Origin of the sequence: Enterobacter sp. LM3 (genome assembly GCF_046622475.1) — a bacterium.
Taxonomy (GTDB): domain Bacteria; phylum Pseudomonadota; class Gammaproteobacteria; order Enterobacterales; family Enterobacteriaceae; genus Enterobacter; species Enterobacter cloacae_P.
The window spans coordinates 68009-125098 of sequence record NZ_JBJURN010000004.1 but is presented as its reverse complement, the minus strand read 5'-3'; the positions used below and the strand labels follow the sequence as shown (position 1 = coordinate 125098).

General features: G+C 54.2%; 58 protein-coding genes (2 of these 58 only partly in view). 47 read left to right on the top strand and 11 right to left on the bottom strand.

Annotated elements, in window-relative coordinates; all coding sequences use genetic code 11:
• The 6 genes in view from prmB to ACJ9N4_RS06620 are tightly spaced (at most 60 nt apart) and all read left to right on the top strand, a layout consistent with a single transcriptional unit that may run on beyond the window.
• Positions 1 to 437: the end of a 50S ribosomal protein L3 N(5)-glutamine methyltransferase gene (gene prmB, locus ACJ9N4_RS06645; protein ID WP_182272174.1), read on the top strand. The gene continues 496 nt to the left of window position 1, outside the view; only the last 437 of its 933 coding nucleotides appear in the window; its start codon lies beyond the left edge, outside the window; the stop codon is at positions 435 to 437.
• A 60-nt stretch (positions 438 to 497) separates the two neighbouring features.
• Positions 498 to 1583 (top strand): chorismate synthase, encoded by a 1086-nt coding sequence (gene aroC / locus ACJ9N4_RS06640; protein ID WP_411500353.1) that lies wholly within the window; start codon positions 498 to 500, stop codon positions 1581 to 1583.
• A 2-nt stretch (positions 1584 to 1585) separates the two neighbouring features.
• Positions 1586 to 2410 (top strand): penicillin-insensitive murein endopeptidase, encoded by an 825-nt coding sequence (gene mepA, locus ACJ9N4_RS06635; RefSeq protein WP_182918717.1) that lies wholly within the window; start codon positions 1586 to 1588, stop codon positions 2408 to 2410.
• Positions 2410 to 3219: a sulfite exporter TauE/SafE family protein gene (locus ACJ9N4_RS06630; protein WP_182918716.1), complete on the top strand. Its 810-nt coding sequence runs from the start codon at positions 2410 to 2412 to the stop codon at positions 3217 to 3219. Before mepA ends, ACJ9N4_RS06630 begins: the two co-directional genes overlap by 1 nt.
• The gene (locus ACJ9N4_RS06625; protein WP_182272170.1) at positions 3219 to 3764 is read left to right on the top strand and encodes an elongation factor P hydroxylase; all 546 of its coding nucleotides are present in this window, start codon (positions 3219 to 3221) and stop codon (positions 3762 to 3764) included. Before ACJ9N4_RS06630 ends, ACJ9N4_RS06625 begins: the two co-directional genes overlap by 1 nt.
• A 13-nt stretch (positions 3765 to 3777) precedes the next feature.
• Entirely contained in the window at positions 3778 to 4056 is a 279-nt protein-coding gene (locus ACJ9N4_RS06620) for a YfcL family protein (RefSeq protein ID WP_182272169.1), read from the top strand.
• 46 nt (positions 4057 to 4102) lie between these two features.
• On the opposite strand, the gene mnmC is transcribed toward ACJ9N4_RS06620, so the two are convergent.
• Complete coding sequence (mnmC, locus tag ACJ9N4_RS06615) at positions 4103 to 6100, bottom strand: bifunctional tRNA (5-methylaminomethyl-2-thiouridine)(34)-methyltransferase MnmD/FAD-dependent 5-carboxymethylaminomethyl-2-thiouridine(34) oxidoreductase MnmC (RefSeq protein ID WP_182918715.1); 1998 nt, start codon at positions 6098 to 6100, stop codon at positions 4103 to 4105.
• Positions 6101 to 6258: 158 nt separating this feature from the next.
• Between mnmC and fabB the strand changes: the two genes are divergently transcribed.
• Both fabB and ACJ9N4_RS06605 read left to right on the top strand, forming a co-directional pair.
• The gene (gene fabB / locus ACJ9N4_RS06610; protein WP_182272167.1) at positions 6259 to 7473 is read left to right on the top strand and encodes a beta-ketoacyl-ACP synthase I; all 1215 of its coding nucleotides are present in this window, start codon (positions 6259 to 6261) and stop codon (positions 7471 to 7473) included.
• Between the two features lie 208 nt (positions 7474 to 7681).
• The gene (locus ACJ9N4_RS06605) at positions 7682 to 8860 is read left to right on the top strand and encodes an MFS transporter (RefSeq protein ID WP_182918714.1); all 1179 of its coding nucleotides are present in this window, start codon (positions 7682 to 7684) and stop codon (positions 8858 to 8860) included.
• A gap of 59 nt (positions 8861 to 8919) precedes the next feature.
• Here the strand turns inward: ACJ9N4_RS06605 and flk are convergent, their stop codons facing one another.
• Positions 8920 to 9924, bottom strand: a complete 1005-nt coding sequence (flk, locus tag ACJ9N4_RS06600) for a flagella biosynthesis regulator Flk (RefSeq protein ID WP_182272165.1) — start codon at positions 9922 to 9924, stop codon at positions 8920 to 8922.
• 113 nt (positions 9925 to 10037) lie between these two features.
• Here flk and pdxB point away from each other — a divergent pair, with 113 nt between their 5' ends.
• The 15 genes from pdxB (at position 10038) to hisP (ending at position 24078) form a co-directional block, all read left to right on the top strand.
• Positions 10038 to 11174 carry a 4-phosphoerythronate dehydrogenase PdxB gene (pdxB, locus tag ACJ9N4_RS06595; RefSeq protein ID WP_182272164.1) on the top strand — a complete coding sequence of 379 codons (1137 nt, stop codon included), beginning with the start codon at positions 10038 to 10040 and terminating at the stop codon, positions 11172 to 11174.
• 66 nt (positions 11175 to 11240) lie between these two features.
• Positions 11241 to 12254, top strand: coding sequence for an aspartate-semialdehyde dehydrogenase (locus ACJ9N4_RS06590; RefSeq protein WP_182272163.1), 1014 nt, complete (start codon positions 11241 to 11243; stop codon positions 12252 to 12254).
• Complete coding sequence (gene truA, locus ACJ9N4_RS06585; protein WP_182918713.1) at positions 12254 to 13066, top strand: tRNA pseudouridine(38-40) synthase TruA; 813 nt, start codon at positions 12254 to 12256, stop codon at positions 13064 to 13066. Before ACJ9N4_RS06590 ends, truA begins: the two co-directional genes overlap by 1 nt.
• Before the next feature lie 27 nt (positions 13067 to 13093).
• A complete protein-coding gene (locus ACJ9N4_RS06580; RefSeq protein WP_182272161.1) occupies positions 13094 to 13753 on the top strand; it encodes a DedA family protein in 660 nt (219 codons plus the stop codon).
• Positions 13754 to 13907: 154 nt separating this feature from the next.
• Positions 13908 to 14813 carry an acetyl-CoA carboxylase, carboxyltransferase subunit beta gene (gene accD, locus ACJ9N4_RS06575; protein ID WP_114977626.1) on the top strand — a complete coding sequence of 302 codons (906 nt, stop codon included), beginning with the start codon at positions 13908 to 13910 and terminating at the stop codon, positions 14811 to 14813.
• 70 nt (positions 14814 to 14883) lie between these two features.
• Positions 14884 to 16152: a bifunctional tetrahydrofolate synthase/dihydrofolate synthase gene (folC, locus tag ACJ9N4_RS06570; protein ID WP_395121725.1), complete on the top strand. Its 1269-nt coding sequence runs from the start codon at positions 14884 to 14886 to the stop codon at positions 16150 to 16152.
• Positions 16142 to 16843, top strand: coding sequence for a cell division protein DedD (gene dedD, locus ACJ9N4_RS06565; protein ID WP_182272159.1), 702 nt, complete (start codon positions 16142 to 16144; stop codon positions 16841 to 16843). The genes folC and dedD overlap by 11 nt, the downstream gene beginning before the upstream one ends.
• A 165-nt stretch (positions 16844 to 17008) precedes the next feature.
• Positions 17009 to 17497 (top strand): colicin V production protein, encoded by a 489-nt coding sequence (gene cvpA, locus ACJ9N4_RS06560; protein ID WP_182918711.1) that lies wholly within the window; start codon positions 17009 to 17011, stop codon positions 17495 to 17497.
• Between the two features lie 36 nt (positions 17498 to 17533).
• Positions 17534 to 19051 carry an amidophosphoribosyltransferase gene (gene purF / locus ACJ9N4_RS06555; protein WP_182272157.1) on the top strand — a complete coding sequence of 506 codons (1518 nt, stop codon included), beginning with the start codon at positions 17534 to 17536 and terminating at the stop codon, positions 19049 to 19051.
• Between the two features lie 89 nt (positions 19052 to 19140).
• Positions 19141 to 19710, top strand: a complete 570-nt coding sequence (locus ACJ9N4_RS06550) for a UbiX family flavin prenyltransferase (RefSeq protein WP_182272156.1) — start codon at positions 19141 to 19143, stop codon at positions 19708 to 19710.
• A gap of 290 nt (positions 19711 to 20000) precedes the next feature.
• A complete protein-coding gene (gene argT, locus ACJ9N4_RS06545; protein WP_182272155.1) occupies positions 20001 to 20783 on the top strand; it encodes a lysine/arginine/ornithine ABC transporter substrate-binding protein ArgT in 783 nt (260 codons plus the stop codon).
• Positions 20784 to 21025: 242 nt separating this feature from the next.
• Positions 21026 to 21808, top strand: a complete 783-nt coding sequence (gene hisJ / locus ACJ9N4_RS06540) for a histidine ABC transporter substrate-binding protein HisJ (protein ID WP_182272154.1) — start codon at positions 21026 to 21028, stop codon at positions 21806 to 21808.
• A gap of 88 nt (positions 21809 to 21896) precedes the next feature.
• Entirely contained in the window at positions 21897 to 22583 is a 687-nt protein-coding gene (locus tag ACJ9N4_RS06535; RefSeq protein WP_182272153.1) for a histidine ABC transporter permease HisQ, read from the top strand.
• The gene (locus tag ACJ9N4_RS06530; RefSeq protein ID WP_182272152.1) at positions 22580 to 23296 is read left to right on the top strand and encodes an ABC transporter permease; all 717 of its coding nucleotides are present in this window, start codon (positions 22580 to 22582) and stop codon (positions 23294 to 23296) included. Before ACJ9N4_RS06535 ends, ACJ9N4_RS06530 begins: the two co-directional genes overlap by 4 nt.
• 8 nt (positions 23297 to 23304) lie before the next feature.
• Positions 23305 to 24078: a histidine ABC transporter ATP-binding protein HisP gene (gene hisP, locus ACJ9N4_RS06525; protein WP_182274551.1), complete on the top strand. Its 774-nt coding sequence runs from the start codon at positions 23305 to 23307 to the stop codon at positions 24076 to 24078.
• 89 nt (positions 24079 to 24167) lie between these two features.
• Here hisP and ACJ9N4_RS06520 read toward each other — a convergent pair whose 3' ends face one another.
• From ACJ9N4_RS06520 to yfcG, 4 genes are all read right to left on the bottom strand, one after another.
• Positions 24168 to 24677, bottom strand: a complete 510-nt coding sequence (locus ACJ9N4_RS06520; RefSeq protein ID WP_182274550.1) for a GNAT family N-acetyltransferase — start codon at positions 24675 to 24677, stop codon at positions 24168 to 24170.
• 59 nt (positions 24678 to 24736) lie between these two features.
• Positions 24737 to 25630, bottom strand: coding sequence for a TIGR01777 family oxidoreductase (locus ACJ9N4_RS06515; protein WP_182272151.1), 894 nt, complete (start codon positions 25628 to 25630; stop codon positions 24737 to 24739).
• Positions 25631 to 25643: 13 nt separating this feature from the next.
• Positions 25644 to 26012, bottom strand: coding sequence for a dihydroneopterin triphosphate 2'-epimerase (folX, locus tag ACJ9N4_RS06510; protein ID WP_182272150.1), 369 nt, complete (start codon positions 26010 to 26012; stop codon positions 25644 to 25646).
• Positions 26013 to 26087: 75 nt separating this feature from the next.
• Positions 26088 to 26717 (bottom strand): GSH-dependent disulfide bond oxidoreductase, encoded by a 630-nt coding sequence (yfcG, locus tag ACJ9N4_RS06505; RefSeq protein WP_182272149.1) that lies wholly within the window; start codon positions 26715 to 26717, stop codon positions 26088 to 26090.
• 139 nt (positions 26718 to 26856) lie between these two features.
• On the opposite strand from yfcG, the gene yfcF reads away from it, so the two are divergent.
• From yfcF to yfcD, 3 genes are read left to right on the top strand one after another with little or no spacing between them, the layout of a single operon-like run.
• Positions 26857 to 27501, top strand: coding sequence for a glutathione transferase (yfcF, locus tag ACJ9N4_RS06500; protein ID WP_182272148.1), 645 nt, complete (start codon positions 26857 to 26859; stop codon positions 27499 to 27501).
• 56 nt (positions 27502 to 27557) lie between these two features.
• On the top strand, positions 27558 to 28109 hold the full coding sequence (gene yfcE / locus ACJ9N4_RS06495) for a phosphodiesterase (protein ID WP_182272147.1): 552 nt from the start codon (positions 27558 to 27560) through the stop codon (positions 28107 to 28109).
• 55 nt (positions 28110 to 28164) lie between these two features.
• On the top strand, positions 28165 to 28719 hold the full coding sequence (yfcD, locus tag ACJ9N4_RS06490; protein WP_182272146.1) for an NUDIX hydrolase YfcD: 555 nt from the start codon (positions 28165 to 28167) through the stop codon (positions 28717 to 28719).
• A gap of 3 nt (positions 28720 to 28722) precedes the next feature.
• On the opposite strand, the gene ACJ9N4_RS06485 is transcribed toward yfcD, so the two are convergent.
• On the bottom strand, positions 28723 to 29742 hold the full coding sequence (locus tag ACJ9N4_RS06485; protein WP_182918710.1) for a LacI family DNA-binding transcriptional regulator: 1020 nt from the start codon (positions 29740 to 29742) through the stop codon (positions 28723 to 28725).
• Between the two features lie 238 nt (positions 29743 to 29980).
• Here ACJ9N4_RS06485 and ACJ9N4_RS06480 point away from each other — a divergent pair, with 238 nt between their 5' ends.
• From ACJ9N4_RS06480 to ACJ9N4_RS06460, 5 genes are all read left to right on the top strand, one after another.
• The gene (locus tag ACJ9N4_RS06480) at positions 29981 to 30424 is read left to right on the top strand and encodes a PTS sugar transporter subunit IIA (RefSeq protein ID WP_182272144.1); all 444 of its coding nucleotides are present in this window, start codon (positions 29981 to 29983) and stop codon (positions 30422 to 30424) included.
• Between the two features lie 79 nt (positions 30425 to 30503).
• Positions 30504 to 30776 (top strand): PTS sugar transporter subunit IIB, encoded by a 273-nt coding sequence (locus ACJ9N4_RS06475; protein ID WP_182272143.1) that lies wholly within the window; start codon positions 30504 to 30506, stop codon positions 30774 to 30776.
• A gap of 21 nt (positions 30777 to 30797) precedes the next feature.
• Complete coding sequence (locus ACJ9N4_RS06470; RefSeq protein ID WP_182272142.1) at positions 30798 to 32189, top strand: PTS ascorbate transporter subunit IIC; 1392 nt, start codon at positions 30798 to 30800, stop codon at positions 32187 to 32189.
• The gene (locus tag ACJ9N4_RS06465; RefSeq protein ID WP_182272141.1) at positions 32186 to 33016 is read left to right on the top strand and encodes a transketolase; all 831 of its coding nucleotides are present in this window, start codon (positions 32186 to 32188) and stop codon (positions 33014 to 33016) included. Before ACJ9N4_RS06470 ends, ACJ9N4_RS06465 begins: the two co-directional genes overlap by 4 nt.
• Positions 33009 to 33962: a transketolase family protein gene (locus ACJ9N4_RS06460; RefSeq protein ID WP_182272140.1), complete on the top strand. Its 954-nt coding sequence runs from the start codon at positions 33009 to 33011 to the stop codon at positions 33960 to 33962. The genes ACJ9N4_RS06465 and ACJ9N4_RS06460 overlap by 8 nt, the downstream gene beginning before the upstream one ends.
• 45 nt (positions 33963 to 34007) lie before the next feature.
• Here ACJ9N4_RS06460 and pta read toward each other — a convergent pair whose 3' ends face one another.
• Together pta and ackA are read right to left on the bottom strand one after the other, a co-directional pair.
• On the bottom strand, positions 34008 to 36149 hold the full coding sequence (gene pta / locus ACJ9N4_RS06455) for a phosphate acetyltransferase (protein WP_411500352.1): 2142 nt from the start codon (positions 36147 to 36149) through the stop codon (positions 34008 to 34010).
• A 76-nt stretch (positions 36150 to 36225) separates the two neighbouring features.
• Positions 36226 to 37428 carry an acetate kinase gene (ackA, locus tag ACJ9N4_RS06450; RefSeq protein ID WP_182272138.1) on the bottom strand — a complete coding sequence of 401 codons (1203 nt, stop codon included), beginning with the start codon at positions 37426 to 37428 and terminating at the stop codon, positions 36226 to 36228.
• 337 nt (positions 37429 to 37765) lie between these two features.
• On the opposite strand from ackA, the gene yfbV reads away from it, so the two are divergent.
• The 4 genes from yfbV (at position 37766) to ACJ9N4_RS06430 (ending at position 41386) form a co-directional block, all read left to right on the top strand.
• Positions 37766 to 38221, top strand: coding sequence for a terminus macrodomain insulation protein YfbV (gene yfbV / locus ACJ9N4_RS06445; protein ID WP_182272137.1), 456 nt, complete (start codon positions 37766 to 37768; stop codon positions 38219 to 38221).
• 92 nt (positions 38222 to 38313) lie between these two features.
• A complete protein-coding gene (locus ACJ9N4_RS06440; protein WP_182272136.1) occupies positions 38314 to 38808 on the top strand; it encodes a YfbU family protein in 495 nt (164 codons plus the stop codon).
• Positions 38809 to 38819: 11 nt separating this feature from the next.
• The gene (locus ACJ9N4_RS06435) at positions 38820 to 39479 is read left to right on the top strand and encodes a sugar phosphatase (protein ID WP_182918709.1); all 660 of its coding nucleotides are present in this window, start codon (positions 38820 to 38822) and stop codon (positions 39477 to 39479) included.
• Between the two features lie 74 nt (positions 39480 to 39553).
• On the top strand, positions 39554 to 41386 hold the full coding sequence (locus tag ACJ9N4_RS06430; protein ID WP_182272134.1) for an SLC13 family permease: 1833 nt from the start codon (positions 39554 to 39556) through the stop codon (positions 41384 to 41386).
• A gap of 65 nt (positions 41387 to 41451) precedes the next feature.
• Here ACJ9N4_RS06430 and yfbR read toward each other — a convergent pair whose 3' ends face one another.
• Complete coding sequence (gene yfbR, locus ACJ9N4_RS06425) at positions 41452 to 42051, bottom strand: 5'-deoxynucleotidase (protein WP_182272133.1); 600 nt, start codon at positions 42049 to 42051, stop codon at positions 41452 to 41454.
• Between the two features lie 94 nt (positions 42052 to 42145).
• Entirely contained in the window at positions 42146 to 43360 is a 1215-nt protein-coding gene (gene alaA, locus ACJ9N4_RS06420; protein WP_182272132.1) for an alanine transaminase AlaA, read from the bottom strand.
• 1133 nt (positions 43361 to 44493) lie between these two features.
• Between alaA and lrhA the strand changes: the two genes are divergently transcribed.
• From lrhA to nuoL, 12 genes are all read left to right on the top strand, one after another.
• The gene (gene lrhA, locus ACJ9N4_RS06415) at positions 44494 to 45432 is read left to right on the top strand and encodes a transcriptional regulator LrhA (protein WP_182272131.1); all 939 of its coding nucleotides are present in this window, start codon (positions 44494 to 44496) and stop codon (positions 45430 to 45432) included.
• Between the two features lie 632 nt (positions 45433 to 46064).
• On the top strand, positions 46065 to 46505 hold the full coding sequence (gene nuoA / locus ACJ9N4_RS06410; protein ID WP_182272130.1) for an NADH-quinone oxidoreductase subunit NuoA: 441 nt from the start codon (positions 46065 to 46067) through the stop codon (positions 46503 to 46505).
• A 15-nt stretch (positions 46506 to 46520) separates the two neighbouring features.
• Positions 46521 to 47195, top strand: a complete 675-nt coding sequence (nuoB, locus tag ACJ9N4_RS06405) for an NADH-quinone oxidoreductase subunit NuoB (RefSeq protein WP_003861482.1) — start codon at positions 46521 to 46523, stop codon at positions 47193 to 47195.
• An 89-nt stretch (positions 47196 to 47284) separates the two neighbouring features.
• Positions 47285 to 49087, top strand: a complete 1803-nt coding sequence (gene nuoC, locus ACJ9N4_RS06400) for an NADH-quinone oxidoreductase subunit C/D (RefSeq protein WP_182272129.1) — start codon at positions 47285 to 47287, stop codon at positions 49085 to 49087.
• A 2-nt stretch (positions 49088 to 49089) separates the two neighbouring features.
• A complete protein-coding gene (gene nuoE, locus ACJ9N4_RS06395; RefSeq protein WP_006176513.1) occupies positions 49090 to 49590 on the top strand; it encodes an NADH-quinone oxidoreductase subunit NuoE in 501 nt (166 codons plus the stop codon).
• Positions 49587 to 50924, top strand: a complete 1338-nt coding sequence (gene nuoF, locus ACJ9N4_RS06390) for an NADH-quinone oxidoreductase subunit NuoF (protein ID WP_182272128.1) — start codon at positions 49587 to 49589, stop codon at positions 50922 to 50924. Before nuoE ends, nuoF begins: the two co-directional genes overlap by 4 nt.
• 56 nt (positions 50925 to 50980) lie before the next feature.
• The gene (nuoG, locus tag ACJ9N4_RS06385; RefSeq protein WP_182918708.1) at positions 50981 to 53707 is read left to right on the top strand and encodes an NADH-quinone oxidoreductase subunit NuoG; all 2727 of its coding nucleotides are present in this window, start codon (positions 50981 to 50983) and stop codon (positions 53705 to 53707) included.
• Positions 53704 to 54681, top strand: coding sequence for an NADH-quinone oxidoreductase subunit NuoH (gene nuoH, locus ACJ9N4_RS06380; RefSeq protein WP_182272126.1), 978 nt, complete (start codon positions 53704 to 53706; stop codon positions 54679 to 54681). Before nuoG ends, nuoH begins: the two co-directional genes overlap by 4 nt.
• Positions 54682 to 54695: 14 nt before the next feature.
• A complete protein-coding gene (gene nuoI / locus ACJ9N4_RS06375) occupies positions 54696 to 55238 on the top strand; it encodes an NADH-quinone oxidoreductase subunit NuoI (protein WP_010433353.1) in 543 nt (180 codons plus the stop codon).
• A 10-nt stretch (positions 55239 to 55248) separates the two neighbouring features.
• Positions 55249 to 55803: an NADH-quinone oxidoreductase subunit J gene (nuoJ, locus tag ACJ9N4_RS06370; RefSeq protein WP_063450387.1), complete on the top strand. Its 555-nt coding sequence runs from the start codon at positions 55249 to 55251 to the stop codon at positions 55801 to 55803.
• On the top strand, positions 55800 to 56102 hold the full coding sequence (gene nuoK, locus ACJ9N4_RS06365; RefSeq protein WP_003861496.1) for an NADH-quinone oxidoreductase subunit NuoK: 303 nt from the start codon (positions 55800 to 55802) through the stop codon (positions 56100 to 56102). Before nuoJ ends, nuoK begins: the two co-directional genes overlap by 4 nt.
• Positions 56099 to 57090 carry the 5' portion of an NADH-quinone oxidoreductase subunit L gene (gene nuoL, locus ACJ9N4_RS06360; RefSeq protein ID WP_182272125.1) on the top strand. It continues 850 nt past the right edge of the window, so only the first 992 of its 1842 coding nucleotides appear in the window; it begins with the start codon at positions 56099 to 56101; its stop codon lies beyond the right edge, outside the window. Before nuoK ends, nuoL begins: the two co-directional genes overlap by 4 nt.

Below are 57090 nucleotides of genomic sequence, written 5' to 3'. Positions count from 1 at the left end.
CCGATGCGCTGGCCGTAACCGAGCACAACATCGAAGAACATGGCCTGATCCATCACGTCACGCCAATCCGTTCTGACCTGTTCCGTGACCTGCCAACGCTGCAGTACGATCTGATTGTCACCAACCCACCGTACGTTGATGCGGAAGACATGTCGGATCTGCCAAATGAATATCGCCATGAGCCGGAACTGGGTCTGGCATCAGGCTCTGATGGCCTGAAACTGACGCGCCGTATCCTGGCCTGCGCGCCGGATTATCTGACCGATGACGGCGTTCTGATTTGTGAAGTGGGCAACAGCATGGTACATCTGATAGAGCAGTATCCGGATGTGCCGTTCACCTGGCTTGAGTTCGACAACGGCGGTGATGGCGTCTTTATGCTGACCAAGGCGCAGCTTCTCGATGCGCGCGAACACTTCAGCATTTACAAAGATTAATCCAGCGGGCTTCGGCCCGTTTCACAACGCTCACACACAAATAACGACATCGGAGCCGTGATGGCAGGAAACAGTATTGGACAGTTATTCCGCGTGACCACCTTTGGTGAGTCGCACGGGTTGGCACTGGGCTGTATCGTTGATGGCGTACCGCCAGGCATCGAACTGACCGAAGCAGATTTACAGTACGACCTCGACCGTCGTCGTCCGGGCACCTCTCGCTACACCACGCAGCGTCGCGAGCCGGACCAGGTCAAAATTCTTTCAGGCGTTTTTGAAGGCCGCACCACCGGCACCAGCATTGGTCTGTTGATTGAAAACACCGATCAGCGTTCCCAGGACTACGGTGCCATCAAAGACGTATTCCGCCCGGGCCATGCTGACTACACGTATGAGCAAAAATACGGTTTTCGCGACTATCGCGGCGGTGGTCGTTCTTCCGCACGCGAAACCGCCATGCGCGTGGCTGCAGGAGCGATTGCCAAAAAATACCTGGTGCAGAAATTTGGTATTGTGATCCGTGGTTGTCTGACCCAGATGGGCGATATTCCACTGGCCATTAAAGACTGGGATCAGGTTGAGCAAAACCCGTTCTTCTGTGCCGATGCCGACAAACTGGACGCACTGGACGAACTGATGCGTGGCCTGAAAAAAGAGGGCGACTCCATCGGTGCGAAAGTGACCGTGGTCGCTGACGGCGTGCCGCCAGGCTGGGGTGAGCCGGTATTTGACCGCCTCGATGCCGACATCGCGCACGCGCTGATGAGCATCAATGCGGTGAAAGGGGTAGAGATTGGCGACGGTTTTGACGTGGTTCAGCTTCGTGGCAGCCAGAACCGCGACGAAATCACCAAAGCGGGTTTCCAGAGTAATCATGCGGGCGGTATTCTCGGTGGTATTAGCAGTGGACAGCAGATTGTTGCCAATATTGCGCTGAAGCCGACATCCAGCATTACCGTGCCGGGTCACACGATTAATCGCTCTGGCGAAGAAGTTGAGATGATCACCAAAGGACGTCACGATCCGTGTGTGGGGATCCGCGCGGTGCCGATCGCAGAAGCGATGCTGGCGATCGTGCTGATGGATCACTTCCTGCGCCAGCGTGCGCAGAATGCGGATGTGACGACCACCATTCCACGCTGGTAAACATGAAAAAAACCGCAATTGCTCTGCTGGCGCTGTTTGCCAGCGGAGTCAGTCTGGCCGCGACGCCGTGGCAAAAAATCACCCACCCGGTGTCGGGGAGTGCGCAGTCTATTGGTGCATTTTCGAACGGCTGTATCGTTGGTGCGCAGGAACTTCCTCTGCAGTCCAGTTCTTACCAGGTAATGCGTACCGATCAGCGTCGTTACTTCGGCCACCCGGATCTGGTGCTGTTTATTCAGCGTCTGGGGAGTCAGGTGCATAACCGGGGTCTGGGAACGATGCTGATTGGCGATATGGGAATGCCTGCTGGTGGTCGCTTCAACGGTGGGCATGCCAGTCACCAGACCGGACTGGATGTCGATATCTTCCTGCAACTGCCGAAAGGTCGCTGGAGTTCAGCACAGCTGCTGAAACCACAGGCGCTGGATCTGGTGGCGAGTGACGGCAAAAGCGTTGTACCGTCGCTCTGGACACAAGATATTTCCAGCATGATCAAGCTGGCGGCAAAAGATAATGACGTCACGCGGATTTTTGTTAACCCGGCTATCAAGCAGCAGCTTTGTCTGGATGCAGGAACCGACCGTGACTGGCTGCGCAAAGTGCGCCCGTGGTTCCAGCATCGTGCGCATATGCACGTTCGTCTGCGCTGCCCGGCGAACAGTCTGGAATGTGAAGACCAGCCGTTACCACCGTCAGGCGATGGCTGTGGCGCGGAACTGCAAAGCTGGTTTGAACCGGCAAAACCTGGAACCTCTAAGCCTGAGAAGAAGACACCGCCTCCGTTGCCGCCTTCCTGTCAGGCGCTACTGGATGAGCATGTACTTTAATGGATAATTTCGTCGATCTGTTTATGGTGTCACCACTGCTGCTGGTGGTGCTCTTTTTTGTGGCAATGCTGGCCGGGTTCATTGATGCCCTGGCGGGCGGCGGTGGTTTACTGACCGTTCCGGCGCTGCTGGCGGCGGGCATGAACCCGGCTCAGGCGCTTGCCACCAACAAGCTTCAGGCCTGCGGTGGGTCGCTCTCCGCATCGCTCTATTTTATCCGCCGCAAGGTAGTGAGCCTGGCCGACCAGAAGCTCAATATCCTGATGACCTTTATCGGTTCCACCTCCGGTGCGCTACTGGTTCAGCACGTGCAGTCTGACATTTTGCGCCAGATCCTGCCGGTTCTGGTTATCTGCATTGGCCTGTACTTTTTGCTGATGCCAAAGCTCGGTGAAGAGGACCGGCATCGTCGTCTGCATGGCCTGCCGTTTGCGCTGATTTCCGGGGGCTGCGTCGGCTTTTACGACGGCTTCTTTGGCCCCGGCGCGGGGTCGTTTTACGCGTTAGCGTTCGTGACGCTGGCCGGATTTAACCTCGCTAAATCGACCGCTCATGCCAAAGTACTCAATGCGACTTCGAACGTAGGCGGCCTGCTGTTGTTCATTATTGGTGGCAAAGTCATCTGGGCGACCGGCTTTGTGATGATGGTGGGGCAATTCCTGGGGGCGCGTGCAGGTTCACGTCTGGTGTTAAGCAAAGGACAAAAGCTGATCCGCCCAATGATCGTTGTGGTGTCGGCGGTGATGAGTGCCAAACTTCTTTATGACAGCCACGGACAGGAGATCCTCCACTGGTTGGGGATGAACTAATGAACAGTACGCATAAATACGAACAGCTGATTGAGGTCTTCGACGGCTGTTTTGCCGGTGATTTTAATACCCGTCTGATTAAAGGCGACGACGAACCGATTTATCTTCCAGCTGATGACGAGGTTCCGTATAACCGTATCGTCTTTGCACATGGCTTCTATGCCAGCGGCTTGCATGAGATTTCTCACTGGTGCATTGCGGGGAAAGCGCGTCGTGAACTGGTGGATTTCGGTTACTGGTATTGCCCGGACGGCCGCGATGCCGCGACGCAAGGGCAGTTTGAAGACGTGGAAGTGAAACCGCAGGCTCTGGAATGGTTGTTGTGCGTAGCGGCAGGTTTCCCGTTCAATGTCAGCTGCGACAACCTCGACGGTGACTTCGAGCCAGACCGTATTGTGTTCCAGCGCCGCGTTCATGCGCAGGTGATGGAATATCTTGATAAAGGTATCCCGGCGCGTCCTGCGACGCTTATCAGGGCCTTACAGAATTATTACCATACGCCGGAGATCACGGCGGAATGCTTCCCGTGGCCGGAAGATCTTTAACAGAGGAAAGAAGATGATCGCAGAATTTGAATCACGCATTCTGGCGTTAATTGATGACATGGTGGAACACGCCAGTGATGATGAGCTGTTCGCCAGCGGTTATCTGCGTGGTCACCTGACGCTGGCGGTAGCCGAGCTTGAAACAGGGGACGATCACTCTGCCGACGCTGTGCATGTTGAAGTCACCCGCAGCCTGGAGAAAGCCATCCAGGCCGGTGAGCTCTCTCCGCGCGACCAGTCCTTAGTGCTGGGCATGTGGGAAAACCTGTTCCAACAGGCCAACGTTAAGTAATGGTTTTTCCGCCCTCTCCCTGTGGGAGAGGGCATCATACCGCACTCTACTTAACCATTTTTCCCTTCAGCAATTTCCGTACCCACAACCGGTTTGGGTTGAGTCCCGCGAGCGTGGTACTGTCCAGTGGGATCGGCTCATCGCTCATCTGTGCGGCCAATACTTCAGCCAGCAGCGGTGCCGAGCACAATCCGCGCGACCCCAGACCACCCAGCATAAACAGCTCCGGATATACCGGTGCGCTCACCGCGGCATCCTTGTTTTCAGCGAGGTACTGATAGGCTGCGAGTGTGGCTTCATAGTCAGGCACGCTACCTGCCATCGGCAGATGATCGCGTGTCGCGCAGCGTACGCCGCAGCGTGCTTCACCTGTGCTGACATCAACGTCTTTCGCCCAGCCAGCCTGTGGGAAGCAATCGATCAGGCGCTGGCGGTTTTGCTGCTGATCCGCGTCGCTGTAGTGCATGTCAGTCTGGCCGCGATGGTAGCTGGCACCAATACAGTGGTGGCCGTTGGATGGGTTTTGTGGTGTCAGATACCCGTCGTAACACAGCACCTGCCGCAATTTCCCCAGCTCCGGCGTCGTCGGTATATGACTCACCTGGCCGCCAACAGGGTAAAGCGGTAACTTTTCCGTCTGGATAAACTGGTTGATGTGATGACCATTCGCCAGCACTACGCTTGCATGCTGTGCCTGTTTGCCATTGGCAAAAAGCAGATTCCAGTGCTCTGTCCGGCTAAGTGATTCAACCTTGTGGGAATAATGCACTGCCAGTCCGCGTGACTGCGCGAGGGTTATTGCCGCTGTTGTCAGTTCAGCCGGGCACAACCAGCCGCCGAGCGGGTACTGAATACCATCGCACCCGGTATCAATACCCGCGGTTTCAGTGACCTGCTGTGTTGTCACCGCATGTGCTATCTCTTCTGGCAACCCCAGTGACAACATTTGTGCGATTTTTTGCTGACTCTTCTCGTCCCAGCCGAGCTGCGTAACGCCGCACCACGCGTGGTCAAACGCGACCGGTAGCCTGTCATACAGGCGACGGGCGAAGGTAAATGCCGCCGGGAAGAACTGACTCAGTGCCGGATCGTGGGCACTGAGCAGGGGATAGAGTGCCCCCTGGCGGTTACCTGAGGCACCTTGTGCCGGGGCATCGTCAGCACAGTAGAGCGTGACCTGCCAGCCCCGGTGTAAAAGTGCAAGTGAGAGCAGGGCGCTGGCAATGCCTCCGCCAATGATCGCGACTTCACGGGCGGTGCTGTGGCTGCGGGCAAACCAGGGGGCCTGTGCGGGGATCGCCAGCTCTTGTTCCATTACCCCGACCAGCATCTCGCGCTTACGGCCAAAGCCTTTGGTTTTTTGCATGGTAAAGCCCACTTCCTGCAACCCACGGCGAACAAAACCTGCCGAGGTAAAAGTGGCGAGCGTTGCACCAGGACGCGCCAGCCGCGCCATCGCAGCAAAGAGATGTGGGCTCCACATGTCCGGGTTTTTGGCAGGGGCAAAGCCGTCCAGGAACCAGGCGTCCACGCTTTGATTCATTGAATCATCAAGCTTATCGGTCAGGTCGTTGATATCACCCAGCCATAAGTCCAGGGTGACGCGCCCGCCGTCCAGCAGCAGACGATGGCAGCCGCCGACGGCGGGAGGCCACTGTGCCTGAAGTTGTTCTGCCCACGGCGCAAGTTCCGGCCAGTGCTGATGAGCCAGCGTCAAATCGTGCGCAGTGAGCGGGAATTTTTCAAAACTGATGAAATGTAACCTTTGGAGCGTAGTCTCAGGGTGAGCCGCGTGAAACTGGTCAAACGCTTGCCAGAGGGTCAGGAAATTCAGTCCGGTACCGAACCCGCTTTCTGCCACCACAAACAGGTTGCGTGGGTGTAAGGGGAAGCGGGCGCTGAGCCGGTTTCCCTCAAGGAAAACATAACGGGTTTCTTCCAGTCCGTTATCATTAGAGAAATAGACGTCATCAAAATCTCGGGAAACAGGTGTACCCTCAGCGTTGAATTCGAGGTTGGCGGGTTGTATAGCGTTTTGTTTCACGTAAGTTACTCGTCTGACAGGCAGTGGCGCGATCTTAACGATGTGAGCTCATCGGTGCAAATTTCCGCAGAAATTGGCTGATCGGACTTGTTCGGCGTACAAGTGTACGCTATTGTGCGACTCGAAACTTACTTTAGTGTGACTTACAGAGGTATTGAATGAAACGTGCAGTGATTACTGGCCTGGGCATCGTTTCCAGCATCGGTAATAACCAGCAGGAAGTCCTGGCATCTCTGCGTGAAGGACGCTCCGGGATCACTTTCTCTGAAGAGTTTAAAGATTCAGGTATGCGTAGCCACGTATGGGGTAATGTCAAACTGGACACCACCGGTTTGATTGACCGTAAAGTGGTTCGTTTCATGAACGATGCCTCTATTTATGCTTATCTCTCCATGCGTGAAGCCATCGCGGATTCAGGTCTGAAAGAAGAAGATTATCAGAACAACCCGCGTGTAGGTCTGATTGCTGGTTCCGGCGGCTCTTCAAAAGCGCAGGTATTTGGTGCTGACGCTATGCGTAGCCCGCGTGGTCTGAAAGCGGTTGGCCCTTACGTGGTGACCAAAGCAATGGGCTCAGCGGTTTCTGCGTGCCTTGCAACACCATTCAAAATCCACGGTGTGAACTACTCCATCAGCTCAGCCTGTGCGACTTCTGCACACTGCATCGGTAATGCGGTAGAGCAGATCCAGCTGGGTAAACAGGACATCGTATTTGCTGGCGGCGGCGAAGAGCTGGGCTGGGAAATGGCCTGTGAGTTCGATGCGATGGGCGCACTGTCCACCAAGTACAACGAAACCCCGGAAAAAGCATCCCGTACTTATGATGCACACCGTGATGGTTTCATCATCGCAGGCGGCGGCGGTATGGTTGTGGTTGAAGAGCTGGAACACGCTCTGGCACGTGGTGCTCACATCTATGCTGAGATCGTTGGCTACGGCGCAACTTCCGATGGTGCTGACATGGTTGCTCCATCAGGCGAAGGCGCGGTGCGCTGCATGAAGATGGCGATGCAGGGTGTTGATACACCAATCGACTATCTGAACTCTCACGGTACCTCTACACCAGTGGGCGACGTGAAAGAACTGGGTGCGATCCGTGAAGTGTTTGGCGACAACAGCCCGGCAATCTCTGCAACGAAGGCAATGACCGGTCACTCTCTGGGTGCTGCGGGCGTGCAGGAAGCTATCTACTCTCTGCTGATGCTGGAAAACGGCTTTATCGCCCCAAGTATCAACATTGAAGAGATGGACGAGCAGGCTGCTGGCCTGAACATCGTGACCAAACCAACAGAAGCGACGCTGACAACCGTTATGTCCAACAGCTTCGGTTTCGGCGGTACGAATGCCACGCTGGTGATGCGTAAGCTGAAATAAGTTTTATGTTTGATTCGGAAGGGGAGCCAACAGGCTCCCTTTTTTTATGCATTGACAACCTGCTGATCTCACAGGCAAACTCCAGAGTTCAACATTATCATCACGATAATGCGTAAGCGTTTAACGTCAACCAACGCACCTTAATCCTGATAATCAGGCAGAGGGGGCGTGGCATTTCCCCGCCTTACTCTTCATTTCGGAGTAAAGCATGACTGTAGTCACTCAAACAGAAACACCCTCTTCAGCGAATATCTCGCTGTTTCGTATCGCCTTTGCGGTATTCCTGACCTACATGACTGTGGGCTTGCCGCTGCCGGTGATCCCGCTGTTCGTTCACCAGGAACTGGGCTATGGCAACACTCTGGTCGGCGTTGCTGTCGGTATTCAGTTTTTAGCCACGGTTTTAACCCGGGGATACGCCGGACGTCTGGCGGATCAGCATGGTGCAAAACGCTCAGCCCTGCAGGGCATGTTCGCCTGCGGTCTGGCGGGTGGGGCATGGCTGCTGGCTGCACTTTTGCCGGTAGATACTGCTTATAAATTTGCGCTGCTGGTGGTGGGGCGTTTAATCCTCGGCTTCGGCGAAAGCCAGCTGCTGACCGGCACCCTGACCTGGGGAATGGGGCTGGTTGGCCCCACGCGTTCAGGTAAGGTGATGTCCTGGAACGGAATGGCCATCTATGGCGCACTGGCGACAGGTGCGCCGCTGGGTTTGTTGATCCACAGCCAGTTTGGTTTTGCGGCGCTGGCAGGTACCACGATGGTACTGCCGCTGCTGGCCTGGGCGTTTAATGGTTCGGTACGTAAAGTGCCCGCGCATAAAGGTGAGCGACCTTCTCTGTGGCGCGTGGTTGGTCAAATCTGGCAGCCGGGTCTGGGTCTGGCGCTCCAGGGCGTAGGCTTTGCGGTGATTGGTACCTTCGTCTCTTTGTATTTTATTAGCCGTGGCTGGGCAATGGCAGGTTTTACGCTCACCGCGTTTGGTGGTGCGTTTGTGCTGATGCGTGTGTTGTTCGGCTGGATGCCGGATCGTTTTGGCGGTGTGAAGGTGGCAGTGGCTTCGCTGGTGATTGAGACGATCGGCCTGGTACTGCTGTGGCAGGCCCCCGTCGCGTCGGTTGCGCTGCTCGGTGCGGCATTGACCGGCTGTGGTTGTTCGTTAATCTTCCCGGCGCTTGGTGTTGAAGTAGTGAAGCGCGTGGCCCCGCAGGTACGTGGTACCGCGCTTGGCGGCTATGCAGCGTTTCAGGATATCTCATACGGGGTAACCGGACCGCTGGCAGGACTGTTAGCCACGTCGTTTGGCTACCCGTCAGTCTTCCTCGCGGGGGCGGTCTCTGCGGTTGTCGGGATTGTGGTAACGCTGGTCGCGTTTCGTAGCGTTTAGTTTTTCTGCCCGGTGGCGCTGTGCTCACCGGGCCTACAAAAGCATGAACCGTAGGTGCTTTACGCAACCAGCCAGAAAATAACCAGCGCAATCATCAACGCAATAAACATCAGCCCCGGACGAGCAGACAGTGTCCTGAAGGTTTCCACAACCGGCGCAAACAGTGGGCTGTAGATTGGCTGAATGTTCCGCACTTCCGGCACACCGCCTTCGCGCTCGGTGCGGCGGACAAAGATCTGATTCAGTAAATCCTGCACCTGCGCGGTGGTCAGCACCGTTTGCGGTGTGGCCTGCCAGGTTTGCTGAGCGTAATCCCGTATCGTTTCAAACTCGTGTGGCTCCAGCGGCTGTTTCAGCGCGGCCTGTACCGTATGCAGGGTAGGGGTATTCTGGGTGCTGAGCGTCTGGCGTGCCTGGAGCCAGGTGACCAGATGCGCAAACTGTTTTGCCGGGATCATCTCGCCCTCTTTCACACCCGAAAGCTCCAGCATGGATTGCCAGATGAGCTTCGTCGGCTCGCCGGTGGCGGCGGCCAGTTTGGTCACCATCTGCTTGAGCGTGTTGTGCTCGGCAGGCAGCAGCGGACGTTCAGTTGCCGGGCGTTGCTGCGGCTGCGGAATAGAAAGTTGATTGCTTTGTAGCAGCGTCAGCACGGTTTTCAACTGTTCCGGCGTAAGCTGGCTCAGCGCAGTATGGCCGTACTGTTGACGAATAAAATCACTCACTGCCTGGCGGTTATTGCCCTGGCCTAACAGCTCGGTCAGCTGCGAGACAATCTGGCGGGTGGTGTGATTTTGCTGCGCGGTGTTAATACGCTGGTTCAGGTTTTGCTCGGCAGCGGGGAAATGACGCGACTGTAGCGGTGCATCGTTCCTCACGCCCAGATCGTGCTTCACGCCGGCCCACACTTCCGCATTTTGCTGCGAAGTCAGCGCAATCAGACGCGTGATCAACCGCTCCAGCACGGTGCGCTGTTGCGTGGAAAGTGGCTGTTCGCCTGCGATGTTGGGCGTTACGGGGCCATCACCTGGGGGGCGCGGCGGCGTACCTGAAATGGGCTGCATCGTCAAAAATCCTTAAAGTCAAAACTCTGCGTAAACCCGGCATAGTTATATGCCTGGCGGCGAGATTATGGCACACTTGATGGGTTTTCTTCCTCTCAAACAGGTACTCAGACGTGAAAATCCTCGTTGATGAAAATATGCCTTACGCGCGCGAGTTGTTTAGCCGCCTCGGTAACGTTAAGGCTGTCCCTGGTCGCCCGATCCCGGTAAGCGAACTGGATGACGCAGATGCACTGATGGTGCGCTCGGTGACTAAAGTAAATGAGGCGTTGCTCTCCGGCAAAGCGATTAAGTTCGTCGGGACGGCAACGGCAGGGACGGATCATGTGGATGACACATGGCTTAAGCAGGCGGGGATTGGTTTTTCAGCTGCACCTGGCTGTAACGCCATTGCCGTTGTGGAATATGTTTTCTCCTCCCTGTTGATGCTGGCCGAGCGTGATGGTTTTGCGCTGAAAGACCGCACTGTCGGTATTGTCGGTGTGGGTAACGTGGGCGGACGCCTGCAAAAGCGCCTTGATGCATTAGGTATTCGCACGTTGCTGTGCGACCCGCCGCGTAAAGATAACGGCGATGACGGGGACTTCCGTTCGCTGGACGAGCTGGTTGAGCAGTGCGATGTGATCACTTTCCACACGCCGCTGTTCAAAGAGGGGCCGTACAAGTCTCTGCACCTCGCCGACGAAACCCTGATCCGTTGTCTGAAGCCTGGCACTATTCTGATAAATGCCTGCCGTGGCCCGGTGGTTGATAACGCCGCGCTGCTGAAATGTCTGGAAGAAGGGCAGGATCTCAGCGTGGTACTGGACGTCTGGGAGCCGGAGCCGGATCTCAACGTTGCGCTGCTTAACAAGGTGGACGTCGGTACCGCGCATATTGCGGGTTATACCCTCGAAGGTAAAGCGCGTGGCACCACCCAGGTCTTTGAGGCCTACAGCGCCTTTATCGGCCATCCGCAACAGGTGGCGCTGGATACACTATTACCCGCGCCTGAATTTGGCCGTATTACCCTTCATGGTCCCCTCGACGAGGCAACGCTGAAAAGGCTGGTGCATTTGGTGTATGATGTGCGCCGCGATGATGCGCTGCTGCGTAAATCAGCGGGTATTCCGGGCGAATTTGACAAGCTGCGCAAGAATTATCTTGAACGTCGCGAATGGTCTTCCCTGTATGTTATTTGCGATGATGCCCAGGCTGCGTCATTGCTGCATAAACTGGGTTTTAACGCCGTTCATCACCCGGTACGTTAATGTCTTCTTAATGCTCCCTGTCGGATACTCCGGCAGGGACGCTTTTTTATTTCTGGAGTAACCACCATGTCTGAAGGCTGGAACATTGCCATATTGGGGGCCACGGGTGCCGTGGGTGAAGCCCTGCTCGAAACCCTTGCTGAGCGTCAGTTCCCGGTGGGTGAAATTTTTGCACTGGCGCGCACTGACAGCGCCGGTGAACATCTGCGTTTTGGCGGTAAATCCGTCATGGTTCAGGATGCGGCTGAATTTGACTGGACGCAGGTGCAGCTGGCGTTCTTTGCTGCGGGCGTTGAGGCCACGGCTTCTTACTGCGAAGAAGCGACCAACGCGGGCTGTCTGGTGATTGATTTAAGCGGCCTGTTCTCAATGGAGCCGGATGTTCCTCTGGTTGTGCCGGATGTGAATCCATTCGTTCTGACTGACTACCGTAACCGCAACATCATTGCGGTACCGGACAGCCTGACCAGCCAACTGCTTACCGCGCTGAAACCGTTGATCGATGACGGTGGCCTGTCGCGTATTACCGTGACCAGCCTGCTGTCAGCTTCCGCGCACGGTAAAAAAGCTGTCGATGCGCTGGCAGGGCAGAGCGCAAAGCTGCTGAACGGTATCCCGATTGATGAAGACGATTTCTTTGGTCGTCAGCTGGCATTCAACATGCTGCCGTTGCTGCCGGACAACCAGGGTTCTGTACGTGAAGAGCGCCGTATCGTCGATGAAGCCCGCAAAATTCTGCAGGATGATGGTCTGATGATCTCCGCGAGCGTTGTGCAGTCACCCGTCTTTTACGGTCATGCGCAGATGGTGAGCTTTGAAGCGCTGCGTCCTCTGGCGGCAGAAGAGGCGCGTGATGCGTTTGCCCGTGGCGAAGACATCGTGCTGTCTGAGGAGAGCGAGTTCCCAACCCAGGTTGGCGATGCGACCGGTAGTGCGCATCTTTCCGTCGGCTGTGTACGCAACGATTACGGTATGCCGGAGCAGGTTCAGTTCTGGTCGGTTGCCGACAACGTTCGCTTTGGTGGTGCGCTGATGGCGGTCAAAATTGCGGAAAAACTGGTGCAGGAGTACCTGTACTGATGTCCGACGTGGAACAAAAGCTTGTCCATAAAATTGCCCTCGGTATTGAGTACGATGGCAGTAAATATTATGGCTGGCAGCGTCAGAATGAGGTGCGCAGTGTTCAGGAAAAACTGGAAAAAGCGCTCTCTCAGGTGGCGAATGAGCCGATAAGCGTTCTCTGCGCCGGGCGCACGGACGCCGGCGTGCACGGTACCGGCCAGGTGGTTCACTTTGAAACCACCGCAATGCGCAAAGACGCTGCGTGGACGCTGGGTGTTAATGCGAATTTACCTGGAGACATCGCGGTACGTTGGGTTAAAGATGTCCCCGATGATTTTCATGCGCGTTTCAGCGCCACCGCGCGCCGTTACCGCTACGTTATCTACAATCAGCGCCTGCGTCCGGCGGTGTTAAGCCAGGGCGTGACGCATTTTTATGAACCGCTTGATGCAGAACGTATGCATCGTGCGGCGCAGTGTCTGATTGGTGAAAATGACTTTACGTCGTTTCGTGCGGTGCAGTGTCAGTCCCGCACGCCGTGGCGTAACGTCATGCACATAAACGTCAGCCGTTTTGGCGCGTATGTGGTGGTGGATATCAAAGCCAATGCCTTTGTACATCATATGGTTCGGAATATTGTGGGCAGCCTGATGGAAGTGGGTGCCGGACACCAGCCGGAGAGCTGGATTGCAGAACTGCTGGCGGCGAAGGACAGAACGCTTGCAGCAGCTACGGCGAAAGCGGAAGGGTTGTATCTGGTCTCGGTGGATTATCCGGAACGGTTCGAACTTCCAAAACCGCCAATGGGCCCGCTTTTCCTGGCGGACTAAACACGGTGCAATTAAGGTTTAAACAATATGGATTTAATACGTTTTCTTATTGATTTTATTCTGCATATTGATGTTCACCTGGCCGAACTGGTCGCACAGTATGGCGTCTGGGTTTATGCCATCCTGTTCCTCATTCTGTTCTGTGAGACCGGGCTGGTTGTTACCCCGTTCCTGCCAGGAGATTCGCTGCTGTTCGTGGCCGGTGCGTTGTCTGCGCTGCCAACTAATGATCTGAATGTGCATATGATGGTGGTGCTGATGGTCATTGCTGCAATTGTCGGTGATGCGGTCAACTACACAATTGGGCGGGTGTTTGGCGATCGGCTATTCAGTAATCCGAACTCGAAAATTTTCCGTCGTAGCTACTTAGATAAAACCCACGCATTTTATGAGCGCCACGGCGGCAAGACCATTATCCTTGCGCGATTTGTGCCTATTGTGCGTACATTTGCCCCGTTTGTGGCGGGAATGGGACATATGTCCTATCGTCACTTTGCGGCATTCAACGTTGTCGGCGCATTGCTGTGGGTGCTGCTGTTTACCTATGCAGGCTACCTGTTTGGCGATCTCCCTGTGGTTCAGGAAAACCTTAAGTTACTGATTGTAGCTATTATTGTGCTTTCCATTTTGCCCGGCGTCATCGAGATTATTCGTCACAAACGTGCGGCAGCCAAACAAGCGAAATAAGTGCGTACTGGCGGTTCGACCACTTTTTTATCCAAAGTTTCGGGCTGTTATGTTTTAATGTGCAACATTCATGGTCTGTTGGAGGCAAAAATGGCATTATTCGCCTCTTATAGCAAAACTGGCATACGACCAGGTTCAGGCAGAAAGGTTATCAATGAGCTGGATTGAACGAATTAAAAGCAACATAACCCCGACGCGTAAAGCGAGTATTCCTGAAGGGGTGTGGACGAAGTGTGATAGCTGCGGCCAGGTTCTGTACCGCGCGGAACTGGAACGCAATCTTGAGGTGTGTCCGAAATGTGACCACCACATGCGCATGTCGGCGCGTAATCGCCTGCATAGCCTGCTGGACGAAGGTTCTCTGGTAGAACTGGGCAGCGAACTTGAGCCGAAAGACGTGCTGAAGTTCCGTGATTCCAAGAAATACAAAGATCGTCTGGCCTCTGCGCAGAAAGAGACCAGCGAGAAAGACGCCCTGATTGTGATGAAAGGCACCCTGCACGAGATGCCGGTGGTGGCCGCCGCGTTTGAGTTCTCCTTTATGGGTGGCTCAATGGGCTCTGTCGTTGGTGCTCGCTTTGTGCGTGCCGTTGAGCAAGCACTGGAAGACAACTGTCCGCTGATCTGCTTCTCCGCCTCTGGTGGTGCGCGTATGCAGGAAGCGCTGATGTCTCTGATGCAGATGGCGAAAACCTCTGCAGCGCTGGCGAAAATGCAGGAGCGCGGTCTGCCGTACATCTCCGTACTGACCGACCCGACAATGGGTGGCGTCTCTGCAAGCTTCGCGATGCTGGGCGATCTGAACATCGCTGAACCAAAAGCGCTGATCGGCTTTGCTGGTCCTCGCGTAATCGAACAAACCGTACGTGAAAAACTGCCGCCGGGCTTCCAGCGCAGCGAGTTCCTCATTGAGAAAGGCGCTATCGATATGATCGTTCGCCGCCCGGAAATGCGCCTGAAACTGGCAAGTATCCTGGCGAAGCTGATGAATCTGCCCGCGCCGAACCCGGATGAGCCGCGCGAAGGCGTAGTCGTACCGGATCAGGAACCCGAGGCCTGATAACTGAAAAGGGCAGGGCCGGATGGCGCTGCCCTTTTGCTTTCTAAACTGTTAATGACAACCGGGCATCATGGAAAATAAACGCATTCCCCAAGCCACGTCGCCCCTGGCCGCGTGGCTTTCTTATCTGGAAAACCTGCACAGTAAAACCATTGATATGGGGCTTGAGCGCGTAAGCCAGGTCGCCGCGCGTCTTGATGTGCTGAAACCCGCGCCTTTCGTGTTTACCGTTGCGGGTACTAACGGTAAAGGCACGACCTGCCGCACGCTGGAAGCTATCCTGATGGCCGCAGGGTATAAGGTCGGTGTGTACAGCTCTCCGCATCTGGTGCGTTATACCGAGCGTGTTCGCGTGCAAAATACTGAGCTGCCGGAGTCTGCACATACGGCGTCATTCGCAGAAATTGAAGCGGCGCGCGGTGAGATTTCATTAACCTATTTTGAATACGGTACGCTTTCAGCGCTGTGGCTGTTTAAACAGGCGCAGCTGGATGTGGTGATTCTGGAAGTGGGTCTCGGCGGGCGTCTTGATGCGACCAACATGGTGGATGCGGATGTCTCCGTTGTATCCAGTATCGCGCTGGATCATACCGACTGGCTGGGGCCAGACCGTGAAAGCATTGGCCGTGAGAAAGCCGGTATTTTCCGCACCGGTAAACCCGCCGTGGTCGGTGAGCCGGATATGCCACACACAATTGCTGAGGTGGCAAAAGAGAAGGGCGCGTTGCTGCTGCGCCGCAATGTTGACTGGCAATATGATGTTAACGCCAACGGCTGGCGCTTTACCGATGCCCAGGGTGTGCTGGACAACCTGCCGTTGCCGCAGGTGCCACTGCCTAACGCGGCGACCGCTCTGGCGGCGCTACGTGCAAGTTCGCTTGCGGTGAGCGAACAGGCAATCCGCGACGGCATTCAGAGCGCGGTTCTGCCGGGACGCTTCCAGATTGTCAGCGAATCACCACGTCTTATCCTGGATGTGGCGCATAACCCGCATGCGGCGGCATATCTCGCAGGGCGTCTCAAATCGTTACCAAAAACCGGGCGTGTACTGGCGGTTATCGGTATGCTTCATGATAAAGATATCGGCGGCACGCTGGCCTGCATGGAGAGTGTGGTCGATAGCTGGTATTGTGCTCCTCTGGAGGGGCCACGCGGCGCGACGGCTGAAGAGCTGATGGAACATCTCAGCAAAGGCGAAATCTACAATAGCGTGGCTCAGGCCTGGCATGCTGCAATGGCAGATGCTAAACCAGAAGATACCGTGCTGGTGTGTGGGTCGTTCCACACGGTGGCACATGTCATGGAAGCGATGGACGCGGGGAGAACCGGTGGCAAGTAAGTTTCAGAACCGTCTGACAGGAACGATTGTGCTGGTTGCGCTGGGGGTGATTATTCTCCCGGGTCTGCTCGACGGGCAGAAAAAGCATTACCAGGATGAATTTGCGGCAATCCCGCTGGTACCAAAACCGGGCGATCGCGACGAGCCAGATATGCTCCCGGCGGCGACACAGGCGCTTCCTGCTCAGCCGCCGGAAGGCGCAGCGGAAGAAGTGCGTGCGGGCGATGCCGCTGCACCGTCGCTCGATCCGTCTCGTCTGGCGGCAGGTAATAACAACGATATCGATCCTGTGCCCGCTCCGGTTGAACAGCCTAAACCGGTTGAAAAACCGAAACCGGTCGACAAACCGCAGCCGAAAGCACAGCGTGATAAAACCACCGAGCAGCTGGCTGCCGCAGCAGAGACGCCACCTCCGGCAAAACCGGCCCAGCAGGAGGCTGCACCCGCAGGTAAAGCCTACGTTGTGCAGCTTGGTGCGCTGAAAAATGCTGATAAAGTCAACGAGGTCGTGGGTAAGCTGCGTGGCGCGGGGTATCGTGTTTACACTTCACCTTCCACACCGGTGCAGGGTAAAATTACCCGTATCCTCGTGGGGCCGGAAGCCTCTAAAGATAAGCTGAAAGGTTCGCTTGGCGAGCTGAAGCAGATCTCCGGTCTGAGCGGTGTGGTGATGAACTACAGCGTGAACTGAGGTTAAGGAAGGCGTCCACAGAGACGCAAAAAGCCAGTGGCGTTGAGTATTTTTTCAGCGCCTTTTTTATTTACGCGCGGGAAGGAAATCCCTACGCAAACGTTTTCTTTTTCTGTTAGAATTCGCCCCGAACTGGATGACAGGGCGTTAAATCGTGGGACACATATGGTCTGGATTGATTACGCCATCATTGCGGTGATTGGTTTTTCCTGTCTGGTTAGCCTGATCCGTGGCTTTGTTCGTGAAGCGTTATCGCTGGTGACATGGGGTTGTGCTTTCTTTGTTGCCAGTCATTACTACACTTACCTGTCTGTCTGGTTCACGGGCTTTGAAGATGAACTGGTCCGAAATGGAATCGCCATCGCGGTGCTGTTTATCGCGACGCTGATTGTTGGCGCTATCGTGAATTACGTGATAAGTCAGCTGGTCGAGAAAACCGGTCTGTCAGGAACGGACAGGGTGCTCGGGATCTGTTTCGGGGCGTTGCGAGGCGTGCTGATTGTGGCCGCGATACTGTTCTTCCTGGATACCTTCACCGGTTTTGCAAAAAGTGAAGACTGGCAGAAATCGCAGCTCATTCCAGAGTTCAGCTTCATCATCAGATGGTTCTTTGACTATCTGCAAAGCTCGTCGAGTTTCTTGCCCAGAGCCTAGTGTGCTCTGAGATGTGGCTTAACGAGGAAAAGACGAATGTGCGGTATTGTCGGTATCGCCGGTTTCATGCCGGTAAACCAGTCTATTTATGACGCGTTAACGGTGCTTCAGCACCGTGGGCAGGATGCTGCGGGTATCATCACCATTGATGCAAACAACTGCTTCCGTTTACGTAAGGCGAATGGCCTGGTAAACGATGTGTTTGAAGCCCGCCATATGCAGCGTCTGCAAGGTAATATGGGGATTGGTCACGTTCGTTACCCTACTGCTGGCAGTTCCAGCGCCTCTGAGGCTCAGCCTTTCTACGTTAACTCTCCGTATGGCATCACGCTTGCCCACAATGGCAACCTGACTAACGCTCACGAGCTGCGCAGAAAGCTGTTTGAAGAGAAACGTCGCCACATTAACACCACGTCTGATTCTGAAATCCTGCTCAATATCTTTGCCAGTGAGCTGGATAACTTCCGTCACTATCCGCTGGAAGCAGACAACATTTTTGCTGCCGTTGCTGCGACTAACCGTCAGATCCGTGGTGCCTACGCCTGCGTGGCGATGATTATCGGTCACGGCATGGTAGCTTTCCGCGATCCAAACGGTATTCGTCCTCTGGTGCTCGGTAAGCGCGACCTCGGTGACGGCCGTACTGAATATATGGTTGCCTCTGAAAGCGTGGCACTGGATACCCTGGGCTTTGAATTCCTGCGTGACGTCGCGCCAGGCGAAGCGGTCTACATCACTGAGAAGGGCCAGCTGTTTACCCGCCAGTGTGCCGATAACCCGGTCAGCAACCCATGCCTGTTCGAATACGTCTACTTCGCTCGTCCGGACTCGTTTATCGACAAGATCTCCGTCTATAGCGCGCGTGTAAACATGGGCACCAAACTGGGCGAGAAGATTGCCCGCGAATGGGACGATCTGGATATCGACGTGGTTATTCCTATCCCGGAAACTTCCTGCGATATCGCGCTGGAAATCGCCCGTATTCTGGATAAGCCATACCGTCAGGGCTTCGTGAAAAACCGCTACGTTGGCCGTACCTTTATCATGCCGGGCCAGCAGCTACGCCGTAAGTCCGTGCGTCGTAAACTGAACGCCAACCGTGCAGAATTCCGCGACAAGAACGTGCTGCTGGTGGACGACTCCATCGTGCGCGGCACGACTTCTGAGCAGATTATCGAGATGGCACGTGAAGCCGGTGCGAAGAAAGTGTACCTGGCCTCCGCAGCGCCGGAAATTCGTTTCCCGAACGTGTATGGCATTGATATGCCAACGGCTAACGAGCTGATTGCGCATGGCCGTGAAGTGGATGAAATTCGCCAAATCATCGGTGCAGATGGCCTGATTTTCCAGGATCTGAACGATCTGATCGACGCGGTGCGTGCCGAGAACCCGGATATTCAGCAGTTCGAATGCTCCGTGTTTAACGGTATTTACGTGACCAAAGACGTTGACCAGCAGTATCTCGACTATCTGGATTCGCTGCGTAACGACGATGCAAAAGCCGTTCAGCTGCAAAACGATCTTGAAAGCTTAGAGATGCACAACGAAGGCTAATGCCTTTGCAAGTGAGGGCTAATGCCCTCACTTGCAACTCCCCGGAAAATCCTGCACAGTCAGCCCTGAAATCAGCAAGGGCAAAAATCATGAAACGACTCATTGTAGGGATCAGCGGTGCCAGCGGCGCGATTTACGGCGTACGTCTGTTGCAGGTACTGCGTGACGTAGCAGAAGTGGAAACGCATCTGGTGATGAGCCAGGCGGCACGTCAGACGCTCTCCCTCGAAACCGATTTTTCCCTGCGCGATGTTCAGTCTCTGGCCGATGTGGTACACGATGCCCGTGATATCGCCGCCAGCATCTCCTCTGGCTCGTTTAAAACGGCCGGCATGGTGATCCTGCCCTGTTCCATCAAAACGCTCTCCGGCATTGTCAACAGCTATACCGACACGCTGGTAACACGCGCGGCAGATGTGGTGCTGAAAGAGCGTCGCCCGCTGGTGTTGTGCGTGCGGGAAACGCCGCTGCACCTGGGACACCTGCGCTTAATGACTCAGGCCGCCGAGCTGGGCGCGGTGATCATGCCGCCGGTACCGGCGTTCTATCACCGTCCGCAAACGCTGGATGAGGTGATTAACCAGACCGTTAACCGCGTGCTGGATCAGTTTGATATCGACCTGCCGGAAGACCTCTTTACCCGCTGGCAGGGAGCCTGATTTTGTGCACAATGTGAGTGCATGAAAAAACAAGTTGCCCTGTTTCAGGGCAAAACTGCAACCGCGATCATATCCTCGACATTTAATTCGCTTTTTCCCTTTTTCTCTTTCCGGTTCGTTCGGTAGACCTGCTATCTTTCACCATTAAGGCAATATCGCAACGTTTTATTAACATATTTAACGTCGATTTTTTGACCAGACGGCAATGTGGCATAAGACCTGCAAGAGAAGCCTGCAACACAACACACAACACAATACATAATAAAATCACGGTACTTGAGGGTAAATGTATGAAGAAGACGGTTCTGGCTCTGTCTTTGCTCGTGGGGTTAAGTGCAGCAGCAGGTAGCTATGCAGCACTTCCACAGACAGTTCGTATCGGTACAGACGCAACTTATGCGCCATTCTCTTCCAAAGATGCAAAAGGCGATTTCGTTGGGTTTGATATCGATCTGGGAAATGAGATGTGCAAACGCATTGCGGTAAAATGCACATGGGTGGGCAGTGACTTTGACGCATTAATCCCGTCGCTGAAAGCCAAAAAAATCGACGCCATTATCTCTTCTCTCTCCATCACCGAAAAACGTCAGCAGGAGATTGCCTTCTCTGACAAACTCTACGCGGCAGATTCTCGTCTGATTGCTGTAAAAGGCTCTCCGATTAAGCCAACCATCGACTCGCTGAAAGGCAAGCATGTGGGCGTTCTCCAGGGGTCTACCCAGGAAGGTTATGCCAACGCAAACTGGCGTGAGAAGGGTGTAGATGTGGTGGCTTACCAGAACCAGGATCTGATTTACTCTGACCTGGCCGCAGGCCGTCTGGATGCCGCGTTCCAGGATGAAGTTGCCGCGAGCGAAGGCTTCCTGAAACAGCCAGCAGGCAAAGACTATGCCTTTGCTGGCCCGTCCGTGAAAGACAAAAAATACTTTGGTGACGGCACCGGTATTGGCCTGCGTAAAGACGATACCGAGTTGAAAGCCGCCTTTGACAAAGCCTTTACTGAGCTGCGCAAAGACGGTACCTACAACAAACTGGCGAAGAAATACTTCGACTTCAACGTATACGGTGACTAATCGTTACTGACGGGAATGCACCATGATGGCTGTCTGTCATGGTGCATTGCGGGTGCAGGTGAGCCATTATGGTGCGTGGTTGGCTATTAATTGTTCTTTAAGTGCATAGTTAAGCATTTATAGTGCAAAAACTCCCAATGATTGGGCATTATCTTTTGCCTTAATAAGGGGATTAATGGCACATTAACGGCACCCCGTCGTAGTAAAAAATCCCGTAAGAATCCAGTCTGTTGAGGATGTATATGAAAAAACTGATGTTGTCTCTTTCGCTGGTGTTGGCTGTTTCCAGCATGACGGCGGCGTTTGCCGCTATTCCGCAGAAAATTCGTATTGGTACTGATCCTACCTATGCCCCGTTCGAATCGAAAAATGCGAAGGGTGAACTGGTTGGTTTTGACATTGATCTGGCCAATGAACTGTGCAAACGCATCAAAGCACAATGTACCTACGTTGAGAACCCACTGGATGCGCTGATCCCGTCGCTGAAAGCCAAAAAAATCGACGTGATTATGTCCTCTCTTTCCATCACCGAAAAACGCCAGCAAGAGATTGCCTTTACCGACAAACTCTACGCAGCGGATTCTCGTCTGGTCGTGGCTAACGCATCCAACATTCAGCCAACAATTGAATCGCTGAAAGGTAAGCGCGTGGGCGTGCTGCAGGGTACGACGCAGGAAACATACGGCAACGAACACTGGGCACCGAAGGGCATTGAAATCGTCTCTTATCAGGGCCAGGAAAACATCTACTCTGACCTGACGGCAGGCCGTATCGATGCCGCATTCCAGGATGAAGTTGCAGCAAGCGAAGGTTTCCTGAAACAGCCTGTGGGTAAAGATTACAAGTTCGGTGGGCCGTCCATTAAGGACGTGAAACTGTTTGGTGTAGGCACCGGTATGGGTCTGCGCAAAGAGGACAACGAACTGCGTGAAGCGCTGAACAAGGCGTTTGCAGAAATGCGCGCTGACGGCACTTACGACAAGCTGGCAAAAAAATATTTCGATTTTAATGTTTACGGCGGCTAATCACCACGTCAAATAACGTGCGGCCCCTCCCGTTTGGGGAGGGGAAAAGACACGGTTCCACCACTCACGATACGACAGGGCACGCGGTATGCTGTACGGATTTTCTGGCGTTATTTTACAGGGCGCGCTTGTCACCCTTGAGCTGGCTATCAGCTCCGTGGTACTGGCGGTGCTGATAGGCCTGGCGGGCGCGGGGGCGAAGTTGTCGGCAAATAAACCGCTGGCGCTCATTTTTGAAGGCTATACCACGCTGATTCGCGGTGTTCCTGACCTGGTGCTGATGCTGCTAATCTTTTACGGTTTGCAGATTGCGCTTAATGGTATCACTGACGCTATTGGCATGGAGCAAATTGATATCGACCCGATGGTGGCCGGTATTATTACCCTCGGTTTTATCTACGGTGCGTACTTCACGGAAACTTTCCGCGGTGCTTACATGGCCGTGCCGAAAGGGCACATTGAAGCAGCGACTGCGTTTGGTTTCACCTCCTCACAGACGTTTCGCCGGATTATGTTCCCGGCCATGATGCGCTATGCGTTGCCGGGTATCGGCAATAACTGGCAGGTTATCCTCAAGGCGACGGCGCTGGTTTCTCTGCTCGGCCTGGAAGATGTCGTAAAAGCGACCCAGCTTGCAGGCAAGAGTACCTGGGAACCGTTCTACTTTGCGGTGGTATGTGGCGCTATCTATCTGGTCTTTACGACCGTCTCCAATGGTGTGCTGCTTCTGCTCGAACGTCGCTACTCCGTGGGTGTGAAGAGGGCTGACCTGTGATTGAGATTATTCAGGAATACTGGAAATCCCTGCTGTGGACAGATGGCTATCGCTTTACCGGCGTGGCCATTACGCTGTGGCTGCTGATTTCTTCCGTGGCGATGGGCGGCATTCTGGCAGTGTTTCTTGCCATTGGCCGGGTGTCGAACAATAAATTTATCCGCTTCCCGATCTGGCTGTTCACCTATGTGTTTCGCGGTACACCGCTGTACGTGCAACTGCTGGTGTTCTATTCGGGGATGTACACGCTGGAGATTGTGAAAGGCACTGAGATGCTGAACGCGTTCTTCCGCAGTGGCCTGAACTGTACGGTACTGGCGTTAACGCTCAATACCTGCGCCTACACCACCGAGATTTTCGCCGGGGCCATTCGTTCTGTACCTTATGGTGAAATTGAAGCGGCACGCGCGTATGGCTTCTCGTCGGTGAAACTTTACCGTTGCATCATTCTGCCGTCGGCGCTGCGCATTGCGCTGCCTGCCTACAGTAACGAAGTGATTCTGATGCTGCACTCCACCGCGCTGGCCTTTACCGCGACGGTGCCGGATCTGCTCAAAATCGCCCGTGACATTAACTCCGCAACCTATCAGCCATTTACCGCGTTTGGCATTGCGGCAGTGCTTTATTTGATTATTTCATATGTCCTCATTAGCCTGTTCCGTAAGGCTGAAAAACGCTGGTTGCAGCATATAAAACCTTCTTCGACGCACTGAGAAAGATGATGGCTGAGAACAAATTAAACGTTATTGATTTGCACAAACGCTACGGCGAACATGAAGTGCTGAAAGGGGTGTCGCTGCAGGCTAATGCGGGCGATGTAATCAGTATTATCGGCTCATCGGGTTCCGGTAAAAGTACGTTCCTGCGCTGCATTAACTTCCTCGAGAAACCGAGTGAAGGCTCCATTGTGGTGAGCGGGCAGAACATCAACCTGGTACGTGATAAAGACGGCCAGTTGAAGGTGGCAGATAAGAATCAGCTGCGCCTGCTGCGCACTCGCCTGACGATGGTGTTCCAGCACTTCAACCTCTGGAGCCACATGACGGTGCTGGAGAACGTGATGGAAGCACCGGTTCAGGTGCTGGGCTTAAGCAAGCAGGAAGCCCGCGAACGTGCGGTGAAATACCTGGCGAAGGTGGGCATTGACGAACGCCAGCAGATAAAATACCCGGTGCATCTCTCCGGCGGTCAGCAGCAGCGTGTTTCTATCGCTCGTGCGCTGGCGATGGAGCCAGAAGTGTTGCTGTTTGATGAGCCGACTTCCGCGCTTGACCCTGAGCTCGTTGGCGAAGTGCTGCGTATCATGCAAAAACTGGCCGAAGAGGGAAAAACGATGGTGGTGGTGACACACGAAATGGGCTTTGCCCGTAACGTCTCAAACCACGTCATCTTCCTGCATCAGGGCAAAATCGAAGAGCAGGGGCATCCGGATGAGGTGTTAGCCAACCCGCAAAGCCCTCGCTTGCAGCAGTTCCTGAAAGGGTCGTTGAAGTAGGTTTTGCCCTTCTTCCCTCTCCCTGTGGGAGAGGGGGTCGCCCGGTGGTTTTCTCCCTCTCCCTGTGGGAGAGGGCTGGGGTGAGGGCATCAAACCGCACCACACTCCAGCCGATACACCCAGTCGTCATACCGCACGCCATCAATCTCATATGCTTTTTCCAGTACCTGCGTGCGCACAAAACCCGCTTTCTCCAGCACCCGTACCGACCCGCGGTTATCTGCCAGCACATACGCGTTAACCGCTTTAACACCCGCCTGGTTAAAGGCGTAGTCACACACCGCGCGCAGTGCCTCGCTGGCGATCCCTTTTCCCTGTGCGGCAGGTACAACGGTGTAACCAATATCCGCTTCCTCACGGTTCTCTGTGCTGATTTGCAGGCCAATATCGCCAAGCGGGGTTCCAGCATTGCGAAAACGGATCACAAAAATATGCGGGGCAGCCAGACGCGCAGCGAACAGGCGTCGGGTCTCTTTTTCCGGGGCGATGGCAGCCATATAGCGCATGATGGCACGGTCTTCGCGCAGCGAACGGAAGAACGCCCAGTCAGAAGGTTCGAACGGGGTGAGATGAAGCCGGGATGTGGTGATGGTTGCCATCGTTACGCTGCCTTGCGAGAGAGTGTGGCGTATCACTGTAGCATACCCAAAGGTGGGCTTTAACCCACCGCATCCTCCAGCGCTTCTTCTAAGTCATACCAGCGAAACGCAAACCCGGCCGCTTCCAGCCGTTTTGGCAGCGCGCGCTGTCCACCCAGCACCAGCACCGAGGCTTCGCCCATCATCAGGCGGATCACCGTGGCAGGTACGCGCAAAATCGCCGGGCGATGCAGGGCATGCCCCAGTGAGTGAGCAAATTGTTCATTACGCACCGGGTACGGCGACACCATATTAAAAGGCCCGCTCAGATCGTTATCCAGTAGCCAGAGAATGCCGTTTACCATATCGTCGATATGGATCCAGGCGAGATACTGGCGACCATTGCCGATTGGCCCGCCGAGGCCGAGTTTAAAGAGGGGAAGCATCTTTGTCAGAATGCCACCTTTCGGGGAAAGGACGACGCCAGTACGTAGCAGGCAGACGCGGGTTTTGTCGCTTTGTGCAGCGCAGGCGATGCGTTCCCACTGGGCGCAGAGTTTATGGGTAAATTCGTTGTGGGGTGGCTCATCTTCGGTTACCACCACTTCACCGAGATCGCCGTAGTATCCCGCAGCCGAGCCAGAAATGAGCACCGACGGCGGAGTGTGGCTGTTACGGATAAGCTCAACCAGCCTTTCCGTGATATTCCAGCGGCTGCTGCACAACAGCTGTTTTTGCTCTTCCGTCCAGCGTTTGTCGGCGATGGGCTCGCCTGCGAGGTTGATGACGGCGTCAAAGCCGTCCAGATTCTGCAGTTCTGCCAGACTTTTCCAGATGTCGATACCCACACCCAGCAACTGACGTGCTTTTTCCGGGCTGCGCGTGACCACGGTGATGTCGTGGTGCAATGCTTGCAGGCGTGGAATGAGATGGCAACCAATCAGGCCGGTACCGCCAGTCAGCAGAATCTTCATACAACCTCCAGGTTTACGCCTGGCGTTGCCAGCTTAACGTCATGGAGACGGAGTCAGCGTAACGCAGGGCGTGAAGTTTATCGATCTCTACTTCAGCATAAGTGACCCAGTGATGTTCACGTGCGATATCGAGCACATCCTGAGTTAATTTTTCCAGCAAAGAGAAGCGGTTGTTTTCAACATACTGAATGATGCTTTTGGTAATGGTGCGGTAATTCAGCGCGTCATTGATGTCCTCACTGGCGCGCGCTTTGTCTGCCGGGTAATGGATCACCACATTCAGCACGATATCCTGACGGTTGGCGATCTCTTCGTCTTTGATACCAATGAACGTACGTAAGCGTAAGTTTTTTATACGAATAATAGCGTCATGTTGCGACATTGCAGGTCTTCTCCGTGTCAGTATTTCCGCCTCATAATACATGAGGTCATCGTATGTGCCCAACCGGGTTAAGGACTAAATCTGCTGGATTTTTTGCATGGCACGTTCGGTCGCAGGACGTGTCCGGATACGTTCAAACCAGTTATTCACGGCAGGATAAGCAGCGAGATCGATACGGTGGCGTTCATGAGTGTTAATCCACGGCCAGCAGGCGATATCGGCAATGCTGTAATGATCGCCCCCGAGCCACGGCGTTTTCTCCAGACGACGGTTCAACACGCCGTACAGCCGCTGGGTCTCAACCTGATAGCGCTCGATAGCATAAGGGATTGGCTGCGGGGCGAAGGCGGTAAAGTGGTGGTTTTGCCCCAGCATCGGCCCCAGGCCGCTTGACTGCCAGAAGAGCCACTGCAGCGTGTGGTGACGTTCGCGCAGTTCCCCACTCAGCAATTTACCGGTTTTCTCCGCCAGATAGAGCAAAATCTCCCCGGACTCAAACAGGCTTAACGGTCTGCCGCCATCGGCAGGCAGGTTATCAATAATGGCCGGGATTTTATTATTGGGTGATATCGCCAGAAAAACGGGTCTGAACTGATCGCCTTTGCTGATATCGACGCTGATGATCCGGTATTCCAGTTCTGCTTCTTCAAGAAAAAGGGTGATTTTATGGCCGTTTGGGGTTGGCGCGTAATAGAGGTCGATCATTCTCAACTCCTGTCAGAACAAAAAGTGATGCCATAAAAATGAGTATAGGTGTCTGGTGTAAATCGTGAGTTTTCATCAAGTGACAGCGACGCAAAGAGAATATATGTTGAGTAAAAACCGATCAGCCGATGAGGATGTTATGAACCAGCCTGTTATCACGTTGTGGTCCGATGCGAATTTCTTTTCACCCTATGTTATGAGTGTTTATGTGGCACTGGCCGAAAAGGGGCTGACATTTACCCTGAAAACCGTCGATCTGGACGGTGGAGAACACCTGAAACCGCAGTGGCAGGGTTATGCTCTGACCCGGCGCGTACCGGTGCTGGAAATTGACGGTTTTGAGCTGAGTGAATCTTCAGCGATTGATGAGTATCTTGAAGATCGTTTTGCGCCGCCGGAGTGGGAGCGGATTTACCCCCACGATCTGCAAAAGCGTGCCCGGGCGCGTCAGATCCAGGCGTGGTTGCGTAGCGATCTGATGCCGATCCGCGTCGAACGTTCCACTGACGTTGTATTTGCCGGGGTGAAAAAGCCCGCCCTTAGCGCAGACGGTGTTGTCAGTGCGCAAAAGTTGATTGATACTGCGACCTCTTTGCTGGCGCACGGCAATCCGAATTTATTCGGGGAATGGTGCATTGCCGATACCGATCTGGCGCTGATGCTCAACCGCCTGATCCTCAACGGTGACGAGGTTCCGCAACTGCTGGTGGATTATGCGACATTCCAGTGGCAGCGTGCGTCAGTACAACGCTATGTGGCACTCTCCGCTAAGCGTGCGGGCTGATAAGCCCTGGCGCTTCAGGTATGATATGGGCAGTCTGTTTTCCTGAGGAGTGACTGATGAAACTGATGTTTGCGTCGGATATTCATGGATCGCTGCCCGCTACCGAGCGTGTTCTTTCTCTGTTTACCCAAAGTGGGGCGCAGTGGCTGGTGATCCTGGGCGATGTGTTAAATCATGGCCCCCGTAATGCGCTGCCGGAAGGGTATGCCCCTGCGCAGGTGGCGGAAAAACTCAATCACTATGCCTCGCGTATCATCGCCGTTCGCGGCAACTGTGACAGCGAAGTGGATCAGATGCTGCTGCATTTTCCGATAACCGCCCCCTGGCAACAGGTGCTGTTAGAAAATTGCCGCCTGTTCTTAACGCATGGTCATCTTTTTAGCCCCGATAATCTCCCTGCGCTCATGGCTGGCGATGCTCTGGTTTACGGTCATACTCATATTCCGGTGGCTGAAAAGCGCGGTGATATTTATCATTTTAATCCCGGTTCGGTCAGTATCCCAAAAGGCGGATACCCGGCGAGCTACGGCATGCTTGATGAGAAGACGTTAAGCGTTATCGCACTTAATGATCAGCAAGTTATTGCGCAAATAGCGATTAATCCGTAAGTTACACCTCAACTGCAAACGCGCCGAAAGAGCGCTTAGACGAGAAGGTTTCCCGATGGTGGAGCAGAGTCATTTGGCAAGTACAGAGTGGGTTGACATTGTCAGCGAAGAAAATGAAGTGATCGCGCAGGCCAGCCGCGCACAAATGCGTGCGGAGCGTCTGCGTCACCGTGCAACGTACATCGTTGTGCATGACGGCATGGGCAAAATTCTGGTCCAGCGCCGCACGGACACCAAAGATTTTCTCCCCGGTATGCTGGATGCCACTGCGGGCGGGGTCGTTCAGGCGGATGAAGTGCTGCTGGATTCCGCGCGTCGCGAAGCGGAAGAAGAGTTAGGCATTGCCGGTGTGCCATTTGCCGAGCACGGCCAGTTCTATTTCGAGGACGAAAACTGCCGCGTCTGGGGCGGGCTGTTTAGCTGCGTTTCCCACGGCCCGTTCGCCCTGCAGGAAGAGGAAGTCAGTGAAGTGAGCTGGATGACGCCGGAAGAAATTACCGCGCGTTGCGACGAGTTCACGCCGGATTCGTTAAAAGCGCTGGCGCTGTGGATGAGCCGCAACGCGAATAACGAATCGACCAAATCAGAGAAAGAAGAAGAGGCTGAGTAAGTCTTAGCAGCTTTCCCGCAGACACAGGCTGGACGCGATGGGTTTCTGATCGCGCCAGTCTCCGTCATTGAGACGTTCCAGTAACGCACGTCCCGCTTCAATCCCAATCTTACGGTGCGGTACTACCATCGTCGTCAGCGGTGGCTGACAGACGCGGCTGACGTCGCTGTCACCAAAGCCCACGACCGCCAGATCGTCTGGTACCTTGATACGCCGACGCTGGCACTCATACAGCGCACCGCAGGCCAGCTCATCCGATACGCACACCAGTGCATCCAGCTCAGGCCATGCCAGCAGGAATTCAGGTAGCTGTGCCGCACCCGTTGAGAAGTTCGGCGGCATGGCGGCATTTATGACCCGATTCGGTGACATATGGTGGCGAAGCATCGCTTTGTACCAGCCCTGCAAGTGCTGCTGGAAAATCCACTGCTCCTGGTTGGCACACAGCAGGCCAATATTCTGATAGCCACGCTGGATCACCATCTCAGTGAGTTCATACATCGCCGCGACGTTATCAATCCCGATATTCATGTCGATAGGATCGGCGCGCATGGCACCCATTTCCATCACCGGGATGGAGGCATTTTTCAGCCAGTGGCGGACGGTGTCGGTGTGTTCGACGCTGAGCAAAATCGCGGCTGCAATATTGGACGCCAGTAGCGTTTCCAGTAATTTCTCTTCCTGTTCGAGACGATGCTGAGATTCTGCCAGCATGATCTGGTACCCGGCAGGCTGTAATACCTGCTGTAGTCCGGCGAACATCTCCGAGCAACCAGCTTCGGAAAGATTAGGAACAACCATAGCAATCGTCCATGAAGAGGCCGACGCCAGCGCGCTGGCGGCAAGGTTGGGCATATATCCCAATTCCTGCACCGCAGCTTCAATTTTTTCTCGTAGTTTATCAGAAACCTGTTCCGGCGTGCGGAGTGCCCGGGACACGGTCATTGTGCCCACTCCGGCAAGCTGTGCGACATCGGCGAGTGTCACTTTACCGGTACTGCGCCGTTTTCGGGTTAGAGACATACACCTTCCTGCTGACCAGATGCGTTCTTATTATCATCCTTCGCTTCACGTGACAGGCAGTATACGCCTTAAATCCCTTTTTTTGCTGTGATTTCACACCATGATTACAATTTGATAGCGCTATCACACTTCTGAATGTTATAGCTTGGTAGCGCTATCTTTGTGATCCTGATCGCAGTCAATTATTAATGTGTTGAATAAAGTTTGCACATCTTTTGGGTTGTGGCGGGAGTAAAAAGTGCTCAAAAAGTGGATATACGATACGACCATTACGCTTCAGGATAGCGTCGAGAGCTGGCCTCAGGCGCTGGAGCTGTGCGCAAAACCGTTGCTGGATCTGCAGGTGATTGCCCCGGAGTATGTGACGGCAATCATTGAGCAGCACCATACATTAGGGCCGTATTATGTGCTGGCACCAGGGCTGGCGATGCCGCATGCGAGGCCGGAAGAGGGGGCTAAAGGGCTGGGGCTCTCATTATTAAAACTGAAACAGGGTGTCTCTTTTGGTGCCGGGGAATTTGACCCCGTTGATGTGATTGTGATGCTGGCGGCACCGGACAAACATAGTCATATAGAAATGATCTCAGCTCTCGCTGAATTATTTTCCAGCGACAATGATATGGCCGAATTGCATCAGGCGAATACGCTGGAGGAAATAAAAACGATTATCGACCGCTTCTGATTTAATACTTTCATCCGGTTTGTCACAACATTACGCGTCAGCGTGATGGAGACGTCTTTACGCTAAAAAGGGGATAACAATGAAAATAATGGCTATTTGCGGTTCTGGCCTGGGCAGCAGTTTTATGGTCGAAATGAATATTAAAAAGATACTCAAAAAGCTTGAGATTGAGGCTGATGTTGAACACTCCGATCTCTCATCTGCAACCCCGGGCGCAGCCGATCTTTTCGTGATGGCGAAAGACATTGCAGCCAGCGCCAGCGTGCCGGAAAACCAGCTGGTGGTGATCAACAACATCATCGATATCAACGAACTTGAAGCGCAGTTACGTGCCTGGTTCGAAAAACAATAATCCTGATAAGGCGAGGTGGATATGTTTATCCTTGAAACGCTGAATTTCGTTGTTGATATATTAAAAGTTCCCTCTGTACTGGTTGGTTTAATTGCATTAATTGGTCTGGTCGCGCAGAAAAAATCTTTTTCTGACGTGGTGAAGGGAACCATTAAAACCATCCTCGGTTTTATTGTGCTGGGTGGTGGCGCTACGGTATTGGTGGGGTCATTAAATCCATTAGGCGGCATGTTTGAACATGCGTTTAATATTCAGGGCATTATTCCAAACAATGAAGCGATTGTGTCTATTGCGCTGGAAAAATATGGAGCCTCGACCGCACTGATTATGGCGTTCGGCATGGTGGCAAACATCATCGTCGCACGCTTTACCCGCCTGAAATACATCTTCCTGACCGGTCATCACACCTTTTACATGGCATGCATGATTGGCGTGATCCTGACGGTCGCGGGCTTTGAGGGCGTGGGCCTGGTCTTTACGGGGTCGCTGATCCTCGGCCTGGTGATGGCTTTCTTCCCGGCGATAGCGCAGCGCTATATGAAGCGTATCACCGGCACTGACGATATTGCGTTTGGCCATTTTGGCACACTGGGCTACGTGCTTTCTGGCTGGATCGGCAGCAAGTTTGGCAAAGGCTCGCGTTCAACCGAAGAGATGAACCTGCCTAAGAATCTGAGCTTCCTGCGTGACAGCTCTATTTCAATCTCCCTGACCATGATGATTATCTATCTGATCATGGCGGTGAGCGCCGGGCGTGAGTACGTAGAGGCGACCTTCAGCGGCGGCCAGAACTACCTGGTGTACGCCATTATCATGGCAATTACCTTTGCGGCAGGTGTGTTCATCATCCTGCAGGGTGTGCGCCTGATTCTGGCCGAAATCGTCCCGGCTTTTACCGGTTTCTCGGAGAAACTGGTGCCGAATGCACGTCCTGCGCTGGATTGTCCGGTGGTCTATCCGTATGCGCCAAACGCGGTGCTGATTGGCTTTCTGTTCAGCTTCCTCGGCGGTCTGGTCGGGCTGTTCATCTGCGGTCAGTTCAGCTGGGTGCTGATCCTGCCGGGCGTGGTGCCGCATTTCTTCACCGGTGCGACTGCAGGCGTGTTCGGTAATGCTACTGGCGGACGTCGCGGGGCGATGATTGGCGCATTTGCTAACGGCCTGCTGATCACCTTCCTGCCGGTGCTGCTCCTGCCCGTGCTGGGTGCAATTGGTTTTGCTAATACGACCTTCTCGGATGCCGATTTCGGCGCTGTCGGGATTGTTCTGGGCAACCTGGCACGCTTCCTGTCACCGCTTGCCATCACCGGGCTGGTGGTTGCGTTGTTCGCGCTGCTGGTGGCGTACAACGTGTTTGCTAAAAACAAATCTGCGGGCGGTAACGCGCAGGAAAACACCGGAGCTAAATCATGAATGTGAATGAGATAACCCAACTGGCGCGTCAGATCCGCCTTGAGACCCTGAAATCACTGACGCAGCTGGGCTTTGGTCACTACGGTGGCAGTATGTCGGTGGTTGAAACGCTGGCCGTGCTGTACGGCGCGGTGATGAAAATCGACCCGGCCGACCCGGACTGGCCAGAGCGCGACTATTTTGTCCTGTCGAAAGGCCACGCGGGCCCGGCGCTGTACAGTATCCTGGCGATAAAAGGCTATTTCCCGATGGAAGAGCTGAGCACGCTCAACCAGAACGGCACGCGTCTGCCAAGCCACCCGGATCGTCTGAAAACGCGCGGTGTGGATGCCACCACCGGCTCGCTCGGACAGGGCATTTCTATCGCCGGGGGAATGGCGTTGTCGCACAGGCTGGCAGGGCGTCCAAACCGGGTATTTTGCATTGTGGGTGATGGCGAGCTTAACGAAGGTCAATGCTGGGAGGCATTCCAGTTTATTGCTCACCATCGCCTGAACAATCTCACGGTGTTTGTGGACTGGAATAAGCAGCAGCTCGACGGTCAACTGGATGAAATTATCTGCGCGTTCGATCTGGAGGGGAAATTCCGTGCCTTTGGCTTTGATGTGGTGACCGTGAAAGGGGATGACATCCCGGCGTTGCTGGACGTCACATCGCGGGTTCCTGCGGCGGATGCGCGTCCGCGGGTAGTGATTCTGGACAGCATTAAAGGGCAGGGGGTGCCGTATCTGGAGCAGCTTAGTAACTCTCATCATCTGCGCCTGACCGGGGAGAGCAAGGCGGCCCTCAACGAGACGATTCGCCAACTGGAGGCTACACATGATTAAGGTTGCACCAGCAGGACAAAAAGATGCCGTTGAGATGCGTAAAGTCTACGCCGGTTTTGTGGCAAAACAGATTGAGGCCGGAAGCGAGATCATCGCGCTGGAAGCGGATCTGATGAGCTCGATGGCAATGGACGGTGTGGCGCGTGATTACCCGCAGCACGTCATTAACTGCGGCATTATGGAAGCCAACGTGATTGGTACGGCAGCCGGGTTGTCGCTGACCGGGCGTAAACCGTTCGTCCACACCTTTACCGCCTTTGCCAGCCGTCGCTGCTTCGACCAGCTGTTTATGTCCCTGGACTACCAGCGTAACAACGTGAAGGTCATTGCCTCGGATGCGGGCGTCACGGCTTGCCACAACGGTGGCACGCATATGTCGTTTGAAGATATGGGGATTGTGCGCGGTCTGGCCCATTCGGTGGTGCTGGAGGTGACCGACGCGGTGATGTTTGAGGATGTGCTACGCCAGCTGATTGATCTTGAAGGTTTCTACTGGGTGCGCACCATTCGTAAACAGGCCCCGAGCGTCTATGCACCGGGATCAACCTTTACCATCGGCAAGGGTAACGTACTGCGCGAAGGGAGCGATATCACCCTGATTGCCAACGGTATCATGGTGGCGGAAGCACTGGAAGCAGCCCGCCAGCTGGGGCAGGAAGGCGTGAGCGCGGCGGTGATCGATATGTTTACCCTGAAACCGATCGACCGGATGCTGGTGAAAAACTACGCCGAGAAAACCGGGCGCATCGTCACCTGCGAAAACCACAGCATCCATAACGGGCTGGGGTCGGCGGTGGCGGAAGTGCTGGTGGAAACGTGTCCTGTACCGATGCGTCGGGTTGGCGTGAAGGAGCGTTACGGCCAGGTAGGGACGCAGGACTTCCTGCAGAAGGAGTATGGCCTGACGGCACATGACATTGTGTCGGCGGCGAGAGAGTTACTGTAAATAAAAAAGGCGACCTTCTGGTCGCCTTTTTAGTGCAGTAAAAAATTACTGCTGCTGTGAGGACTGGATCGCGGTCAGCGCGATGGTGTAGACGATATCGTCTACCAGCGCACCACGGGACAGGTCGTTCACAGGTTTGCGCATACCCTGCAGCATTGGCCCGATGGAGATCAGGTCTGCAGAACGCTGTACCGCTTTGTAGGTGGTGTTACCGGTGTTCAGATCCGGGAAGATGAACACGGTAGCGCGACCGGCAACCGGTGAGTTAGGCGCTTTGGATTTCGCCACGTCAGCCATTACCGCAGCGTCGTACTGCAGCGGGCCGTCGATCATCAGGTCAGGACGTTTTTCCTGCGCCAGACGGGTCGCTTCGCGAACTTTCTCTACATCGCTGCCTGCACCAGAAGTGCCGGTAGAGTAGGAGAGCATCGCCACGCGTGGTTCGATACCGAAGGCAATCGCGGAGTCTGCAGACTGGATAGCGATTTCAGCCAGCTGTTCTGCCGTTGGATCCGGGTTGATCGCACAGTCGCCGTAAACGTAAACCTGTTCAGGCAGCAGCATGAAGAACACGGAAGACACCAGTGAGCTGCCCGGTGCAGTTTTGATCAGCTGCAATGGCGGACGGATGGTGTTCGCGGTGGTGTGAACAGCACCAGAAACCAGACCGTCAACTTCGTCCTGTTCCAGCATCAGCGTACCCAGCACCACGTTGTCTTCCAGCTGTTCACGCGCAACGGCTTCGGTCATGCCCTTGCTCTTACGCAGTTCAACCAGACGGGCTACGTAGCTTTCGCGAACCACTTCCGGGTCAACGATTTCGATACCCGCACCCAGCTCAACGCCCTGAGAGGCCGCCACACGGGTGATTTCATCCGGGTTACCCAGCAGCACACAGGTCGCGATACCGCGTTCTGCGCAGATAGCTGCCGCTTTAACGGTACGTGGTTCATCACCTTCTGGCAGAACAACGCGTTTGCCCGCTTTACGCGCCAGCTCAGTCAGCTGGTAACGGAAGGCTGGTGGAGACAGACGACGGCTGCGCTCAGAAGTCGCAGTCAGGGATTCGATCCAGTCTGCGTTGATGTAGCCCGCAACGTATTCCTGCACTTTCTCGATACGTTCGTGGTCATCAACCGGCACTTCCAGGTTGAAGCTCTGCAGGCTCAGGGAGGTCTGCCAGGTGTTGGTGTTCACCATAAAGACCGGCAGGCCAGTGGCAAATGCGCGCTCGCACAGCTTGCTGACGCGTGGGTCCATATCGTAAGCACCGGTCAGCAGAATGGCACCGATTTCCACGCCGTTCATTGCCGCCAGGCAGGCTGCAACCAGCACGTCAGGACGGTCAGCGGAAGTCACCAGCAGGGAGCCTGCACGGAAGTGTTCCAGCATGTGCGGGATGCTGCGCGCACAGAAGGTCACGGACTTCACGCGACGGGTGTTGATGTCGCCTTCGTTGATCACGGTGGCGTTCAGGTGATGCGCCATATCGATTGCACGGGTGGCAATCAGATCGAAGCTCCACGGTACCGCGCCCAGTACTGGCAGCGGGCTGGAGCTTTGCAGTTTAGCCGGGTCAACTTTGATGACTTTCGCTCTGGAAGAGTCGTCGAAGATCTCGGACAGGTCAGGGCGAGTACGACCCTGCTCATCAACCGGGGCGTTCAGTTTGTTAACGATAACGCCGGTGATGTTGGTATTTTTTACGCCGCCGAAGCTGCTGCGAGTCAGTTCGATACGCTCGTTCAGCTGCTCTGGGGTGTCAGTACCCTGAGACATGACGAAGACGATCTCAGCGTTCAGCGTTTTCGCGATTTCGAAGTTCAGAGACTGGGCAAACTGGTGTTTGCGCGTAGGAACCAGGCCTTCAACCAGAACCACTTCCGCGTCCTGAGTGTTCGCGTGGTAGTTGGCGATGATCTCTTCCATCAGCACGTCTTTCTGGTTGCTGGAGAGCAGAGATTCAACGTGGCTCATCTTCAGCGGTTCAGCCGCTGGCAGATTGGAGTTCTTACGCACGATGGTGGTGGTCTGGTCTGGCGCATCGCCACCGGCACGAGGCTGGGCGATTGGCTTAAAGACGCTCAGACGAACGCCTTTGCGTTCCATAGCACGGATAACGCCAAGGCTGACGCTGGTCAGGCCGACGCTGGTTCCGGTAGGGATCAGCATAATAATACGGGACACGGTTTATCCTCTTTCGTTACCGCCGACATTGGGCGGGTTACAAAACAGCACCGCCAGCATTGCTGGCGGTGTGGAATCAGGCAGTCAGGCGGTTCGCGTCTTGCGCGATGACCAGCTCTTCGTTCGTTGGGATAACGATAGCTGGACGGGTACCTTCTTTGTTGATGAAACCAGACTTACCGAAACGGGCAGCCAGGTTACGTTCGTGATCAACGTCGAAGCCCAGAACGCCCAGTTTACCCAGGGTCAGTTCACGGACCATTGCCGCATTCTCACCGATACCACCGGTGAAGATTACCGCGTCCAGACGACCTTCCATCAGCGCAGTGTAAGAACCGATGTATTTTGCCAGGCGGTGGCAGTAAACGTCCATTGCACGTTTAGCGTCCGCTTTTTCTGCGTAGTTGTCTTCAACATAACGGCAGTCGCTGGTGACTTCGGTCAGACCCAGCAGGCCAGACTCTTTGGTCAGCATTTTGTTGATCTGGTCAACGCTCATGCCCAGGGTGTCGTGCAGGTGGAAGATGATCGCCGGGTCGATATCACCGGAACGGGTACCCATCACCAGACCTTCCAGTGGGGTAAGACCCATAGAAGTATCAACACATTTACCGTTACGGATAGCAGAAACAGAACCACCGTTGCCCAGGTGGCAGGTGATGATGTTCAGTTCTTCAACCGGTTTGTTCAGTACTTTTGCCGCTTCCTGCGTCACATAGAAGTGGCTGGTGCCATGTGCGCCGTAGCGACGAACACCGTGCTCTCTGTACAGGCTGTATGGCAGGGCGTAGAGGTAAGATTCTTCCGGCATAGTCTGATGGAACGCGGTGTCAAACACGGCCACGTTTTTGTCTTTCAGCTGCGGGAAGGATTTCAGCGCTTCAGCGATACCGATCAGGTGAGCCGGGTTGTGCAGCGGCGCGAAGGATGCAGAGTCTTTGATGCCCTGGATCACAGATTCGTCGATCACGACGGAGCTGGTGTATTTTTCGCCGCCGTGGACGATACGGTGACCAATCGCAGTCAGCTGAGCAGACAGTTCTGGTTTTTGTGCCAGAATAGTGTTAACGATAAAGTTCAGCGCTTCACTGTGAGCGGCGCCTGCACCTAAAGCCGCTTCTTGTTTGCTACCGTCCATCTTCCACTTGATACGTGCTTCAGGCAGATGGAAACATTCGGCCAAACCAGAGAGGTACTCGTCACCGTTGAGCGCATCGATGATGGCGAATTTCAGTGAGGAGCTACCGCAGTTCAGAACCAGTACTAACTTACTCGACATGGAAGTACCTATTATTGATACGTGGCTAAAAAAACGTCAGTGAGTCTAACAGCGTAACGCATGCTGACCCAGACATTTATGATTAACATCATGCCAAACGAACATTCTGGCATGATGGAAGAAATACCTATGATTTTATGCCATTTTGAACATTTTTCAGGCGATGGCATAATATGCGATAATTTGACGAGTTAACGATTCTCGTCTAAGGCCCTATCAGGCTGGCACAGGATACCCGATACGGGGTAGTGATGACAAAATATTTTGAACGTTGTCATAGCCTGTTGTGGTTTTGCATGAAAATTTTAATTTTTATACGTGAAGTTGAGGTACAGCCATGTCGACACCTGAGATCCCGTCCGTGAACTTTTTTAGTCTGTTTCGTCGGGGACAGCATTACGCAAAGACCTGGCCGATGGAAAAGCGCCTTGCGCCTATGTTTGTTGAGAATCGCGTCATCCGCGCCACCCGCCATGCGATTCGCTTTATGCCGCCTGTCGCGATATTTACGCTGTGCTGGCAAATTGCCCTCGGGGGGCAGCTTGGCCCGGCCGTCGCCACGGCGCTCTTTGCGCTAAGTCTGCCGATGCAGGGACTGTGGTGGTTAGGTAAGCGTTCAATTACGCCATTACCTCCCGGAATTTTACACTGGTTTTATGAAGTTCGCGGGAAACTCGAGGAAGCAGGGCAGGCGCTTGCTCCGGTCGAAGGTAAACCGGATTACCAGGCGCTGGCCGATACCCTCAAGCGGGCTTTTAAACAACTTGATAAAACATTCCTCGATGGTTTGTGATTGATCATCGAAACGATGAATAAAAGAAGGCACAGTAACAAACAGTTACCGTGTCTTTTTTTTCAAGTGCAATGCGCTACAGGAGTCGAAAGATGGAAATGACCAATGCTCAACGTCTGATTTTGTCTAATCAGTACAAGATGATGACTATGCTTGATCCCGACAACGCAGAGCGCTACCGCCGCTTACAGACTATCGTTGAACGTGGCTTCGGTTTGCAGATGCGCGAACTGGATCGCGAGTTTGGCGAGCTGAAAGAAGAAACCTGCCGCCTGATCATCGACATTATGGAGATGTATCACGCGCTGCACGTTTCCTGGACCAATCTGAAAGATCAACCGTCCATCGACGAGCGTCGCGTGACGTTCCTGGGCTTTGATGCCGCAACGGAAGCGCGCTATCTGAGCTATGTACGCTTTATGGTGAATACCGAAGGGCGCTATACCCATTTTGATGCGGGTACTCACGGTTTTAACGCGCAAACCCCAATGTGGGAAAAATATCAGCGCATGCTGAGCGTATGGCATTCGTGCCCACGCCAGTACCATTTAAGCAGCAACGAAATTCAACAAATCATTAATGCCTGACGGAGGTGCGTGTGCAGTGTAAAGGTTTTCTGTTTGATCTGGACGGTACGCTGGTGGATTCGCTGCCGGTTGTGGAGCGTTCATGGTGCCATTGGGCTGACAGACATGGCATCGACCATCAGGACGTGCTGAATTTTATCCACGGCAAACAGGCCATTACCTCGTTACGGCATTTTCTGGTGGGGCGCACTGAGGAAGATATTCAGGCAGAGTTCAGCTATCTTGAGCATATTGAATCCACCGACACGGACGGCATCGCCGCGCTGCCCGGGGCGCGTGAACTGCTTGAACATCTTAATGAAGAGCAGATCCCGTGGGCGATAGTGACCTCCGGCTCGATTCCGGTTGCGCATGCCCGTCATAAGGCGGCAGGCTTGCCGAAGCCAGAAGTGTTCATCACCGCTGAACGCGTCAAGCGCGGCAAACCTGAACCTGATGCGTTTTTACTCGGCGCTGAACTGCTGGGTCTTGCTCCCGCAGACTGCGTGGTGGTGGAAGATGCGGCAGCCGGAGTGCTGGCCGGGTTGAATGCCGGAAGCCATGTTATCGCCGTCAACGTACCGGCGGACTCGCCCCGGCTGGACGAAGCCGATTTTGTGCTTAACTCGCTGACGACACTTGCTGTCTCTAAAGCACCTGACGGCGTTGTTACCGTCTCGCTGAAAATGTAATCCCATGATTTAGCCCCACATTGCTGGGGCTTTTTTATGGCAAAATTTTGTACCCCCTCAGACAAGGACATGTTGTGAACGGTGAACTGATTTGGGTCCTCAGCCTGCTTTTAATCGCTATCATTCTCTTTGCTACAGGCAAGGTGCGCATGGATGCCGTCGCCTTGTTTGTTATTGTTGCGTTTGTGTTGAGCGGTACGCTCACGCTTCCGGAGGCCTTCTCCGGGTTTAGCGACCCTAACGTGATCCTGATTGCTGCTCTGTTCATTATTGGTGACGGCCTGGTGCGCACTGGCGTCGCGACCATTGTGGGATCGTGGCTGGTGAAGGTGGCAGGTAACAGTGAAACCAAAATGCTGATCTACCTGATGCTGACGGTTGCCGGGCTGGGGGCGTTTATGAGTTCAACTGGCGTTGTCGCGATCTTTATCCCCGTGGTACTCAGCGTCTCCATGCGGATGCAGACCTCACCGTCGCGTCTGATGATGCCCCTGAGCTTTGCCGGGCTTGTTAGCGGCATGATGACGCTGGTGGCTACACCACCGAACCTGGTCGTCAACAGTGAGCTGATCCGTGAAGGGTTACAGGGTTTCAGTTTTTTCAGCGTTACCCCGCTTGGGCTGGTGATTCTGGTCATGGGCGTTATCTATATGCTGCTGACCCGCTTTGCCCTGCAGGGCGAGACGCAGGATAAAAGCAAAGACGGCTGGAAACGGCGTACCTTTCGAGATTTGATCAAAGAGTACCGTCTGACCGGGCGCGCCCGCCGTCTGGCCATTCGCCCAGGTTCACCGATGGTCGGCCAGCGTCTGGACGACCTGAAGCTGCGGGAACGCTATGGCGCGAACGTGATCGGCGTGGAGCGCTGGCGTCGTTTCCGTCGGGTGATCGTGAACGTGAACGGGGTGTCGGAATTCCGGGCGCGTGACGTTTTGCTGATTGATATGTCCACGGCGGATGTTGATCTGCGCGAGTTTTGCAGTGAACAACTGCTGGAGCCGATGGTGCTGCGCGGCGAGTATTTTTCAGACCAGGCGCTGGACGTCGGCATGGCTGAAGTGTCGCTGATCCCTGAGTCTGAATTATTGGGTAAAACTGTGCGCGAAATGGGCTTCCGTACCCGTTATGGCCTGAATGTGGTGGGCTTAAAGCGCGATGGCGTGGCGATGAAAGGTGCGGTTGTGGATGAACCCATCCTGCTGGGGGATATTTTCCTCGTGGTTGGCAACTGGAAGCTGATCAGCCAGCTTGGACAGAAAGGCCGCGATTTTGTGGTACTCAATATGCCCGTTGAAGAGAGCGATGCGTCTCCGGCGCATAGCCAGGCACCCCATGCGATTTTTTGTCTGGTGCTGATGGTGGCGTTAATGCTTACCGATGAGATCCCCAATCCGATCGCGGCGATTATTGCCTGCCTGCTGATGGGGAAATTCCGCTGTATTGATGCTGAAAGTGCCTACAAAGCCGTTCACTGGCCGAGCATCATTCTGATTGTCGGGATGATGCCCTTTGCCCTGGCACTGCAAAAGACCGGTGGCGTGGATTTGGTGGTTAAAGGGCTAATGGATGTCGGCGGGGGATATGGCCCGTATATGATGATGGTGTGTCTGTTTATCATGTGTGCCGCCATCGGGTTGTTTATTTCCAATACGGCGACGGCCGTACTGATGGCTCCCATCGCACTGGCAATGGCGAAATCGATGGGGGTTTCACCGTATCCATTTGCCATGATGGTGGCAATGGCGGCCTCTGCGGCGTTTATGACCCCGGTCTCTTCGCCGGTTAACACGCTGGTGCTGGGGCCAGGTAACTACAAATTTAGCGATTTCGTGAAGATTGGCGTGCCGTTCACCGTGCTGGTGATGTTGGTGTGCGTAGTGTTGATTCCGGTATTGTTCCCGTTTTAAGTAAATTGTCGGGTGGCGTCTGCGATGGGATCAGTCCGGCAGCGCCGCCGGGCAATCATGGTCTGTTATAGCGGTGAATCCTGGCTAATTTCATCCAGCGACAAATGGAAGCTCGGTACGAACACCTGCATAAAATAATCCATCTCTTCACTGCGGCGGGATTCGAGCGTTTTTTCCAGACGCGTTTTGGCCAGTAAAAACTCATTATTTCCGGCTGACAACTCTTCCAGACATTTCAGATAGGCGCACAGCGCATCCGCCTGTTTCACCAGCGATTGTTCATCTTCCGTATAACGATGTTCGTCGATCAGCGGTTCGAAGATATCGCGCAACTCTTCCGGCACCATATCGATCAACTTCTGCTGGGCAATCTTCTCGATCGCCTTATATTCCTGCGCAATCTGCGAGTTGAAATATTTCACCGGTGTGGGTAAATCCCCGGTCAGCACTTCAGAGGCATCGTGATACATTGCCAGCAGAGCAATACGCTCAGCATTGACCTGCCCGTTGAATTTACGGTTTTTAATGGCCGCCAGTGCGTGAGCGACCATCGCAACCTGCAGGCTGTGTTCCGACACATTTTCAGTGCGCACATTGCGCATCAAAGGCCAGCGGTTGATCAGTTTAAGGCGGGAGAGATGGGCAAAGAAATGACTCTGACTCATAGGTTACCTTTTGTCTTCACTGCGACAGACTTCATTGTGCGGGTAGGGGAGACAAGATGCAAATCAGGCTACCGAAGTAGCCTGATTTTTAAGATTACTGGTGGTAACCGGAGAGGAAGCGGCCAAAGCGACTGATGGCCATTTCGAGGTCGTCCTCACGCGGCAGGGTGACGATGCGCACGTGATCCGGCCACGGCCAGTTGAACGCGGTACCCTGAACCAGCAGCACTTTTTCCTGTAACAGGAAATCGAGCACCATTTTCTGGTCGTCATGAATATTGAAGCGCTTCGCGTCAATTTTCGGGAACATGTAGAGCGCGCCGTTAGGTTTGACACAGGAGACGCCCGGGATATCGTTGATCAGCTCCCACGCGCGGTTACGCTGTTCGTACAGACGGCCACCCGGGGTGATAAATTCGCTGATGCTCTGGTAACCACCGAGTGCGGTCTGGATCGCGTGCTGTGCCGGAACGTTGGCGCATAAACGCATGGACGCCAGCATCTCAAGCCCTTCGATATACCCTTTGGCGTGTTTTTTCGGCCCGTTCAGTACCATCCAGCCCTGACGGAAACCCGCCACACGATAGGTCTTGGACAGGCCGTTGAAGGTAATGGTCAGCAGATCCGGTGCCAGTGCGGCGATAGAGTGGTGTTGCGCCGCATCGTACAGAATTTTGTCGTAAATTTCGTCGGCAAAGATAATCAGGTTGTGCTGGCGGGCGATCTCCACGATCTCCATCAGTAACTCTCTGGAATAGACCGCACCCGTTGGGTTGTTCGGGTTGATAATGACGATACCGCGCGTGCGAGGGGTTATCTTAGCGCGAATATCATCGAGATCCGGGAACCAGTCAGAGGACTCGTCGCACAGGTAGTGCACCGCTTTACCGCTGGACAGTGATACTGCTGCTGTCCACAGCGGGTAGTCAGGCGCGGGTACCAGCATTTCGTCACCGCTGTTCAGCAGTGCCTGCATGGCCTGCACGATAAGCTCAGAGACGCCGTTGCCAATATAGATATCTTCAACGGTAACGTCACGCATGCCGCGCGCCTGGTAGTGCTGCATGATGGCTTTACGCGCGGAGTAGAGTCCTTTTGAATCGCAATAGCCTTGTGCAGTGGGCAGGTTGCGGATCACATCTACCAGGATCTCATCCGGCGCTTCAAAACCAAATGGCGCAGGATTACCAATGTTGAGTTTCAGAACCTTATTGCCTTCTTCTTCGAGGCGCTTTGCCTCTTTCAGAACCGGGCCACGGATGTCATAACAGACGTTATCTAGCTTGCTGGATTTTTCGATAGGGGACATGAACCTTTAACCTTTTCGCTATTATTGCCACTCCCTGCCGTGGAAGTCAGCACGGAACAATGTACTCCCCCCTCGCTTCATTTTGAAGGGCGTACAGAAGAAGATTTCGTACAATGGACTAATTCTTGTTGAATCTATTTTGCTGGCTGCGAGCCATTTCGCTGACCTAAAGTAATGCACATAGTGTGGTTTTAGGTTTATTGTGCTGTTGATTGATATGATAGTTGCATATTGTGCTGTTAAAAATAAAATAGGGTCAGCCGGATGCAAGACGTTACCCTGAGTGACTTTTCGTAAAACCTGAATGTTGAGATACGGGTTACTGTAATAGACACCCTGGGCTAAAGGTTACTCATGTAAATTTAATGTTAAGTGTCATTAATGAATGACCTTAATCTAAATTAAAATTTATTTATTATTAACGACGAAAATGCAACTTTCGTTAATTTTAATAAAATTAGTTTAGCCACTTATCAACACCCTTAAATCCTTAATATTGCAATAAGACTTATAAATAAGGTGGATTTGGGTTAAGATGTCTTTCAGGAAAGCAGATGAAAGATGCGCTCGTCTTGTATATCTGGAACTGATTTTCTGAATTAGTCGATTGTTATTGTTAGAGTTCTCTCTGGCTGGAGTGTGCGAAGCACATCCTGCTGCGTTGACAGCGCTGCGATAAAGATGGCAGAAAATGTGTCTTACCTTTAATGTAATTTACATAAATCTGCGAACATCTAAATATCCTGAACGTTTAAGAGAATAAAAATAACGTCATGAAACGTGCTTTCTGACTGTTGATATATACACAAAATCATTCAAGCTGCATCACAAAAACGCTTTCAGCGTTTTTGAACTGTGCTTGCGCTGGCCCCGAAGGGGGGAGGCCGCAGGCCGGGTAACGCGGCACGTCTGAAAATCCCCGGAAGCTTACTCAGGTCAGTGGCTGGGGTGAGCAGACGCGGCCAATACGGAAGCAGCCTGAAGGGTGAAGTGAAAAAAGCAGCACAATAACTATCTGTCAGGCAGTCTGCCGGGTCAGGATGCGAGGGATAATCGTCAGAGGGAATTGCTTAACTGTTACACACAGCTTCAACCCGGGCAGCTCCGCACGAGCAACCTGAAAGTGAATAGATATGATAAATGCAAATCGTCCGATAATGAATCTCGACCTCGATCTGCTGAGAACGTTTGTTGCGGTCGCCGATCTCAACACTTTTGCAGCTGCTGCTGCCGCAGTTTGCCGAACCCAGTCCGCTGTTAGCCAGCAAATGCAACGGCTGGAACAACTGGTCGGTAAAGAGCTTTTTGCGCGCCATGGGCGTAATAAGCTATTGACTGAACACGGTATTCAGCTACTGGGTTATGCCAGAAAAATACTTCGCTTTAATGACGAAGCATGTATGTCATTAATGTTTAGCAACCTTCAGGGGGTGTTAACATTAGGTGCATCTGATGAGTCAGCGGATACTATATTGCCTTTCCTTCTCAATCGTATTAGTTCGGTTTATCCGAAGCTTGCGCTGGATGTTAGCGTAAAACGTAACGCCTTTATGGTTGATATGTTGAAAGAGAATGAAGTCGACCTGGTGGTCACGACGCATCGTCCTGGGCAATTTGAGTGTCTGACGCTGCGTACTTCTCCGACGCACTGGTACTGCGCGGCTGAATATGTGCTGCAAAAAGGCGAGGCAATACCGTTGGTTTTGCTGGACGAGCCAAGCCCGTTCCGCGATATGGTGATCACTGCGCTAAATGAGGCCAACATTCCGTGGCGTCTGGCGTATGTGGCATCCACACTGCCAGCGGTACGTGCCGCCGTAAAAGCGGGTCTTGGCGTAACCGCACGTCCGGTAGAGATGATGAGTCCGGATCTGCGCGTACTGGGTAAAGCGGAAGGTCTTCCTGCATTGCCGGATACGGAGTACCTGCTTTGTCGCAACGCATCCAGCAATAATGAACTGGCGAAGGTGGTGTTCGAGGCCATTGAAACCTACCACAACCCCTGGCAGTACGAGCATGTTACTCCTGAAGAGGGGGGTGACTCCCTGGTTGTCGAAAGGGACTTTGAGTGATCAGAGACTCAAAATTCTGGTAACAAAATGTAAGTGTAAAAAAAAGGCCACTCGCGCGATTTTTGCGTAGAGTGGTTTTTTTTTGGTCGACAATAACCTCCTCAACAGCATGGATTAGGTAAATAGGTTTTATTTATTAATCAGATAAATGAATTTGCTTAAAACGTGTTCGTTTTCCGTTCTGACGTCTTCCTCATCCCTTTGATGTTAAAAAAACAGGAAATATGTTGCCGTTTTTTCGATTGAATTAACAAAAGCGTGTCTCAGATCAAGAAAATACTCCCATTTGGGGGGAGGAATCGTTGGCAAATCCTGTCAAAATAGGAGGGTTGTTTTTTTTACTTCCAAAACGGACACGATTCAACAACATGCGTTTGACGTAAAGTCTGGAACCCACCAGGGTTAAAGGGCATGAAATGTTAATGGTAATCGTGCGATGTAATTTAATGTGAAGAAACCTTTGTTAAAGTTGACAAAAGGTTATAGAAAGGAGTAAAAAACCACATCATTTTGCTGTCTACGCCCCATTTCCGACAGTTAGTGTAAGGTTATTTGTTCCTCCCCATGAATCGATGTGATGCCCATCTGCCAGCAAGAGCAGTGTCGTCGGTATCACTTTTGATGAGTAAGCAATGAGTATGTCAACATCCACAGAAGTCATCGCTCATCACTGGGCATTCGCAATCTTTCTTATTGTAGCCATTGGCCTGTGCTGCCTGATGTTAGTCGGCGGCTGGTTCCTGGGCGGTCGCGCCCGCGCAAGGCACAAAAACACACCTTTCGAATCAGGTATTGATTCAGTAGGTTCCGCTCGCTTACGCCTGTCTGCCAAGTTCTATCTGGTAGCTATGTTCTTCGTCATCTTTGACGTGGAAGCGCTTTACCTTTTCGCATGGTCTACCTCCATCCGCGAAAGTGGTTGGATAGGCTTTGTCGAGGCCGCAATTTTCATTTTAGTGCTACTGGCCGGTCTGGTTTATCTGGTGCGTATTGGCGCGCTTGACTGGACGCCTGCGCGTTCACGTCGTGAACACATCAACCCGGAAAACAGTATCTCTAATCGTCAGCAGTAACAGCGAGGCAATAAGATGGATTATACGCTCACCCGCATAGATCCTAACGGTGAGAATGACCGTTACCCCCTGCAAAAACAGGAGATCGTAACCGACCCCCTGGAGCAAGAAGTCAATAAAAGCGTGTACATGGGTAAGCTTGAGCATGCCATGCACGATATGGTCAACTGGGGGCGTAAGAACTCCATCTGGCCTTACAACTTTGGCCTTTCTTGCTGCTACGTTGAAATGGTGACGTCATTCACTGCGGTGCATGACGTTGCGCGTTTTGGGGCCGAGGTGCTCCGCGCGTCCCCACGTCAGGCTGACCTGATGGTGGTCGCCGGTACGTGCTTTACCAAGATGGCACCGGTTATTCAGCGTCTTTATGACCAGATGCTCGAACCTAAATGGGTTATCTCTATGGGCGCTTGCGCGAACTCTGGCGGGATGTACGACATTTATTCCGTCGTGCAGGGCGTTGATAAGTTCATTCCAGTCGACGTTTACATCCCAGGTTGCCCGCCGCGTCCGGAGGCTTACATGCAGGCGCTGATGCTGCTGCAGGAGTCTATCGGTAAAGAGCGCCGCCCACTTTCATGGGTTGTAGGCGATCAGGGTGTGTATCGCGCGAACATGCAGTCTGAGCGCGAGCGTAAACGCGGTGAACGTATTGCAGTCACCAACCTGCGTACGCCTGACGAAATTTAATTTGCGCCTGTTGGCCTGGAGAATACCTTCGCATATCACTACTCAAATAGCGCGAAGCCAGGCTTGACAGTCACCACGGACCATTTGCAATGGTGAACAATATGACCGACTTAACCGCGCAAGAAGCCGCCTGGCAGACCCGGGATCATCTGGATGACCCTGTCATTGGCGAACTGCGCAACCGTTTTGGGCCGGATGCCTTTACTGTTCAGGCCACCCGCACCGGGGTACCCGTTGTCTGGGTGAAGCGTGAACAATTACTGGAAGTTGTCGATTTCCTCAAGAAATTGCCAAAACCTTACGTCATGCTGTTTGACTTACACGGCATGGATGAACGTCTGCGTACGCACCGCCAGGGTCTCCCTGCTGCGGATTTTTCCGTTTTCTACCACCTGATCTCAATAGACCGCAATACGGATATCATGCTCAAGGTGGCATTGTCTGAAAACGACATGCATCTGCCGACGATCACCAAACTTTTCCCGAACGCCAACTGGTATGAGCGTGAAACCTGGGAAATGTTCGGCATGACCTTTGACGGCCACCCACACCTGACGCGCATCATGATGCCGCAGACCTGGACCGGCCACCCGCTGCGTAAAGACTACCCGGCACGTGCAACTGAATTCGACCCGTTTGAGCTGACCAAAGCCAAGCAGGATCTGGAGATGGAAGCACTGACCTTCAAGCCGGAAGACTGGGGCATGAAGCGCGGTACCGACAACGAGGACTTCATGTTCCTCAACCTCGGCCCGAACCACCCATCTGCGCACGGTGCATTCCGTATTATTCTTCAGCTTGATGGCGAAGAGATTGTCGACTGCGTACCGGATATCGGTTACCACCACCGTGGTGCTGAGAAGATGGGCGAGCGCCAGTCCTGGCACAGCTACATTCCGTATACCGACCGTATCGAATACCTCGGCGGTTGCGTAAACGAAATGCCATACGTGCTGGCCGTTGAGAAACTGGCAGGCATCACCACGCCGGATCGCGTTAACGTGATCCGCGTCATGCTGTCTGAACTGTTCCGTATTAACAGCCACCTGCTGTACATCTCCACGTTCATTCAGGACGTTGGCGCGATGACCCCGGTCTTCTTCGCCTTTACCGACCGTCAGAAAATCTACGATCTGGTTGAAGCGATTACCGGCTTCCGTATGCACCCGGCCTGGTTCCGTATCGGTGGTGTCGCACACGATCTGCCGCGCGGTTGGGATCGTCTGCTGCGTGAATTCCTCGACTGGATGCCAAAACGTCTGGCCTCTTACGAGAAAGCCGCACTGCGTAACACCATCCTGAAAGGCCGTTCCCAGGGCGTTGCTGCCTACGGCGCGAAAGAAGCGCTGGAGTGGGGGACAACAGGGGCGGGTCTGCGTGCAACCGGTATTGATTTCGACGTGCGTAAAGCCCGTCCTTACTCTGGCTACGAGAACTTCGACTTTGAAGTCCCGGTTGGCGGCGGTGTATCCGACTGCTACACCCGCGTGATGCTGAAAGTAGAAGAGCTGCGCCAGAGTCTGCGCATCCTTGAGCAGTGCCTCAACAACATGCCGGAAGGCCCGTTCAAAGCGGATCACCCGCTGACCACGCCGCCACCGAAAGAGCGCACGCTGCAACATATCGAAACCCTGATCACCCACTTCCTGCAGGTTTCCTGGGGTCCGGTCATGCCGGCCAATGAATCCTTCCAGATGATTGAAGCGACCAAGGGTATCAACAGCTACTACCTGACCAGTGACGGCAGCACCATGAGCTACCGTACCCGTGTGCGTACGCCAAGCTTCGCGCACCTGCAGCAGATCCCGGCCGCCATTCGCGGCAGTCTGGTCTCCGACCTGATTGTGTATCTGGGTAGTATCGATTTTGTTATGTCAGATGTGGACCGCTAATTATGCACGAGAATCAACAACCACAAACCGAGGCTTTTGAGCTGAGTGAAGCAGAGCGTGCCGCCATTGAGCACGAGATGCACCACTACGAAGACCCGCGTGCGGCGTCCATTGAAGCGCTGAAAATCGTTCAGAAACAGCGTGGTTGGGTGCCGGATGGGGCGATCTATGAGATCGCAAAAGTGCTGGGTATTCCGGCAAGTGATGTAGAAGGTGTAGCCACGTTCTACAGCCAGATCTTCCGTCAGCCGGTAGGCCGCCATGTGATCCGCTATTGTGACAGCGTTGTTTGTCACATTACCGGTTATCAGGGCATTCAGGCGGCAATTGAGAAAAAACTCAATATCAAGCCGGGCCAGACCACGTTCGACGGTCGCTTTACTCTGCTGCCAACCTGCTGCCTGGGTAACTGCGACAAGGGGCCGACCATGATGATTGATGAGGACACTCACAGCCATCTGACGCCGGAAGCCATTCCTGACCTGCTGGAGCAGTACAAATGAAAACTGTAATTCGTACTGCTGAGACTCATCCGCTGACCTGGCGTCTGCGCGATGACAAACAGCCGGTATGGCTCGACGAATACCAAAGCAAAAACGGCTATGCCGGTGCGCGTAAAGCCCTCGGCGGCATGGCACCGGATGAAATCGTTAACGCGGTGAAAGATTCTGGCCTGAAAGGGCGCGGCGGTGCGGGCTTCTCCACCGGTCTGAAGTGGAGCCTGATGCCAAAAGACGAATCCATGAACATCCGTTACCTGCTGTGTAACGCCGATGAAATGGAGCCGGGCACCTATAAAGACCGCCTGCTGATGGAACAGCTGCCACACCTGCTGGTGGAAGGCATGCTGATCTCCGCGTTCGCGCTGAAAGCGTACCGTGGTTACATCTTCCTGCGCGGTGAATACATCGAAGCGGCAGAAAACCTGCGCCGCGCGATCGCCGAAGCCACCGAAGCGGGCCTGCTGGGTAAAAATATCCTGGGCACCGGTTTTGACTTCGAACTGTTCGTGCACACCGGGGCAGGGCGTTATATCTGTGGTGAAGAAACCGCGCTGATTAACTCCCTGGAAGGCCGCCGTGCGAACCCGCGTTCCAAGCCACCGTTCCCGGCAAGCTCCGGCGTGTGGGGCAAACCGACCTGCGTCAACAACGTCGAAACCCTGTGTAACGTTCCGGCAATCCTCGCTAACGGCGTGGAGTGGTATCAGGGCATCTCTGCAAGCAAAGATGCTGGTACCAAGCTGATGGGCTTCTCCGGTCGCGTGAAAAACCCTGGCGTCTGGGAACTGCCGTTCGGTACTACCGCGCGTGAAATTCTTGAAGACTATGCTGGCGGCATGCGTGACGGTCTGAAATTCAAAGCCTGGCAGCCGGGTGGGGCAGGGACAGACTTCCTGACCGAAGCCCACCTTGACCTGCCAATGGAATTCGAAAGCATTGGTAAAGCAGGTAGCCGTCTGGGTACGGCGCTGGCGATGGCCGTCGACCATGAGATCGGCATGGTATCGCTGGTGCGTAACCTGGAAGAGTTCTTCGCCCGCGAGTCCTGCGGCTGGTGTACACCATGCCGTGATGGTCTGCCGTGGAGCGTGAAGATCCTCCGTGCTATTGAACGTGGCGAAGGTCAGCCTGGCGATATCGAGACACTTGAGCAACTGTGTCGATTCCTGGGCCCAGGTAAAACCTTCTGTGCCCACGCACCCGGTGCCGTCGAGCCACTGCAGAGCGCGATTAAATATTTCCGCGATGAATTCGAAGCAGGCATCAAGCAGCCGTTCAGCAATACCCATGCAATCAATGGTATTCAGCCGAACCTGCTGAAAACGCGCTGGTAACGACAAGAATTTTGATTAACGCTCAGACATAGTCTGAGCCAACTGGAAGCATGCTAATGGCTACGATTCATGTAGACGGCAAAGAATATGAGGTCAACGGGGCGGACAACCTGCTGGAAGCTTGTCTGTCGCTCGGCCTTGATATTCCGTACTTTTGCTGGCATCCGGCGCTGGGCAGCGTCGGTGCTTGCCGCCAGTGTGCGGTGAAGCAATATCAGAACGCGGAAGACACGCGTGGTCGCCTGGTGATGTCCTGTATGACGCCAGCCACCGAAGGCACTTTTATTTCGATTGATGACGAAGAAGCCAAACAGTTCCGCGAAAGCGTGGTGGAATGGTTGATGACCAACCACCCACACGACTGTCCGGTCTGTGAAGAGGGCGGTAACTGCCACCTTCAGGATATGACCGTAATGACCGGTCACAGCTTCCGTCGCTATCGCTTTACCAAACGTACCCACCGTAACCAGGATCTGGGGCCGTTCATCTCTCACGAAATGAACCGCTGCATCGCCTGCTACCGCTGCGTGCGTTACTACAAAGACTACGCAGACGGTCAGGATCTGGGCGTGTATGGCGCGCATGACAACGTCTACTTCGGTCGTCCGGAAGACGGTACGCTTGAAAGCGAATTCTCCGGTAACCTGGTAGAAATCTGCCCGACTGGCGTATTCACCGATAAAACCCACTCCGAGCGTTACAACCGTAAGTGGGACATGCAGTTTGCGCCAAGCATCTGCCAGCAGTGCTCGCTGGGCTGTAACACCAGCCCGGGTGAACGCTACGGCGAACTGCGTCGTATCGAAAACCGTTACAACGGTACCGTTAACCACTACTTCCTGTGCGACCGCGGTCGTTTCGGCTATGGCTATGTGAACCTGAAAGACCGTCCGCGTCAGCCGGTTCAGCGCCGCGGCGATGACCTGATCACCCTGAACGCTGAACAGGCGATGCAGGGCGCGGCAGATATTCTGCGCCAGTCGAAGAAGGTGATCGGTATCGGCTCCCCGCGCGCCAGCATCGAAAGCAACTTCGCGTTGCGCGAGCTGGTAGGGGCGGAAAACTTCTATACCGGTATCGCCCAGGGCGAGCAGGAACGTCTGCAACTGGTACTGAAAGTGCTGCGCGAAGGTGGTATTCATACCCCTGCGCTGCGCGAAATCGAATCTTATGATGCGGTTCTGGTGCTGGGTGAAGACCTGACTCAGACTGGCGCTCGCGCGGCTCTGGCGGTTCGTCAGGCGGTGAAAGGTAAAGCGCGTGAAATGGCGGCAGCCCAGAAAGTGGCTGACTGGCAGATTGCAGCAATCCTGAACATCGGTCAGCGCGCCAAACACCCACTGTTTGTGACAAACGTCGACAACACCCGTCTGGATGATATCGCTGCGTGGACCTACTGCGCACCGGTTGAAGATCAGGCGCGTCTTGGTTTTGCGATTGCACACGCACTGGACAACAACTCTCCGGCCGTTGAAGGCCTGGATCGCGACCTGCAAAATAAGGTTGACGTGATTGTTCAGGCGCTGGCAGGGGCGAAGAAACCGCTGATTATTTCCGGGACTAACGCCGGTAGCGCGGAGATCGTTCAGGCGGCAGCAAACGTTGCTAAAGCTCTGAAAGGCCGTGGTGCGGACGTTGGCGTAACCATGATTGCCCGTGCGGTGAACAGCATCGGTCTGGGTATGATTGGCGGCGGTTCTCTGGAAGCGGCGTTAAGCGAACTGGAATCCGGTGCTGCTGACGCCGTTGTGGTGCTGGAAAACGACCTGCATCGCCATGCCTCTGCGGCACGCGTTGACGCAGCGCTCGCAAAAGCGCCGCTGGTGATGGTTATTGACCATCAGCGCACAGCCATTATGGACAAAGCGCACCTGGTGCTCTCTGCGGCAAGCTTCGCAGAAAGCGACGGTACGGTTATCAACAACGAAGGCCGCGCGCAGCGTTTCTTCCAGGTTTATGACCCCGCGTACTACGACAGCAACACGGTGATGCTGGAAAGCTGGCGCTGGCTGCACTCTTTGCACAGCACCGTGCAGAGCCGTGAAGTGGACTGGACGCAGCTTGACCACGTTATCGATGCGGTAGCTGAAAAACTGCCTCAGCTGGCGGCGATTAAAGATGCGGCACCTGACGCAAGCTTCCGTATTCGCGGTCAGAAACTGGCGCGTGAACCGCACCGTTACAGCGGTCGTACCGCCATGCGTGCCAATATCAGTGTGCATGAACCTCGTCAGCCGCAGGATAAAGACACGATGTTTGCCTTCTCAATGGAAGGGAACAACCAGCCGTCTGCACCGCGCTCTCAGGTTCCGTTCGCATGGGCTCCGGGCTGGAACTCTCCACAGGCATGGAACAAATTCCAGGCTGAAGTGGGCGGCTCCCTGCGTCACGGTGATCCGGGCGTGCGTCTGATTGAAGCCTCCGAAACCGGTCTGGACTTCTTCGCCACCGTTCCGGCGAGCTTCCAGGCACAGGTTGGTAGCTGGCGTATTGCGCCGTACTACCATCTGTTTGGTAGCGACGAGTTGTCCCAGCGTTCTCCGGTCTTCCAGCAGCGTATGCCGCAGCCGTACATCAAGCTCAACCCGGCAGATGCCGCTAAGCTTGGCGTCAACGCGGGCGCGAACATTGCCTTTAGCTACGATGGCCAGACAATCAGCCTGCCGCTGATTATCTCCGAAGGTCTGACAGCAGGGCAGGTTGGTTTACCGATGGGTATGCCTGGCATCGCGCCGGTACTGGCGGGTGCGCGTCTTGATAACCTGCAGGAGGCAAAAGCATGAGTTGGTTAACGCCGGATCTTATCGACATCCTGCTGAGCATTCTGAAAGCAATTGTCATTCTGCTGGTGGTGGTCACCTGCGGCGCGTTCATGAGCTTTGGTGAACGTCGTCTGCTCGGTCTGTTCCAGAACCGTTACGGACCGAACCGCGTGGGCTGGGGTGGTTCACTCCAGCTGGTCGCGGACATGATCAAGATGTTCTTTAAAGAGGACTGGATCCCGCGCTTCTCGGATCGCGTGATCTTTACTCTGGCACCGATGATCGCCTTTACCTCGCTGCTGCTGGCGTTTGCTATCGTTCCTGTCAGCCCGACCTGGGTTGTGGCTGACCTGAACATCGGCATTCTGTTCTTCCTGATGATGGCAGGCCTCGCGGTATACGCGGTGCTGTTTGCAGGCTGGTCCAGTAACAACAAATACTCGCTGTTGGGTGCAATGCGTGCTTCCGCGCAGACGCTCAGCTACGAAGTGTTCCTGGGTCTTTCCCTGATGGGCGTGGTGGCGCAGGCCGGTTCATTCAACATGACCGACATCGTCAACAACCAGGCCGACATCTGGAACGTCATCCCGCAGTTCTTTGGTTTCATTACCTTTGCTATCGCGGGCGTGGCGGTGTGTCACCGTCACCCGTTTGACCAGCCAGAAGCCGAACAGGAACTGGCCGACGGTTACCACATTGAATATTCCGGTATGAAGTTCGGTCTGTTCTTCGTGGGCGAGTACATTGGTATCGTCACCATTTCCGCGTTGATGGTAACGCTGTTCTTTGGTGGCTGGCATGGCCCGTTCTTACCGCCGTTCATCTGGTTCGCGCTGAAAACCGCGTTCTTCATGATGATGTTCATTTTGATTCGTGCGTCGTTACCGCGTCCTCGTTATGACCAGGTAATGTCCTTCGGCTGGAAAGTTTGCCTGCCGCTGACGCTCGTCAACTTGCTGGTAACGGCGGCTGTCATTCTCTGGCAGCAGCCATAAGGGGCTTTGAGATCATGACCTTAAAAGAATTATTGGTAGGCTTCGGCACCCAGGTACGCAGTATCTGGATGATCGGCCTGCACGCGTTTGCCAAACGCGAAACCCAGATGTACCCGGAAGAGCCGGTATATCTGCCGCCGCGCTACCGTGGCCGTATCGTGCTGACGCGCGACCCGGACGGTTCGGAGCGTTGCGTTGCCTGTAACCTGTGTGCGGTAGCGTGTCCGGTGGGCTGTATCTCTCTGCAGAAAGCAGAGACGGTAGATGGCCGCTGGTACCCTGAGTTCTTCCGCATCAACTTCTCACGCTGCATCTTCTGCGGTCTGTGTGAAGAAGCGTGCCCAACCACGGCGATTCAGCTGACTCCAGACTTCGAACTGGGTGAGTACAAGCGTCAGGATCTGGTGTACGAGAAAGAGGATCTGCTGATTTCCGGTCCGGGCAAATACCCGGAATATAACTTCTACCGGATGGCGGGTATGGCAATCGACGGCAAAGATAAGGGCGAAGCAGAGAACGAAGCTAAGCCTATCGACGTCAAGAGCCTGTTACCGTAAGGAGAGGGCAATGGAATTCGCTTTTTATATCTGTGGCCTCATCGCCATCCTGGCCACGTTGCGAGTGATTACGCACACCAATCCGGTGCATGCGCTGCTGTATTTAATCATTTCGCTGCTGGCTATTTCCGGGGTGTTCTTTGCGCTGGGCGCGCACTTTGCCGGTGCGCTGGAAATCATCGTCTACGCTGGTGCCATCATGGTGCTGTTCGTCTTCGTGGTAATGATGCTGAATCTGGGCGGCTCTGAAATTGAGCAGGAACGTCAGTGGTTAAAACCGCAGGTGTGGATTGGCCCGGCAATTTTGTCGGCCATCATGCTGGTGGTGATTGTTTACGCCATTCTGGGCGTTAACGATCAGGGCATCGACGGTACGCCAATCAGCGCTAAAGCAGTCGGTATTACGCTGTTTGGCCCATACGTTCTGGCGGTTGAACTGGCCTCCATGCTGCTGCTGGCAGGTCTGGTTGTGGCCTTCCACGTTGGCCGCGAAGAGCGTGCTGGCGAGGTGCTGAGCAACCGCACTGACGACCGCGCGAAAAGAAAAACGGAGGAACGCGCATGATCCCCTTAACACATGGACTGATCCTCGCTGCGATTTTATTCGTTCTCGGCTTAACCGGTCTGGTCATCCGCCGCAATCTGCTGTTTATGCTGATCGGTCTGGAAATCATGATCAACGCTTCCGCGCTGGCCTTCGTGGTCGCCGGTAGCTACTGGGGCCAGACCGATGGTCAGGTGATGTACATTCTTGCTATCAGCCTCGCGGCTGCCGAAGCGAGTATTGGCCTGGCGCTGTTACTGCAGCTCCATCGTCGCCGCCAGAACCTGAACATCGATTCAGTAAGTGAGTTGCGTGGATGAACATGCTTGCCTTAACCATTATTTTTCCGCTGATTGGCTTCGTGCTGCTGGCGTTTTCTCGTGGCCGCTGGTCTGAGAATCTGTCTGCAACCGTTGGCATTGGCTCTATCGGTCTGGCTGCGCTGGTGACAGCGTATGCAGGTATCGACTTCTTCAACAACGGCAAGCAGCCTTTCAGCGTGCCGCTGTGGACCTGGATGTCGGTCGGTGATTTCAACATCGGTTTTAACCTGGTGCTGGATGGTCTGTCTCTGACCATGCTCTCCGTGGTAACCGGCGTGGGCTTCCTGATCCACATGTTTGCCTCCTGGTATATGCGCGGTGAAGAGGGTTACTCCCGCTTCTTCGCCTACACCAACCTGTTTATCGCGAGCATGGTCGTTCTGGTGCTGGCCGATAACCTGCTGCTGATGTATCTGGGCTGGGAAGGCGTGGGTCTGTGTTCTTACCTGCTGATCGGTTTCTACTACACCGATCCGAAGAATGGCGCAGCGGCCATGAAGGCGTTCATCGTGACCCGTGTGGGTGACGTGTTCCTCGCCTTCGCACTGTTCATTCTCTACAACGAACTGGGCACGCTGAACTTCCGCGAAATGGTGGAACTGGCACCGGCTCACTTCGCGGCAGGCAACAATATGCTGATGTGGGCAACGCTGATGCTGCTGGGTGGTGCTGTGGGTAAATCAGCACAGCTGCCGTTGCAGACATGGCTGGCAGACGCGATGGCGGGTCCAACCCCGGTCTCCGCGCTGATCCACGCAGCAACCATGGTGACCGCGGGTGTTTACCTGATTGCGCGTACTCATGGCCTGTTCCTGATGACTCCGGAAATTCTGCATCTGGTGGGTATCGTCGGTGCGGTTACGCTGGTGCTGGCAGGCTTTGCCGCGCTGGTTCAGACCGACATCAAACGCGTTCTCGCATACTCCACCATGAGCCAGATTGGTTACATGTTCCTGGCCCTGGGTGTTCAGGCGTGGGACGCGGC

Coding starts and splice junctions, on each gene's coding strand:
- ACJ9N4_RS06620 (WP_182272169.1), top strand. CDS start 3,778: ATGATCGCAGAATTTGAATCACGCATTCTGGCGTTAATTGATGACATG.
- yfcG (WP_182272149.1), bottom strand. CDS start 26,717: ATGATCGACCTCTATTACGCGCCAACCCCAAACGGCCATAAAATCACC.
- lrhA (WP_182272131.1), top strand. CDS start 44,494: ATGATAAATGCAAATCGTCCGATAATGAATCTCGACCTCGATCTGCTG.
- nuoI (WP_010433353.1), top strand. CDS start 54,696: ATGACCTTAAAAGAATTATTGGTAGGCTTCGGCACCCAGGTACGCAGT.
- nuoH (WP_182272126.1), top strand. CDS start 53,704: ATGAGTTGGTTAACGCCGGATCTTATCGACATCCTGCTGAGCATTCTG.
- aroC (WP_411500353.1), top strand. CDS start 498: ATGGCAGGAAACAGTATTGGACAGTTATTCCGCGTGACCACCTTTGGT.
- ACJ9N4_RS06485 (WP_182918710.1), bottom strand. CDS start 29,742: ATGTCTCTAACCCGAAAACGGCGCAGTACCGGTAAAGTGACACTCGCC.
- nuoJ (WP_063450387.1), top strand. CDS start 55,249: ATGGAATTCGCTTTTTATATCTGTGGCCTCATCGCCATCCTGGCCACG.
- ACJ9N4_RS06580 (WP_182272161.1), top strand. CDS start 13,094: ATGGATTTAATACGTTTTCTTATTGATTTTATTCTGCATATTGATGTT.
- ACJ9N4_RS06460 (WP_182272140.1), top strand. CDS start 33,009: ATGATTAAGGTTGCACCAGCAGGACAAAAAGATGCCGTTGAGATGCGT.
- nuoE (WP_006176513.1), top strand. CDS start 49,090: ATGCACGAGAATCAACAACCACAAACCGAGGCTTTTGAGCTGAGTGAA.
- accD (WP_114977626.1), top strand. CDS start 13,908: ATGAGCTGGATTGAACGAATTAAAAGCAACATAACCCCGACGCGTAAA.
- cvpA (WP_182918711.1), top strand. CDS start 17,009: ATGGTCTGGATTGATTACGCCATCATTGCGGTGATTGGTTTTTCCTGT.
- truA (WP_182918713.1), top strand. CDS start 12,254: ATGTCCGACGTGGAACAAAAGCTTGTCCATAAAATTGCCCTCGGTATT.
- purF (WP_182272157.1), top strand. CDS start 17,534: ATGTGCGGTATTGTCGGTATCGCCGGTTTCATGCCGGTAAACCAGTCT.
- ACJ9N4_RS06535 (WP_182272153.1), top strand. CDS start 21,897: ATGCTGTACGGATTTTCTGGCGTTATTTTACAGGGCGCGCTTGTCACC.
- ackA (WP_182272138.1), bottom strand. CDS start 37,428: ATGTCGAGTAAGTTAGTACTGGTTCTGAACTGCGGTAGCTCCTCACTG.
- nuoC (WP_182272129.1), top strand. CDS start 47,285: ATGGTGAACAATATGACCGACTTAACCGCGCAAGAAGCCGCCTGGCAG.
- yfcF (WP_182272148.1), top strand. CDS start 26,857: ATGAACCAGCCTGTTATCACGTTGTGGTCCGATGCGAATTTCTTTTCA.
- folX (WP_182272150.1), bottom strand. CDS start 26,012: ATGTCGCAACATGACGCTATTATTCGTATAAAAAACTTACGCTTACGT.
- nuoB (WP_003861482.1), top strand. CDS start 46,521: ATGGATTATACGCTCACCCGCATAGATCCTAACGGTGAGAATGACCGT.
- yfbR (WP_182272133.1), bottom strand. CDS start 42,051: ATGAGTCAGAGTCATTTCTTTGCCCATCTCTCCCGCCTTAAACTGATC.
- argT (WP_182272155.1), top strand. CDS start 20,001: ATGAAGAAGACGGTTCTGGCTCTGTCTTTGCTCGTGGGGTTAAGTGCA.
- alaA (WP_182272132.1), bottom strand. CDS start 43,360: ATGTCCCCTATCGAAAAATCCAGCAAGCTAGATAACGTCTGTTATGAC.
- ACJ9N4_RS06465 (WP_182272141.1), top strand. CDS start 32,186: ATGAATGTGAATGAGATAACCCAACTGGCGCGTCAGATCCGCCTTGAG.
- folC (WP_395121725.1), top strand. CDS start 14,884: ATGGAAAATAAACGCATTCCCCAAGCCACGTCGCCCCTGGCCGCGTGG.
- fabB (WP_182272167.1), top strand. CDS start 6,259: ATGAAACGTGCAGTGATTACTGGCCTGGGCATCGTTTCCAGCATCGGT.
- yfcE (WP_182272147.1), top strand. CDS start 27,558: ATGAAACTGATGTTTGCGTCGGATATTCATGGATCGCTGCCCGCTACC.
- flk (WP_182272165.1), bottom strand. CDS start 9,924: ATGCAGCCCATTTCAGGTACGCCGCCGCGCCCCCCAGGTGATGGCCCC.
- ACJ9N4_RS06590 (WP_182272163.1), top strand. CDS start 11,241: ATGTCTGAAGGCTGGAACATTGCCATATTGGGGGCCACGGGTGCCGTG.
- ACJ9N4_RS06440 (WP_182272136.1), top strand. CDS start 38,314: ATGGAAATGACCAATGCTCAACGTCTGATTTTGTCTAATCAGTACAAG.
- ACJ9N4_RS06550 (WP_182272156.1), top strand. CDS start 19,141: ATGAAACGACTCATTGTAGGGATCAGCGGTGCCAGCGGCGCGATTTAC.
- yfbV (WP_182272137.1), top strand. CDS start 37,766: ATGTCGACACCTGAGATCCCGTCCGTGAACTTTTTTAGTCTGTTTCGT.
- ACJ9N4_RS06625 (WP_182272170.1), top strand. CDS start 3,219: ATGAACAGTACGCATAAATACGAACAGCTGATTGAGGTCTTCGACGGC.
- nuoG (WP_182918708.1), top strand. CDS start 50,981: ATGGCTACGATTCATGTAGACGGCAAAGAATATGAGGTCAACGGGGCG.
- nuoA (WP_182272130.1), top strand. CDS start 46,065: ATGAGTATGTCAACATCCACAGAAGTCATCGCTCATCACTGGGCATTC.
- nuoK (WP_003861496.1), top strand. CDS start 55,800: ATGATCCCCTTAACACATGGACTGATCCTCGCTGCGATTTTATTCGTT.
- ACJ9N4_RS06520 (WP_182274550.1), bottom strand. CDS start 24,677: ATGGCAACCATCACCACATCCCGGCTTCATCTCACCCCGTTCGAACCT.
- ACJ9N4_RS06515 (WP_182272151.1), bottom strand. CDS start 25,630: ATGAAGATTCTGCTGACTGGCGGTACCGGCCTGATTGGTTGCCATCTC.
- ACJ9N4_RS06630 (WP_182918716.1), top strand. CDS start 2,410: ATGGATAATTTCGTCGATCTGTTTATGGTGTCACCACTGCTGCTGGTG.
- hisP (WP_182274551.1), top strand. CDS start 23,305: ATGGCTGAGAACAAATTAAACGTTATTGATTTGCACAAACGCTACGGC.
- ACJ9N4_RS06475 (WP_182272143.1), top strand. CDS start 30,504: ATGAAAATAATGGCTATTTGCGGTTCTGGCCTGGGCAGCAGTTTTATG.
- mepA (WP_182918717.1), top strand. CDS start 1,586: ATGAAAAAAACCGCAATTGCTCTGCTGGCGCTGTTTGCCAGCGGAGTC.
- yfcD (WP_182272146.1), top strand. CDS start 28,165: ATGGTGGAGCAGAGTCATTTGGCAAGTACAGAGTGGGTTGACATTGTC.
- hisJ (WP_182272154.1), top strand. CDS start 21,026: ATGAAAAAACTGATGTTGTCTCTTTCGCTGGTGTTGGCTGTTTCCAGC.
- ACJ9N4_RS06605 (WP_182918714.1), top strand. CDS start 7,682: ATGACTGTAGTCACTCAAACAGAAACACCCTCTTCAGCGAATATCTCG.
- nuoF (WP_182272128.1), top strand. CDS start 49,587: ATGAAAACTGTAATTCGTACTGCTGAGACTCATCCGCTGACCTGGCGT.
- ACJ9N4_RS06470 (WP_182272142.1), top strand. CDS start 30,798: ATGTTTATCCTTGAAACGCTGAATTTCGTTGTTGATATATTAAAAGTT.